At 65.9% G+C, this 56,413-nt stretch carries 51 protein-coding genes (1 of these 51 cut by a window edge); 22 read left to right on the top strand and 29 right to left on the bottom strand.

All coding sequences use genetic code 11. The features are described 5' to 3' along the window. Together I6F24_RS21465 and I6F24_RS21470 are read right to left on the bottom strand one after the other, a co-directional pair. Window positions 1-1,101, bottom strand: partial view of a L,D-transpeptidase gene (locus I6F24_RS21465; RefSeq protein WP_225151638.1) — the 5' portion only. 441 nt of this gene lie to the left of the window's left edge; the window shows 1,101 of its 1,542 coding nt (coding positions 1-1,101); it begins with the start codon at window positions 1,099-1,101; its stop codon lies off the left edge, out of view. Window positions 1,102-1,363: 262 nt separating this feature from the next. Next, a complete protein-coding gene (locus I6F24_RS21470; RefSeq protein WP_225151640.1) occupies window positions 1,364-2,800 on the bottom strand; it encodes an oligosaccharide flippase family protein in 1,437 nt (478 codons plus the stop codon). Window positions 2,801-3,079: 279 nt separating this feature from the next. On the opposite strand from I6F24_RS21470, the gene I6F24_RS21475 reads away from it, so the two are divergent. Both I6F24_RS21475 and I6F24_RS21480 read left to right on the top strand, forming a co-directional pair. Continuing rightward, the gene (locus I6F24_RS21475; RefSeq protein ID WP_225151642.1) at window positions 3,080-4,168 is read left to right on the top strand and encodes a glycosyltransferase family 1 protein; all 1,089 of its coding nucleotides are present in this window, start codon (window positions 3,080-3,082) and stop codon (window positions 4,166-4,168) included. Further along, window positions 4,165-5,232 (top strand): endo-1,4-beta-xylanase, encoded by a 1,068-nt coding sequence (locus I6F24_RS21480; RefSeq protein WP_225151645.1) that lies wholly within the window; start codon window positions 4,165-4,167, stop codon window positions 5,230-5,232. Before I6F24_RS21475 ends, I6F24_RS21480 begins: the two co-directional genes overlap by 4 nt. A 104-nt stretch (window positions 5,233-5,336) precedes the next feature. Here the strand turns inward: I6F24_RS21480 and I6F24_RS21485 are convergent, their stop codons facing one another. The 3 genes from I6F24_RS21485 to I6F24_RS21495 form a co-directional block, all read right to left on the bottom strand. After that, window positions 5,337-6,284, bottom strand: coding sequence for a DUF6492 family protein (locus tag I6F24_RS21485; RefSeq protein WP_036026769.1), 948 nt, complete (start codon window positions 6,282-6,284; stop codon window positions 5,337-5,339). A 96-nt stretch (window positions 6,285-6,380) separates the two neighbouring features. Further along, entirely contained in the window at window positions 6,381-7,175 is a 795-nt protein-coding gene (locus I6F24_RS21490) for an rRNA adenine N-6-methyltransferase family protein (RefSeq protein ID WP_036011751.1), read from the bottom strand. Window position 7,176: 1 nt separating this feature from the next. Next, window positions 7,177-10,641, bottom strand: coding sequence for an AAA family ATPase (locus tag I6F24_RS21495; protein WP_225151647.1), 3,465 nt, complete (start codon window positions 10,639-10,641; stop codon window positions 7,177-7,179). 136 nt (window positions 10,642-10,777) lie between these two features. Between I6F24_RS21495 and I6F24_RS21500 the strand changes: the two genes are divergently transcribed. From I6F24_RS21500 to I6F24_RS21510, 3 genes are all read left to right on the top strand, one after another. Further along, window positions 10,778-17,221 (top strand): non-ribosomal peptide synthetase, encoded by a 6,444-nt coding sequence (locus I6F24_RS21500; RefSeq protein ID WP_225151649.1) that lies wholly within the window; start codon window positions 10,778-10,780, stop codon window positions 17,219-17,221. A 140-nt stretch (window positions 17,222-17,361) separates the two neighbouring features. Continuing rightward, entirely contained in the window at window positions 17,362-17,532 is a 171-nt protein-coding gene (locus I6F24_RS21505) for a hypothetical protein (protein ID WP_167361674.1), read from the top strand. A gap of 221 nt (window positions 17,533-17,753) precedes the next feature. Continuing rightward, window positions 17,754-18,485 (top strand): 4'-phosphopantetheinyl transferase superfamily protein, encoded by a 732-nt coding sequence (locus I6F24_RS21510; protein WP_225151652.1) that lies wholly within the window; start codon window positions 17,754-17,756, stop codon window positions 18,483-18,485. Between the two features lie 28 nt (window positions 18,486-18,513). On the opposite strand, the gene I6F24_RS21515 is transcribed toward I6F24_RS21510, so the two are convergent. The 3 genes from I6F24_RS21515 to I6F24_RS21525 form a co-directional block, all read right to left on the bottom strand. Then, complete coding sequence (locus I6F24_RS21515) at window positions 18,514-19,539, bottom strand: histone deacetylase family protein (RefSeq protein ID WP_225147766.1); 1,026 nt, start codon at window positions 19,537-19,539, stop codon at window positions 18,514-18,516. 130 nt (window positions 19,540-19,669) lie between these two features. Further along, window positions 19,670-20,608, bottom strand: a complete 939-nt coding sequence (locus I6F24_RS21520) for an SMP-30/gluconolactonase/LRE family protein (RefSeq protein ID WP_036035942.1) — start codon at window positions 20,606-20,608, stop codon at window positions 19,670-19,672. Continuing rightward, window positions 20,565-22,652, bottom strand: coding sequence for a PQQ-dependent sugar dehydrogenase (locus tag I6F24_RS21525; protein ID WP_225151654.1), 2,088 nt, complete (start codon window positions 22,650-22,652; stop codon window positions 20,565-20,567). Before I6F24_RS21525 ends, I6F24_RS21520 begins: the two co-directional genes overlap by 44 nt. Before the next feature lie 198 nt (window positions 22,653-22,850). Between I6F24_RS21525 and I6F24_RS21530 the strand changes: the two genes are divergently transcribed. Together I6F24_RS21530 and I6F24_RS21535 are read left to right on the top strand one after the other, a co-directional pair. Next, window positions 22,851-23,084, top strand: coding sequence for a hypothetical protein (locus I6F24_RS21530; RefSeq protein ID WP_036011788.1), 234 nt, complete (start codon window positions 22,851-22,853; stop codon window positions 23,082-23,084). A gap of 9 nt (window positions 23,085-23,093) precedes the next feature. Beyond that, window positions 23,094-23,270, top strand: coding sequence for a hypothetical protein (locus I6F24_RS21535; RefSeq protein WP_225151656.1), 177 nt, complete (start codon window positions 23,094-23,096; stop codon window positions 23,268-23,270). A gap of 140 nt (window positions 23,271-23,410) precedes the next feature. On the opposite strand, the gene I6F24_RS21540 is transcribed toward I6F24_RS21535, so the two are convergent. Further along, window positions 23,411-24,034 (bottom strand): enoyl-CoA hydratase-related protein, encoded by a 624-nt coding sequence (locus tag I6F24_RS21540; RefSeq protein WP_346656915.1) that lies wholly within the window; start codon window positions 24,032-24,034, stop codon window positions 23,411-23,413. Then, window positions 23,989-24,183 (bottom strand): hypothetical protein, encoded by a 195-nt coding sequence (locus I6F24_RS21545; protein WP_225151658.1) that lies wholly within the window; start codon window positions 24,181-24,183, stop codon window positions 23,989-23,991. Before I6F24_RS21545 ends, I6F24_RS21540 begins: the two co-directional genes overlap by 46 nt. 122 nt (window positions 24,184-24,305) lie before the next feature. Between I6F24_RS21545 and I6F24_RS21550 the strand changes: the two genes are divergently transcribed. Both I6F24_RS21550 and I6F24_RS21555 read left to right on the top strand, forming a co-directional pair. Then, window positions 24,306-25,895, top strand: coding sequence for a gamma-glutamyltransferase (locus I6F24_RS21550; RefSeq protein ID WP_225151660.1), 1,590 nt, complete (start codon window positions 24,306-24,308; stop codon window positions 25,893-25,895). 148 nt (window positions 25,896-26,043) lie between these two features. After that, window positions 26,044-26,262: a hypothetical protein gene (locus I6F24_RS21555; protein WP_081494583.1), complete on the top strand. Its 219-nt coding sequence runs from the start codon at window positions 26,044-26,046 to the stop codon at window positions 26,260-26,262. A 52-nt stretch (window positions 26,263-26,314) separates the two neighbouring features. Here I6F24_RS21555 and I6F24_RS21560 read toward each other — a convergent pair whose 3' ends face one another. Genes I6F24_RS21560 through I6F24_RS21580 form a run of 5 tightly spaced genes read right to left on the bottom strand, consistent with a single transcriptional unit; the run spans window position 26,315 to window position 30,069 of the window. Continuing rightward, window positions 26,315-27,598: an FAD-binding oxidoreductase gene (locus I6F24_RS21560; protein WP_225151661.1), complete on the bottom strand. Its 1,284-nt coding sequence runs from the start codon at window positions 27,596-27,598 to the stop codon at window positions 26,315-26,317. An 11-nt stretch (window positions 27,599-27,609) separates the two neighbouring features. Then, window positions 27,610-28,341 (bottom strand): amino acid ABC transporter ATP-binding protein, encoded by a 732-nt coding sequence (locus tag I6F24_RS21565; protein WP_036011798.1) that lies wholly within the window; start codon window positions 28,339-28,341, stop codon window positions 27,610-27,612. After that, a complete protein-coding gene (locus I6F24_RS21570; RefSeq protein ID WP_024341720.1) occupies window positions 28,338-28,991 on the bottom strand; it encodes an amino acid ABC transporter permease in 654 nt (217 codons plus the stop codon). Before I6F24_RS21570 ends, I6F24_RS21565 begins: the two co-directional genes overlap by 4 nt. A 28-nt stretch (window positions 28,992-29,019) precedes the next feature. Next, window positions 29,020-29,778, bottom strand: a complete 759-nt coding sequence (locus I6F24_RS21575) for an ABC transporter substrate-binding protein (RefSeq protein WP_036011803.1) — start codon at window positions 29,776-29,778, stop codon at window positions 29,020-29,022. Window positions 29,779-29,826: 48 nt separating this feature from the next. Then, the gene (locus I6F24_RS21580; RefSeq protein WP_162130851.1) at window positions 29,827-30,069 is read right to left on the bottom strand and encodes a hypothetical protein; all 243 of its coding nucleotides are present in this window, start codon (window positions 30,067-30,069) and stop codon (window positions 29,827-29,829) included. On the opposite strand from I6F24_RS21580, the gene I6F24_RS21585 reads away from it, so the two are divergent. Further along, window positions 29,957-30,613 carry an XRE family transcriptional regulator gene (locus I6F24_RS21585; RefSeq protein ID WP_192893337.1) on the top strand — a complete coding sequence of 219 codons (657 nt, stop codon included), beginning with the start codon at window positions 29,957-29,959 and terminating at the stop codon, window positions 30,611-30,613. The genes I6F24_RS21580 and I6F24_RS21585 overlap by 113 nt on opposite strands. A gap of 150 nt (window positions 30,614-30,763) precedes the next feature. Here I6F24_RS21585 and I6F24_RS21590 read toward each other — a convergent pair whose 3' ends face one another. Further along, the gene (locus tag I6F24_RS21590; RefSeq protein ID WP_225151663.1) at window positions 30,764-32,029 is read right to left on the bottom strand and encodes a D-amino acid dehydrogenase; all 1,266 of its coding nucleotides are present in this window, start codon (window positions 32,027-32,029) and stop codon (window positions 30,764-30,766) included. Between the two features lie 66 nt (window positions 32,030-32,095). Further along, window positions 32,096-33,424: an aspartate aminotransferase family protein gene (locus I6F24_RS21595; RefSeq protein ID WP_036035964.1), complete on the bottom strand. Its 1,329-nt coding sequence runs from the start codon at window positions 33,422-33,424 to the stop codon at window positions 32,096-32,098. A 161-nt stretch (window positions 33,425-33,585) separates the two neighbouring features. Here I6F24_RS21595 and I6F24_RS21600 point away from each other — a divergent pair, with 161 nt between their 5' ends. Continuing rightward, a complete protein-coding gene (locus I6F24_RS21600) occupies window positions 33,586-34,134 on the top strand; it encodes a cupin domain-containing protein (RefSeq protein ID WP_018646206.1) in 549 nt (182 codons plus the stop codon). 178 nt (window positions 34,135-34,312) lie between these two features. On the opposite strand, the gene I6F24_RS21605 is transcribed toward I6F24_RS21600, so the two are convergent. The 3 genes from I6F24_RS21605 to I6F24_RS21615 are packed head-to-tail and all read right to left on the bottom strand — an operon-like array spanning window position 34,313 to window position 38,110. Further along, window positions 34,313-36,568, bottom strand: coding sequence for a xanthine dehydrogenase family protein molybdopterin-binding subunit (locus I6F24_RS21605; RefSeq protein WP_225151665.1), 2,256 nt, complete (start codon window positions 36,566-36,568; stop codon window positions 34,313-34,315). Beyond that, on the bottom strand, window positions 36,561-37,616 hold the full coding sequence (locus I6F24_RS21610) for a xanthine dehydrogenase family protein subunit M (RefSeq protein ID WP_225151667.1): 1,056 nt from the start codon (window positions 37,614-37,616) through the stop codon (window positions 36,561-36,563). The genes I6F24_RS21605 and I6F24_RS21610 overlap by 8 nt, the downstream gene beginning before the upstream one ends. After that, complete coding sequence (locus tag I6F24_RS21615; protein ID WP_036011822.1) at window positions 37,613-38,110, bottom strand: (2Fe-2S)-binding protein; 498 nt, start codon at window positions 38,108-38,110, stop codon at window positions 37,613-37,615. The genes I6F24_RS21610 and I6F24_RS21615 overlap by 4 nt, the downstream gene beginning before the upstream one ends. A 252-nt stretch (window positions 38,111-38,362) precedes the next feature. Between I6F24_RS21615 and I6F24_RS21620 the strand changes: the two genes are divergently transcribed. Continuing rightward, window positions 38,363-38,995, top strand: coding sequence for a TetR/AcrR family transcriptional regulator (locus tag I6F24_RS21620; protein WP_036026796.1), 633 nt, complete (start codon window positions 38,363-38,365; stop codon window positions 38,993-38,995). A gap of 754 nt (window positions 38,996-39,749) precedes the next feature. Further along, entirely contained in the window at window positions 39,750-39,965 is a 216-nt protein-coding gene (locus I6F24_RS21625; protein ID WP_036011828.1) for a hypothetical protein, read from the top strand. Window positions 39,966-40,159: 194 nt separating this feature from the next. Here the strand turns inward: I6F24_RS21625 and I6F24_RS21630 are convergent, their stop codons facing one another. Further along, window positions 40,160-40,537 carry a PRC-barrel domain-containing protein gene (locus tag I6F24_RS21630; protein WP_074448090.1) on the bottom strand — a complete coding sequence of 126 codons (378 nt, stop codon included), beginning with the start codon at window positions 40,535-40,537 and terminating at the stop codon, window positions 40,160-40,162. A 222-nt stretch (window positions 40,538-40,759) separates the two neighbouring features. Here I6F24_RS21630 and I6F24_RS21635 point away from each other — a divergent pair, with 222 nt between their 5' ends. Beyond that, window positions 40,760-41,167: a DUF4864 domain-containing protein gene (locus I6F24_RS21635; RefSeq protein ID WP_036026798.1), complete on the top strand. Its 408-nt coding sequence runs from the start codon at window positions 40,760-40,762 to the stop codon at window positions 41,165-41,167. Here I6F24_RS21635 and I6F24_RS21640 read toward each other — a convergent pair. Continuing rightward, complete coding sequence (locus I6F24_RS21640; RefSeq protein WP_036026810.1) at window positions 41,164-42,429, bottom strand: MFS transporter; 1,266 nt, start codon at window positions 42,427-42,429, stop codon at window positions 41,164-41,166. The two genes, I6F24_RS21635 and I6F24_RS21640, sit on opposite strands and share 4 nt — an antisense overlap. Next, window positions 42,383-42,628, bottom strand: coding sequence for a hypothetical protein (locus I6F24_RS21645; RefSeq protein ID WP_162130852.1), 246 nt, complete (start codon window positions 42,626-42,628; stop codon window positions 42,383-42,385). The genes I6F24_RS21640 and I6F24_RS21645 overlap by 47 nt, the downstream gene beginning before the upstream one ends. On the opposite strand from I6F24_RS21645, the gene I6F24_RS21650 reads away from it, so the two are divergent. The 8 genes from I6F24_RS21650 (at window position 42,603) to I6F24_RS21685 (ending at window position 49,959) form a co-directional block, all read left to right on the top strand. Further along, window positions 42,603-43,025, top strand: coding sequence for a hypothetical protein (locus tag I6F24_RS21650; RefSeq protein ID WP_225156479.1), 423 nt, complete (start codon window positions 42,603-42,605; stop codon window positions 43,023-43,025). The genes I6F24_RS21645 and I6F24_RS21650 overlap by 26 nt on opposite strands. Before the next feature lie 75 nt (window positions 43,026-43,100). Continuing rightward, window positions 43,101-43,376 carry a hypothetical protein gene (locus I6F24_RS21655; RefSeq protein ID WP_036026801.1) on the top strand — a complete coding sequence of 92 codons (276 nt, stop codon included), beginning with the start codon at window positions 43,101-43,103 and terminating at the stop codon, window positions 43,374-43,376. A 9-nt stretch (window positions 43,377-43,385) separates the two neighbouring features. Further along, the gene (locus tag I6F24_RS21660) at window positions 43,386-44,813 is read left to right on the top strand and encodes a TolC family protein (protein WP_036026803.1); all 1,428 of its coding nucleotides are present in this window, start codon (window positions 43,386-43,388) and stop codon (window positions 44,811-44,813) included. 13 nt (window positions 44,814-44,826) lie between these two features. Beyond that, window positions 44,827-46,161, top strand: coding sequence for a copper oxidase (locus tag I6F24_RS21665; RefSeq protein ID WP_036026811.1), 1,335 nt, complete (start codon window positions 44,827-44,829; stop codon window positions 46,159-46,161). A 32-nt stretch (window positions 46,162-46,193) separates the two neighbouring features. Next, complete coding sequence (locus tag I6F24_RS21670; RefSeq protein WP_036026804.1) at window positions 46,194-46,649, top strand: cupredoxin family protein; 456 nt, start codon at window positions 46,194-46,196, stop codon at window positions 46,647-46,649. 17 nt (window positions 46,650-46,666) lie between these two features. Beyond that, entirely contained in the window at window positions 46,667-46,969 is a 303-nt protein-coding gene (locus I6F24_RS21675) for a copper-binding protein (RefSeq protein ID WP_036026805.1), read from the top strand. Between the two features lie 353 nt (window positions 46,970-47,322). After that, window positions 47,323-49,464, top strand: a complete 2,142-nt coding sequence (flhA, locus tag I6F24_RS21680) for a flagellar biosynthesis protein FlhA (protein WP_036026806.1) — start codon at window positions 47,323-47,325, stop codon at window positions 49,462-49,464. Window positions 49,465-49,758: 294 nt separating this feature from the next. Then, window positions 49,759-49,959 carry a hypothetical protein gene (locus I6F24_RS21685; RefSeq protein WP_036011854.1) on the top strand — a complete coding sequence of 67 codons (201 nt, stop codon included), beginning with the start codon at window positions 49,759-49,761 and terminating at the stop codon, window positions 49,957-49,959. Between the two features lie 250 nt (window positions 49,960-50,209). On the opposite strand, the gene I6F24_RS21690 is transcribed toward I6F24_RS21685, so the two are convergent. The 6 genes from I6F24_RS21690 to fliI all read right to left on the bottom strand — a co-directional run bounded on the left by I6F24_RS21690 (window position 50,210) and on the right by fliI (window position 56,342). Continuing rightward, entirely contained in the window at window positions 50,210-51,430 is a 1,221-nt protein-coding gene (locus I6F24_RS21690; protein ID WP_225151669.1) for an FAD-dependent oxidoreductase, read from the bottom strand. Window positions 51,431-51,543: 113 nt separating this feature from the next. Next, a complete protein-coding gene (locus I6F24_RS21695; protein ID WP_225115054.1) occupies window positions 51,544-52,503 on the bottom strand; it encodes an AraC family transcriptional regulator in 960 nt (319 codons plus the stop codon). A 151-nt stretch (window positions 52,504-52,654) separates the two neighbouring features. Further along, window positions 52,655-53,716, bottom strand: a complete 1,062-nt coding sequence (locus I6F24_RS21700; protein ID WP_225151670.1) for an anti-sigma factor — start codon at window positions 53,714-53,716, stop codon at window positions 52,655-52,657. A gap of 37 nt (window positions 53,717-53,753) precedes the next feature. After that, window positions 53,754-54,299, bottom strand: coding sequence for a sigma-70 family RNA polymerase sigma factor (locus I6F24_RS21705; protein ID WP_225151673.1), 546 nt, complete (start codon window positions 54,297-54,299; stop codon window positions 53,754-53,756). 176 nt (window positions 54,300-54,475) lie between these two features. Beyond that, window positions 54,476-54,895 (bottom strand): flagellar export protein FliJ, encoded by a 420-nt coding sequence (gene fliJ, locus I6F24_RS21710; RefSeq protein WP_025032035.1) that lies wholly within the window; start codon window positions 54,893-54,895, stop codon window positions 54,476-54,478. A 121-nt stretch (window positions 54,896-55,016) separates the two neighbouring features. Beyond that, window positions 55,017-56,342: a flagellar protein export ATPase FliI gene (gene fliI, locus I6F24_RS21715; RefSeq protein WP_036011877.1), complete on the bottom strand. Its 1,326-nt coding sequence runs from the start codon at window positions 56,340-56,342 to the stop codon at window positions 55,017-55,019. Between the last annotated feature and the right edge of the window lie 71 nt (window positions 56,343-56,413).

The raw sequence follows: 56,413 nt of genomic DNA on the forward strand, positions 1-56,413 counted from the left end.
GATCGTGACGGGGACCTCGATGCTGGTGTCGAACACCTCGCCGCCGCCGTCGGGCGCCGGCTTGTGCGTGTTCCGCCGCACATAGAGCTTCTGCGTCGCGCGGCTGATGTAGACCGAGACCGGCTCGCCCGCGAGCTTGGCGTCGGTCGCCGCCTTCACGGCCTCGGTCTTTCTGGCCGCAGCGGTCTTCGCGGCTTCCTTGGTCGCGGCCACAGCATCGCGCTTCGGCTGTGCGGCGGCCCTGGCGGCCTCGAGCTGCGTCGCCGCGTCGGCAGCCTTGCTTGCTGCCTTCTGCTTCAGCTCCTCGGCCTTGACGCGGGCCTGATCCGTCTTGGCATTTGCGAGCGTTTTGTCGGCGAAGGCGAGCTCGGCATCGGCGCGGCTCTTCTGCTGTTCCAGCTTGCGCAGCGCGGCCGGGAGCGCGGCGGCCTCCTTCGCCGCGGCGGACGCAGCCTTTTTGGCCTCGTCGGCCGCCCTTGTGGCCTCCTCCGCCTCCGCGGAGAGCTTGTCGGCCCGGCCGGGCACGGCCGCGATGGCCTCCGGCTTAGGCACGAACAGCGAGGGATGAGAGAATTCCGTGGGAACCGTGTCATGCGGCGAGACGATCACGCGCATCCCGATATAGGTCTTGTCGAACACATTCTCGGCGAAGCCGAACGGCATCCGCACGCAGCCGTGCGAGGCGGCATAGCCCGGCAACGGTCCGCCATGCAGGGCGATCCCGTTCCAGGTAATGCGCTGCATGTGCGGCATCCAGGCATCGTCATACAGGCTCGAGCGATGCTCCCGGTTCTTCTCGAGGATGGCAAAGACGCCAGCCGGCGTCTCGCGCCCCGTCGTGCCGGTCGACACCGGCGCGCGCACGATCCAGCCATCGGCATCGTAGAACGTGACCTGCTGGCTCTTGATCGACACGATCGCCATGATCGGATCGCCGGCCACCCGCGGCGCGACCGCCTCGGCAACCTGGCGCTGCTGCTTGGCCGCAATCGCCGGGGTGGCCGCCGCAAGGGTCGCCGCCGCCACGAGCGCCATGATTCCGGCAGGCCCCCGGCGCCCCACCGCCCTGATGGATTGCGCCGTCGTCGATCGGTTTTTCATGCCATCCTCGGTCGAGCTGCCAGTCGGCTGGTATCGCTCACGTGTCAGATTGGAATCGTTGCATTAAGAAATTGCAGTCGCCTTACGTTCCGTCTGTGGCGGGATTCGGTACGTTCGGACGACAAATCTCTCATATACGACGCCTCGCGGAGGCGGAAGGCGGCCGTCAGCCGAGGGCAGCCGGAGCTGGCCTCAATCGCTGCGGCAGAATGTCCGGATCACCTTTTGGTGCGACCATACGGACGCGCGAATAGCCCTTCCGCTAGACGCCGAGAGCCTTGCGGTTCAACGTTCGCAGGAAACGCAGCGACAACGTTCGCACGTTCGCAACATTGAGCAGCCAGGCTGCGGCCGCATAGGCAAGGCCGCCGGCGAGGCTGACGATGACGAGCGAGGCGAGGCCGGTGCCGCCCACTTGCGCGCGCGCAACAAGGATCGCCGCCGCCATCAATGCCGCGGAGGCAGCGACGCCGGCGAGGCGATTGAGCTCGAACGGGACCGGATGGGCCCGATGCATCAGGACGAGTGCGACCAGGAAGCCGATCGCCTCGGTTGCCAGCGTCGCCAGCGCCGCGCCGTAAAGGCCGTAGCCGCCGATCAGCGCGAACATCAGGATCACGCTGATCACCAGCGTGAGGAAAGATTGCGTCGCCAGCATGAACGGCCGCTCGGCGAGCTGGAAGCTGATCTGCACGTAGAACTGATTGGCGATGCCGAAGAAGCGCGCAAGCACCAGCGTCGGCAACAGGGCCGAGACGCCGGCGCGGAAGTCGATCCCGACGAGCGTTCCGGCCACCTGGTCCGCCGCAAGCGCAAGCCAGACCGCAACGGGCGCCACCACGACGAGCAGCAGCTCGAGGCTTTCGGTCAGCCGCTCCCGCGTCGTCTCGCCGTTGTTCTCGGACAATGACCGGAACACCAGCGGCACGGTCGCCGCGGCGACGCTGGATGCGATCATCACCATGAACTGGCGCGGCAGATCGGCGGCAACGCCGAAGATGCCGGCAGCATCCTTGCCGAGCAGATAAGCGACAATGAGGCGGTCGCAGGCCGAATAGACGGCCACGGACAATCCCGCCAGCGTCAGCGGCAGGCCGTAGCGCGCCAGCTGCATGAACTGGCTGCGCTGGAATCGCGCGATCCCGGTGCGGTCGCCGACGAGGTTCAGGATGATGCCGGCGAGCGATCCCAGACCGAATGCGGCGAGCAGCCCCAATCCACCCCACCCGAGCCAGATGCCGAGAAGTCCGAAGCCGACGGTGGAGACGCTGCGCACGATCGAGATCGCCGCGAAGCGGTAGGGGCGCAATTTGGCGCGCTCGAACTCCTGGCCGACATCGACGGCATTGGCCATGATCGCGACGAACATGCTGGCGAGCAGCAGCTCGACGCTGAGATCGCTGCGGACCAGGACAACCAGCGGAGTGGTGGCGCAGAGCACCGCGGCCGTGAGCGCGAAGGCGACGATTGCCGTGCCGCGAAAATCGACATCCGCCGACATCGCCTGATAGCGCGACACCGACAGCTTGATCCAGGCGAAGAAGATCGCGCCCAGAATCCCGGCAAGGCTGATGCCGACGACATAGACGCCGTACTCCGCCGGGCTGAGGAGCCGCGTATAGGCCGTGACGGCGAAGAAGCCCACCGCCGCAGGCAGGATGTAGGCGACGAGATAGATCGAGAAATGGCGGTTCAGCATGCGAGCACGGGACCGTGGGCGGCCATCAGGATTAACGGATCGTTAAGACGATTGGGTGCGACAATCGGGGCTCGCCGCTGGCATTGCCAAGGATAGGTCAAGGACAAGTCAAGGATAGCCGGATAACCCTGCAAATCGGATCGCTAATGGAGCGAGCACGCGGTTATCGCGCGTTAGCGTTAAATTTGCCCTGTCCTTGAAGGAGCGGGCGCGATCGCAGAAAAGAAGCAATGATAGCGAAACGTCGCCCGACTCCTCCGACGCACTGATGTAACTGATATGGACGTTGTCGAACGAACACGGGCGAGATCGACCTCCCTCCCGCGTCGAACCGCCACTGCTCCCGCGGCTCCGGCGTATCCCGGCGCGAAGGGCCGCGACAGGATGGTCCTCAACCTCTTCTTCGAGGAACGAGACGACCGCTGGTTTCCCGGCGACCGTCACCTTCGGCCGCTGCTGCGCCGGTTGCTGCTGGGCAAGTCCTTCATCAGCGGACAGCGGCGCGTTCTGCTCAATCTGTGCGCAGGTCTCGATCGGCTTGGCATTCGCTACCGCGTCAACGATTATCGCTACATTCGGAAGCATCCGGAGGAACTGGCCTGCATCATCGGCCGGCCGTTCGTGCTCGACTGGTTCCAGTGGAAGAATCCGCTGCTGCTTGGCGTCGCCATGTATGACCATCCGATCGACGCACCAGAAACTCTAGAGGATCTCGACGTGAGGCAGGTGCTGTTGCCGTGCGCCTGGTATGCCGACATGTTCCGTCCGCACTGGCCCCATGTCGGTGCCTGGCCCGTCGGCATCGAGACGGATCTCTGGGTCCCGGCGCCGGCCGCGCAGAAGAAGATCGACGTGCTGCTCTACGACAAGGTCCGCTGGGATTACGACCGGTATCAACCGGAGCTGATCGAGCCGATCCGAAAGTTTGTCGAAGCCAGCGGACGCACGGTCGAAACGATCCGCTACGGGCACTACAAGGAAGAGGATTACAAGACCGCGCTGGCGCGCTGCCGCAGCATGATCTTCCTCTGCGAGCACGAGAGCCAGGGCATCGCCTGCCAGCAAGCACTGTCGAGCGGCGTGCCCGTCTTCGCCTGGGATCGCGGCGGACCCTGGCAGGATCCGAAATATTTCCCGGACAAGGTGCGATACGAGGGCAACGTGTCCTCGGTGCCCTATTTCGACGCGCGCTGCGGCATGACCTTCACTGATGCGGGCAGCTTCGCGGCGGGCTGGGGCCGTTTCTGGTCAGAGGTCGAGGCAGGAGGCTTCGCGCCGCGCGATTATGTGCTGGACCACCTGACGCTCGAGAAGGGCGCGCTTCACTATTACGAAATCGCGGAAGCCGCGATGCAGCGGCACGCGTGACCGGGCTCGACCGACGCGAATTCCTGCTCGGCAGTGTCGCAACGCTCGCGGCGGGCGCATCGGCGTCCGCGGTGCCGGCCTCGAAACGCGTCCAACGCCGCCCGGGCTACGGCGCAGCCGCCACGCTCTGGGACCTGCAAGCCGATCCGCGGCTCGGCGAGGCCATCAGCACCTATTGCACGCAGGTGGTGCCGGTGCTCGAGCTGAAATGGCCGATGCTGCGGCCGGACGCCCATACGTTCACCTTCGAGCGCGCCGACGCGATCCTGGATTTCGCGCGCGACAACGATCTGACCATGCGCGGCCACGCACTCGCCTGGTATCACGACATTCCGGACTGGACCAAGCAGATCAAGGGCAGCAAGGGCGTCGAACGCGCCTATCTCGACCACATCGGCACCGTCGTTTCCTACTACAAGGACAAGCTGACGTCGTGGGACGTCGTCAACGAGCCGATCCCGGACAATCCGCGCAGCCCGAAGGACCGGCGCGACACCTTCTGGACGCAACATCTCGGCGATCGCTGGATTCCGCTGGCGTTCCGCACGGCGGCCGCGGCCGACCCCTTCGTTGCGCTCGCGATCAACGAATATGACATCGAATCGGCGAAAGATTCCTTCATCGCCAAGCGGGCGGCCTATCGCACCCTCATCATGGACCTGCTCGATCAGGGCGTTCCGCTCCACGCCGTCGGGCTGCAGGCGCATTTGCACGCCGAACTCGAGATCGACACGCACGGGCTCGCCGAATTCGCCACCGAGCTGCGTTCCTGGGGGCTCGAGGTTCTCATCACCGAGCTCGACGTCGACGACCAGAAGCTGGCGGGAAGTCCTGCGGAGCGCGACGCCGTGGTCGCCAAGCGCGTCGACGACTTGCTGACGGCCGTTGCCGCGAGCGGCCCGGTGCGGTCGATCCTGACCTGGGGCATCTCGGACCGCTACAGCTGGATCAACGGCACCTTCGCCCGCAAGGACAAGCAGCCGAACCGTCCGCTGCCGCTCGACGGCGAGTTCAAGCCGAAGCCGTTCATGGACGTCATCAGCAAGTTCACGAAGGACGGCTAAAGCGCGATGCGATTAGGATGAATCGTCATCGCGCTTTAGATTATTGTTCGAGCATGATCTTTTCGGAAAACCGCTATGCACTTTTCCGGATCATGCTTTAGAAATCAGCGTGTCTTCGGCGTTTCGAACGCGGCCACATCGCCGATATGATCGGGGGCCAGGCTCGGCGCGCGCCGCTCGCGCGAGGACAGGCGGAACACGTCGCGGATGTCGGCGATCGACGTCGACGAATAGGACTGAATGCAAAGCGCGACCTGCTCGGGCGAGGCCGTGCGCATCATCGCTTCGATGGCCGGGCGGTCGAGCGGCGTGTCGTCCCAGTGCGAGACCGCGATGCTGTCTTCGGTGAGCCGATGTCGCGCCAGGTGTTCCGGCGCATTGGCGACGAAGTTTCCGTAAAGCAGATACTCCGAAAACTTCTTCTTCCGGCACAGCGCCAGCGCCCAGCTCAGGCCGGTCGCCGACTTGATCGCGTCCGTCATCGCACGCGCCGTGTCCCTGTCCCAGACCAGCGCGTTGCCGACATAATCGTCCGCCGGGAACGCGCGCTCCTTGATGCCGAGAAGCTGGTCGACGGTGCGCAGCCACAGGCCGTGCAACGGGTGGTCGGCGGCGATCGCTTTGCGCGTGACGAACAGCGGCGTCGTCTCAGCGCCGGCATATCGGCTGACGTCGAACTCGCGGAAGAACAGATTGTCCGAATCTAGGATGCAGACACGCTGCTCGGGCGCGTTGAGGACGCCGGCGATCTTCAGGATCTGCTGGATGTGCCAGCCGTGCACCGGCGAGGACAGCAGCGACAGCCAGACGCGCCGGCTGCCGAACTGGAGCGCCGGCGGCAGCGCGAACAGCCACTTCGGCAGATAGCGCGAGGCCGGAACGATGACCCGCTTGTCGGACGCGAAGCGCGCGAACAGCGGCACGTCCTCATCGTTAACGAGTACATAATGGCGCGTGTATCCCGACAGCCAGGTGTCGATGCTCTCGCTAAGCAGCGAAAAGCGTTCGATATCCTTGGCGTAGCTGGCAGTCAGCAGGGCAACGGAATGCATGGAGCACGCTCAAATGGCCATCAGACCCGCACTGATAGCGGCAATGCGAGATGCCGGAAACTCACGATCGAAATCAAGGTAAAGCGAAACGAAGTGTTAGCCATCCGACGGCAGCCCCTGCTCCAGCCCGCGAAAGCGGAGCGGCGCCAGGGCTGAGGCGCGCTGCCACCAGTCGGCGACGCGGTCGTCGAGGGCGGTCACGCCGCGGCCCCGGCCGGGAAAGATCCGGATCTGCTGGATCGCCTCTGCCTCGAAACCCCTGGCCCTCCGCGTGATCTTGAGGGCGGCGCCTTCGCGGTCGCGCTGCGTCAGCGGCACCAGAAGACGGCCGCGCGGACGGAGCGACCGCAGCCAGAGCGGGTGCGGATGCGGGAAGCCGGCATGCACGATGATCACGTCGGCGGGCTCGCCCACGTCCTTGCACCCATCGCCGTGGACGACCGTGACGTTGCCATAGCCGCGCAAGTAGTTCGCCGCTCGGGTCGCGAGCCGATCGTCGCATTCGATCGCATGGACGCGGCCCTTCTCGCCGACCATGATCGACAGCACCGCGGAGAAATAGCCGAGGCCGCAGCCGATCTGCACCACACGGTCCGCCCGCTTGACGTCGAGAGTGTCGATCAAATGCGCCCACAGGCTCGGCAGGCCGGTGTCGAGCTTGCGGCGTGCATCGATGGCGACCAGCACGTTGTCGTAGAGATGAACGGGATCGGCGTCGGGCGTCGGGCGGTAGCTGCGCGCTGCCTCGCCTTTGATGCGCCAAGGCCCCCTTGGCAGAAATTTCTCGCGCGGAACGGCGGCGAGCGCGGCGAGCAGACGCTTCGAGGCAATCCGCTCGCGCCTGGCGATCAACTCCACGTAGCGCGCCCGCGCGGCGGCAAGATCGCTCATGTCACAGACCGGCCTGCTCGCGCACCGGCGCGTCCATGCCGAGCTCGTCGACGAGCTGCAACGCCTGCTTCAGGTCCGGCGTGTAAAAGCCCTCGCTGAATTTGCCGACGATCGGCATGAGCAGGAGTCTTGCGTGCTCGCGCTTGCCGGCTTGATGCGACAGGCGCGCGAGGCAGACGGCGGTGCGAAGCTCCCAGGACAGCGCTCCCTGCTTGCGTGCGGTCTCCAGCGAAAGGCCGAACAGGTCCTCCGCCTCCTGTACCGACGCCGGGTCGCCACCCGCCAGCGTGATCTCGCCTTGCATGCGATAGACCTCGGCGAGATAGAAGTGATCGCCGGTCCGCCTTGCGGTCGCAAGCGCACCATCCAGCGCGCGCAAGGCGGCGTCGCGCATCCCGACCTTGGCGTACGTTTCCGCGAGCAGACAGCGGAACCAGCAGCCGGCGAGCCAGGAATCCATCGCCTCGTACTCGTCGAGGCCGAAGCGCATCTGGCCGAGGCCTTCGTCGGCTTCGCCGAGCTGAGCCAGCGCCCAGCCGCGCAGGATCGCCGCCTGCTGCTTCCAGTGCAGGAAATTGTGCTCGGTGGCAATGATCATGGCGCGATTGGCGTAGTCGCGCGTGCCTTCGACGTCGCGCAAATGCTGGCGGAGATAGGCGCCGAACACCAGCGCGAAGGCGAGCGTGAAAGGGTGGCGGATCTTCTCGGCGTTCGCGATCGCCTGCTCGCTGTGCTGGCGCGCCGCGTCGGGCCGACCGAGGAACCACAGGAGGTAACCGAGATAGGACAGCGAAACGACACCGGGATCGATGCCGTGCCGTTCCATCAGGTCGGAGTGCAGATCGGGGCTGAACAGGTTGATGCAGCGGTGCAAATGGTGCTGCGAGGCTGCGAAGCGGCCGCGATAGAGCATGGTCATCGCGATCGCGCGGTGCGCCTCGATCAGATAGCCGGTCTGCTGCGCCGGCTGCGTCCGCTCGTTCAGCCGCTCGCGCTTGGCAAACTTCAACAGCTCGACGCTGAGATCGTGCGCGCGGGTGAGATCGGCGCGGATGAAATGGCACACCCAGAGCCCGCGCGTCGCAGCGAAGACCTTTTCGTCGTCATCGAGCTGACGGCCGAGCTCCAGCGCGCGGATGTAGTTCTCCTCGACCTCCTGCACCGCGTAGCCCTTGGCGGCGATCAGCGCGTTGCCGAGCGCGATGCGCAGCTTGAGCTCCATCTCGTCGGTGCCCTGCATGCGCGCATTGGCCTGCACGACGTTAAGGCCGCGGCGCAGGTGGCCGATCGCCTCCAGATTGGCCCCGGTCTTGGCCGCCTGCTTGCCGGCCTTGAGCCAGAAGCTGGCGGCGCCCTCGCTCTGGCCGGATTCGGTCAAATGATGGGCGAGCAGCTCCGGTTCGCGCTCGGTCCTCTCCGGATACATCTCGGCGAGCACCTGGGCGATCCGCGCATGCAGCTTGCGCCGCTCGCTGTGCAACAGGCTCGCATGCGCGGCGTTCTGGATCATCACGTGCTTGAAGGAGTACAGCGCATCCGGCGGATGGCCGCGGCGCATGATCAGCCCGGCCTCCTGCAGATGACTGAGCGCCGCCTCGATCTGCTCGGCCGGCGTATTGGCGACGGCATGCAGCGTCTCGTAGGAGAACTCGCGGCCGATCGTGGCGCCGATCTGCGCGATGCGCTTGAAGGGTCCCATCCGATCGAGCCGCGCCATCAGCGAGTCGGTCAGGGTGGCCGGGATTGCGAGCTGCCGCCACGGCCCCGACAGCACGTAGCGCCCGTGCCGCTCGGTCAGCAGATTGGATTCCAGAACCGTCTTGGTCAGCTCTTCCAGGAACAGCGGCACGCCGTCGGTCTTGACGATGATCTCCTCGACAACCTCCTTGGGCAGCTCGCGTCCCGCGACGCGCTCGACCAGCGTCGTGCGCAACTGCCGGCTCAAGCGGTTCAGGACCAGGGTGGTGATGTGCGAATGCGCGTTCCAGCTCGCCTGGAATTCCGAGCGCGCGGTGATGATCGCCAGGATCGGCTGGTTCTGCACCCGATCGACCAGGAGGTCGACCACCTCGCGGGAGGTCGGGTCGATCCAATGCAAATCCTCGAACGCGATCACCAGCGGCATCTCGCGCGCAAGGCCGAGGAAATGGTTGACCAGCGCCACGACCGTCGCATCCTTCTGCTGCTGCGGCGACAGCTCGAGCGGCGGATAGCGGTCCCCGGTCGGTATCGACAGCAGCGCGGCAAACAGCGGGGTGACCTGCTCAATGTCGCCATCGGCGGCGGCGATCGCGTTCTCCAGGCTCGCCAGCGACAGCGCGGACGAATCCTCGCGATCGAGACCGAGGGAGAATTTGAGCTGCTCGACGAACGGATGGAACGCGGTGGAGGTGTAATAGGGCGAGCACTGCAGCGAGACCTGTCCATGGCGGTCGCCCGATATCCGCTCGAAGATCTCCTGGATGATGCGCGACTTGCCGATTCCGGGCTCGCCGAACTTGACCACGACCTGGCCGTCGCCGTCCTTGGCCTGCTGCCAGCGCCCCATCAACAGCGCGATCTCCTCCTCGCGGTTGACGAGCGGCGTCAGGCGCGTACCCATCGCCGCAGCGAAACGGGTCTCCAACCGCGAGGCGCGCACCACGTGCCAGGCCTGGGCCTTCTCGGAGATCCCCTTCAAGTCGTGGACTCCGAGATTGCGGTAGTCGAACTTCCCCTTCAGCAGCGCCTGCGTCGAGGCCGAGATCACCACGCCGTTGGGCGGCGCTAGGCCTTGCAGGCGCGCCGCGAGATTGACGGTTTCCCCGACCGCGGAGTCGCGTTCTTCGGTGCCCTGCCCGACGAGGTCGCCGACCACAACGAGGCCGGTCGCGATCCCGATGCGGACGGCGGGTGAATGGCTGAGCGCACCACGCGGCTCGACCGCGCGTGCCGTCGACAGCACCCGCACGATCTCGAGCCCGGCGCGCACCGCGCGCTCGGCATCGTCCTCATGTGCGGTCGGATAGCCGAAATAGACCAGGATACCGTCGCCGACGAAACGGGCGGCAAAGCCCTCGTATTGCTTGACCACCCGGACGCAGGTCTCGCGAAAATCCGCGATCATGTCGCGGACGTCCTCCGGATCGAACTGCGCGGACAGCGAGGTGGAATCCACCATGTCGCAGAACATCGTGGTGAGCTGGCGCCGTTCGGCTCCGACCTCCGCCCGGATTTGCGGACGCGGCGCCTCCGCCGGCGCCTCCGTGGTTTCCGCTTGAAACAGCGCCGCCATCGCCCGCTGCAGCCGCTTGCGATCGCCGAGCGGCAATCCGAGCTCGACCAGATCGGCTTCGGTGAGATCCGCGATGACGTCGAGATCGAGGCGGTGCTGCGCGAAAAGATCGGTGTAGTGCCCGAGGCCGATGCTTTCGAGCCAGTGATTCAGCCCACCTTCCAAACTCGTGCTCGGCTCGTTCTCCAGCATCGTGATTCTGCCCGACCCTTACTCCGTCGAAGGGCTCGAGGGCCCCTCAACCACAGATTTTGGGGTCCAAACTTCACCTCGGACTGGACGCATTCCCCAACTTCTTGGAAGAATAACTTAATCGGTCCAAAAGGGAATGGCGTTGTCGGACATTGCATCCGGAGCGGACGAAGCATCAGCCGGCACCACGGCCGAAACGAAGGTGTTCGCGCATATCAGCGGCCTTCTCGAATTCTACGCCCGCAGGACGCCGGCGGCGCCCGCACTCCTCGCTCCCGGCCGGCCGGCGCTCAGCTATGACGCGCTGGCCGAGTCGATCCGGCAACTGGTGCGTGCCTTGCGTGAACTCGGCATCCGTCCCGCAGACCGCATCGCGGTGGCGCTGCCGCGCGGCGCCGATACTGCCCTGGCGCTGCTAGCAGTCGCATCAGGCTGCGCCTGCGTCCCCGTCAACCCCGATCTGACGGCGGACGAGCTGCAACGCTATTTCAGCGAACTGAAGCTGACCGCGCTCGTGACCCGGGCCGACATGAACTCGGCGAGCCGTGACGCCGCCAGGATGCTCGACATCGCATTGATCGATTTCGTGGCGGGGCCTACCCACGATCTCGGCGGCTGCGCGTTCATTGCTCCGGCGATCGGGCCGGCCAATGCCGCCGGCGCTTCGCGCGGCGACGACGATGCGTTCATCCTGCTGACGTCAGGCACGGCGGCGCGACCGAAAATGGTGCCGCTGACCCATCGCAATGTCTGCCTGTCCGCTTACAATGCCGGCCATGTGCTGTCGCTCACGATGCATGATCGCCTGCTCAACGTCCTGCCGCTGTTTCATGCCCATGGCTTGATCTCCGGCCTGCTCACGGCGCTGGCCGCGGGCTCCAGCGTGATCTGCACCGACGGTTTCGACGCAGCGTCGTTCTTCGGCTGGATGCGGGAGCTGCAACCGACCTGGTACACGGCGGTGCCGACCATTCATCGCGCATTGCTGACGGCGGCGGAAGTAAACCCCGACCGCGCCCGACCATCGTCGCTGCGCGTGATCCGGTCGGCTTCGGCCTCGCTCGCGCCGACGATTCTCGCCGGGCTGGAGACAACGTTCGGCGTTCCCGTGCTCGAAACTTACGGCATGACCGAGGCGGCCTCGCAGATTGCGGCCAATCGGTTCGAGCTGCGCAAGGTCGCGTCGGTCGGTCGCGCCGCCGGCCCGGAGATCGCGATCATGGACGAGACCGGCCGCACGCTCGCAAGCGGGGCGCACGGCGAGATCGTGCTGCGCGGGCCGAACATGAGCCGCGGCTATTATAATGACGAGCCGGCGACGCGGGCCGCATTCCGCAACGGCTGGTTCAGGACCGGCGACCTCGGCTATCTCGATGACGACGGCTATCTCTTCATCGTCGGCCGCATCAAGGACGTCATCAACCGCGGCGGGCAGAAGATATCGCCGCTGGAGGTGGAAGACGTCCTGCTCAGCCATCCGGCGGTGCTGGAAGCCGGCGTGTTCGCGGTCCCGCACCAGAAGCTCGGCGAGAACGTCGCGGCCGTCGTGGTGCTGCGGCCGAATGCCGAGGCGACCCCGGACCAGTTGCGCCAATTCGCACGAAAACGGCTTGCGGCCTACAAGATACCGAGCGTGATCCGCAGCGTCGCGGCGCTGCCGAAGGGCGCCAGCGGCAAGGTCAAGCGCAACGCCCTCGCCGGGCTGATTGCAACGGTCGACGCGGACGACGAGACCCGGCTGCCGCGCAATGCGGTCGAGAGCCAGCTCGCCGAGATCTGGGCCGGCCTGTTGGAGCTGCCGCAGGTCGGCGCCGACCAGGACGTCTTCGCGCTCGGCGCGGATTCGCTCGCGGTGACACAGATGCGCTCGCGCCTGCGCGACCGCTTCAATGTCGACTTCTCGTTCGAGGATATCTTCGATTGCCCGACGGTCGCAGCGCTTGCGGCCCGGATCGAGACCGCCGCAAGCCGGCGCGAGACGGCGCTGCCGGGCTGGCGCCGGCTTGCAGGCACGGACGCACCGCTGTCGTTCCAGCAGCAGCGGATGTACGTGCTCTCGCGACTGGACCCGACGCGGTACAATTATAACGTCGTCGAGATCACCGTCCTCAAGGGCCCGGTCGACGCCGCCGCGCTGTCTGCGAGCCTCGCTGCGATCTCAACGCGCCATGAGGCGCTGCGCTCGGTGTTCGTCGAGCGCCAGGGCGAGCCGATGCAACTCGTGCTGTCATCGACGCCGCGGCTGGAGCGCATCAAGCTCAAGCCATGCCCTGCGGGCAGGCGGCCTGCGGCAATCCGGCGCGAGGCGCTCAGGCTTGCGCAACGTCAGTTCGACCTGGCCCACGCGCCGCCCCTGAAGACGACACTGCTGTCGTTCGACAGGAACAACCATGCGCTGGTGGTCAACGTCCATCACCTCGCCACCGATGGCTGGTCGCAGCGGCTGTTCTGGCAGGAGCTCGCCGTCCATTATGCCGCGACACGCAAGAAGCATTCGGCCGCACTGCCGCCGCCCGCTTTCCAATATCGCGACTTCGCACTCTGGCAGCAAAGCTGGGCGCAGACGCCCGCGGCCAGGGAGCAGCTCGATTATTGGCGGACGCAGCTCGACGGCGTCACCATGCTGCCGCTGAGAACCGACAGGCCGAGACCTGAGATCTGGAGCGGACACGGCGCGCGTCACTACCTTGAATTCTCAAAGTCCCTCTCGTCCGAGCTGCGCGCGTTGAGCCAGAACCAGGGCGTCACGCCGTTCATGACGCTGCTCGCCGCTTTCCAGTGCCTGTTGTTCCGCCACACCTCGCATGAGGACGTCGCCACGGGATCGCTGATCGCCAACCGCAACCAGATCGAGAGCGAACGCCTGATCGGGCTGTTCGCCAATACCCTGGTCCTGCGCAACGATTTCAGCGGCGATCCGAGCTTCGGCGAGATGTTGCGGCGGGTGCGGCAGGTCACGCTGGACGCCTACCGCAACCAGGACCTTCCGATCGAGGAGGTGTTGCGCGCATTGCGGGTGGCGCGCCGCAGCGACGGCAATCCGCTGTTCCGGATCATGTTCATCCTCCAGAACGCCTCGATCGAGGCGGCGCGCTTTCCTGGCCTGTCGACCCGGCGGCTGGAAGTCGATCCCAGGGTGGCGCGGTTCGACATCACGCTCGAACTGGTCGAGGCCGATGGCCGCTTCACCGGCTTCTTCGAATACGCCACCGATCTGTTCGAGGCCGCGACGATCGAAGCCATGGCGGCCCAGTTCAAGGCGCTGCTCAAGGCCGTCATCGCCAATCCGGAACAGCGCATCTCGCGCCTGCCGCTCCTGACCGAGGCCGAACGTCGGCAAGCGCTGGCAAAAGGCCGGGGCATGCCGGCCAATTTCACCACACGCGGCAACTTGAGCGAACGCTTCGAGCGCCAGGCGAGGAAGACGCCGAACGCAGTCGCGGTCTCGGACGGTCGCACGTCCCTGACCTATCGCGAGCTGGCGCGTCGCACTGGGGCGGCCGCGCGCTGGCTTGCCCGTGAGGGCGTCGGCGCCGAGAGCGTGGTTGCCCTGCTCGCGGAGCGCGGGCCCGACCTGCTCGCCGCGATGATCGCGGTGCAGCGCGTCGGCGCGGCCTTCCTCAATCTCGATCCCGACCAGCCGACGGCAAGGCTCTCGACCATCCTCGGATCGAGCTGTGCCCGCGTGCTGCTGACCGGGCGGGCTCAGTCTGCCATGGTCGAGGCCCTGCTCGAACCGCTGGTCGAGCGCATCCCGGTGGCCGAGCTCGACGACGCTCTTGCATCCGGGTCGACAAAGCCGGCCCGCGCCGCACGCCGCGCCGCCTCGAGCCTTGCCTATCTCGTCTATACGTCCGGCTCCTCCGGCGCGCCGAAGGGTGTCATGATCGAGCAGCGCGGCCTGTCGAACCATCTGGCCTCGCTCATCTCCGAGCTCGGCCTCTCGCCTAAGGACGTGATCGCGCAGACCGCGCCGCAGAGCTTCGTCATCTCGGTCTGGCAATTCCTCGCCGGTCCCATGGTCGGCGCGCGCGTCCATGTCTGCGGCAGCGCGATCGTGCAGGACCCGATGCTGCTGGCGCGCGAGATCGAGCGCGAGGGCATCACGGTGCTCGAGATCGTGCCCTCGCTGCTGCGCCTCATTCTCGAGCGTATGGATGAGGCGCCGATCCCGCGCGCCTTCGCGAAGCTGCGGCTGCTGATCTCGACCGGCGAGCCGTTGCCCGTCGAGCTCTGCCGCGCCTGGTTTGCCCGCTGCCCGAGGGTGCCGCTGATCAATGCCTATGGCGCGTCGGAATGCTCCGACGACGTCTCCCTGCATCGCCTTACCAAGGCGCCGGCGATCGCGACGGCCAACGTTCCGGTCGGGGCGCCGCTGCCGAACACGCAGCTCTACGTGCTCGACGCGCAGCTCCAGCCGCAACCGATCGGCGTGACCGGCGAGCTCTGCATCGGCGGCGCCGGAATCGGCCGCGGCTATATCAACGATCCCGCGCAGAGCCGGCAGCGCTTTCTGCCCGATCTGTTCTCGCGCCAGGCCGGCAGCCGGCTCTACCGGACCGGCGATCTGGCCCGGCGCCGCGCCGACGGGACGATCGAATGCCTCGGCCGCGCCGACCATCAGGTCAAGATCCGTGGCTATCGTATCGAGCTCAAGGAGATCGAGAACGCGCTGGCCGAGCATCCAAGCGTGCGCGCCGCCATCGTCGAACCGCGCCGCGAGGCGAGCGGCGACATCAGGCTGATCGCCCATGTCGTCGCCAAGCCCGGCAGCCGGAGCAGCGCCAGCGAGCTGCGCGACTTCCTGAAGAGCCGCCTGCCCGTCCACGCCATCCCCGCCGCCTTCCTGTTCCTGGATCAGGTGCCGCTCAACGCCCATGGCAAGATCGACCGCTCGGCGCTGCTGGCGTCCGTCCTGCCGGAAACGTCCGGCGCGGATGCGGTCGTCCCGGCGCGGCACTTCACCGAAAAGGTGCTCTCTGACATCTGGATCGACCTGCTGAACGTCGAACGCATCGGTGTTACCGACAATTTCTTCGACCTCGGCGGCCATTCGCTGCTGGCCGGCCAGATGATGGCGCGCATCGCGCGGGCGCTCGGCGTCTCGTTGCCGATCAAGGCCATCTTCGAGGCGCCGACGATCGAGGGGTTGGCGCGGCGGGTCGAACAGACCGTGGCCACGAAGCCGCACAAGCCTGCCGCAAGCCTGCCGCGATCGGCTGCGGGCGGGCCGCCGGCGCCTTCCATCGGACAGGACCAGATGCTGCACATCGAGCGGAATCTACCGGGGCTGCCGCAGCTCAACCTGCCCTTCGCCTTCCGTCTGCAGGGCCCGCTCGATTCGGCCGCCCTGGCAAAGGCGATCGACGACGTGGTGCGCCGGCACGAATCGCTGCGCACCGCGTTCGCCTGGAACGGCGATGAGCCGGAAAGCCGCATCGCCGCGCCACGCACGCTCGGCCGAATCATGACGGTCGAGACGATCGGCGACGGTCAGTCCCACAACAACAAGCGGCGCAAGGCGCTCGAGCTCAGGAAGATCGATCTCCTGATCGAGCAGGAGGCCTATACCCCGATCGACACCACGCGCGCGCCGCTGTTGCGCGCCCGGCTGTTGCGGCTCCACGACGACGACCACGTGCTGCTGCTGACGCTGCATCACGCCGTCGTCGACGGCTGGTCGATCGGCGTGCTGTTCGAGGAATTGTCGAGCCGCTATGCCGCGCTGGCCGGATATCCGTCCGCGCCGCTACCGAAGCCGCCGCCGGCCTTTTCGGACGTGGCACGTTGGCAGCGCTGGTGGTGCGGCACCGACGCGGCGCGCCGCCAGGCTTCCGACTGGATCCTGAATTTGCGCGGAGCGGGTCCCCTCTTCGACGGCGAATCGAGCCCGGGCGCCTCCACCGGGCATCATCCGGTCTGCCTCGAGCGCGAGCTGATCGCCCGGTTGACGGCGTTTGCCGGCCAGCACAATTGCACGCTGTTCATGTGCTTCCTCACCGGCCTGAAGGCCATGCTGCTGGCCCGGACGGGCCGCACCGACATCGCGGTCGCGACCGCGATGGCCAATCGTGCCCAGCCGGACACCGACCGGATCATCGGCCCGTTCGAGAACACGGTGATCGTCCGCACGACAATCACGCCGGACCTGTCTTTCGCGCAGGCTCTGCTGCGGGTGCGCCAGAGCGTGCTCGAGGCGCATGCGCGGCAGGAGCTGCCGTTCAACGTCCTGGCCGATCGACTGGAGCAGGAGGGGATCGATCCGGCCTCGCTGCTCCAGGTCTATTTCACGCTGCAGAATCCGTTGCGCCGGCCGCTCGATCTCCCGGATCTCGCGACGGAATCGATCGGCAACGTCACGCGCGAAGGCCAGCCGGTGCTGCCGATCGACCAGACCTGGCTGTCGCTGATGCTCAAGGAGCGCCCGACCGGCATTACCGGCTCCTGCAATTACAAGCGCGATTTGCTCGAGGGCCGAGCGGTCGGCGAATGGATGGAGGACCTCGCCGCCCTGCTAACGGCGGCGATCGCCCAGCCCAACGCACCACTCGGCAGATTGCTCGCGCGCAGGGCCGCTTGATGCCGCGACATCGCGCCAGAATACGGGTTCACGCCCCAAAGCTGTGAATGATCAAGTTGCAGCTTGATTATTTGGCGTCGTCGCGCAAGATTATTCTCGGATTTTGATTTGGGATGATCATTTTCAACCCGGGGAGTGTTATGGGTTTCATCAAATTTACCAAGAAGACCTCGCTCAGCGCGGAGGACCGCAAGGCGCTGCAAGACCTGCTCAATTTCGAGAAGCAAAAACTCCAGCTCGCACTGAAGGATGTCGACGCCAGCCTTAAGGCTCTGCGCGGGTCCAAGAAGAAGAAGTCCAAGAAGAAGTAAACTCGTCGGTCGGGGACGGCCGTACGAATCTTCGCAGAGCGGCCGCTTGCGTGTCGAGTTTGGGGGCTCGCACAAGCTTGCGCCTGTAAACCGGCCTGCAAATCGACAAGAATTCGCCCGGGTGGACCGCTAGGTACGGTCCTCTCGGCTGATTCTTGCGCAGTTGTTTCTTCCGTCGGGACCGAGGGATTTGGCCTCGCCCGACGCCATGGGCCCAATTGATGGCAGACGACAGAATCGAACTCTTTGTCGGACTGATCGAGAGCATTGACGTGCCGGGCGCGGCGGAGGCGTGCCGACGCCTGCTCTCGGTCGACGAGCGGGCCCGGGCCGATCGCTTCGTGTTCGAGCGGCATCGGCGGCAATACATCTTCGCGCATGCGATGTTGCGCCTGGCGCTGTCACAGGTCGCTTCCAACGTCGCGCCCACCGACTGGTCGTTTGGCGCGGGCCGCTATGGCCGGCCGTTCGTCGCAGCACCAGCCACCTCGACCGCGCTGCATTTCAGCCTGTCGCATGCCGACGGCTGCGTCGCCTGCGTGGTGTCGCGGCATGAGGCCGTCGGGGTCGACGTCGAAACCGTGTCGCGGCGCGTCGCGCCGCTGTCCACCGCGCTTCGCTTCTTTGCGCCGGAAGAGGTCGAAGCCTTGCGCGGACTGCCGGAGGCCGCGGCGATCGAGCGCTTTTTCGATTATTGGACGCTCAAGGAGGCCTATCTGAAGGCCAGGGGCTTTGGGCTCAATCTGCCGCTCGACGCCTTCGCCATGCAGGTGTCACGCGAGGCCATCGAGATCAGCTTCAAGCCCGACATCGTCGACGATCCGGACGCCTGGCGCTTCTCGCTGTGCTCGCCATCGCCCGCGCATCGCCTCGCGATCGCCGACGGCTCCCGCACCGACGGCGGCCTTCCCATCAGCCGCCATGCCTGGCCCCTCCGCGAAGCGGCTGAGTGAGGCGGGCAAGCGGAGAGGCGAAGCGATCTCACCGCGCTTCTTCGAATCCTGCCAGCACAGAGGTCAGGTTGGCGCCGAGAATGTCCGAGAGATAGCCGCCTTCCTGCACGAGCACGGTCGGCAGGCCCAGCTTCGCGATGGCCTGGCCGATGCGGCGGAAGCCGGGTGTGGTGACGGCCAATCCCTTGAGCGGATCGTGCTCGGAGGCATCGAGGCCGAGTGCGATGACGAGGGCGCCGGGTGCAAAGGATTCGATCGCCTTGCGCGCGATGTCCAGCGCCTGGAGATAGCCGTCATCACCGGTGCCGATGGGAAGCGGAATGTTGAGGTTGGTGCCGAGGCCGGGTCCTTCGCCGCGCTCATGCGCATAGCCCCATACGTACGGATAATACGCAACGGGGTCGGCATGGATCGAGATCGTGTAGACGTCGGGCCGGGCATAAAAGATGCCTTGCGTGCCGTTGCCGTGATGGACATCGACGTCGAGGATCACGACGCGCTCGTGCTTCTGCCGCAGATGCGCCGCCGCGATCGCGCTGTTGTTGAGGAAGCAGAAGCCGCCGGCCATGTCGCGATAGGCGTGATGGCCGGGCGGACGGCAGAGCGCGTAAGTTGCGTCCTCGCCATCCATCACCATCTGCGCTGCGGTCACCGCAACATCGGTGGCGGCGCAGGCCGCGGCCCACGTGCCCGGGCCGATCGGCGCTGCGGTGTCGGCGGTATGCCAGCCGAGCTTGCCGACGATGTGGGTCGGATAGGTCGCGGCATGGCGCACGGGATGGATATTGCCGATCATCTCCGGGCCGGAATCGCCGAGCGCCGTCCAGGCGTCCCAGGCTTCGCTGAGGAACGACAGGTATTCCGGGCTGTGAATGCGTGCGCGCGGACCGGGCCCGAACTTGGTTGGCTCGACCAGTTGATGCCTGCCGTCCTTCAATCCCCTGAGCAGGCGATCGGCGCGCTCGGGCTGCTCTGTGGTGCGCTTGACGACACCACGCACCAAGAAGAATTGCGGATCGTGGCTGCGGTGCAGCTCGGTATAGACGGCTTTCACTCAACACTCCGTGGTCGCCTGCTACTGGACGTGCCGCAGAGTCTTGATCGCCACGGCCGCCGGATGCAAGCAAGAAAAATGCCGTCCATCGTCGCGCTGCCCTGCGCGGAAAGCAGAGCGCTTGCGAAGCTCAGCAACGCCCACGCTGGAGGCAGTGCTCGCGGCCCTGCTGGTCGGTGCGGAAGGACTCGATGAAGCCACCCTGGCGCTGGGTGACGAAGACGGTCTTGCCGTCGCTGCCGCCGAAGGCAATGTTGGTCGGCTCCTTGGCCTTCAGCGGGATCTCGCGCTCCACCGCGCCGGTCGGCTTCATCAGCGCGATCGTGCCCTTGAGAATGCGCGCGACGTAGAGGCGGCCGGCAACGTCGGTGCGCAGGCCGTCGATGGTGTCGGGCTGAAACGCCTTGACGAGTTTTGCAGCCGTCAGCTCGTTGCCGCTGATCGCATAGGACCAGATCTGGCCGCTGCTGGATTCGCCGACATAGAGCGTCTTGCCGTCAGGGCTGAGGTCGATGCCGTTGGTGGTGCCCATGGCGCGCGGCGTCGACATCACCTGCCCCCGCACCGTACCGTCCGCTCCCCTGGCGATGCGCCAGATGTGGCCTTCGCGCCCCTTCCAGTTCGGATCGCTCGCATAGATCGTGCCGTCCGGCGCGATCGTGATGTCGTTGGGCTGGCTCATCTCGCCGGAGTGAAACCACACCGCGGGCTTGGTCGCACCCTTGGGGATGGCGAAGATGTTGTGCTTCTTGTAGTCGGCGATGAACATGGTGCCGCTGCGATCGAAACGGATCGCGTTGCCGACGCTGCCTTCGGGGAGCGTCGTGAACAGCTCCGAGGCGGCGCCACCAGCGGGCAATTTGCCGATGGTGCCGGGCTTGCCGAGATTGACGACGAACAGATTGCCGTCGAGATCGGCGGCCGGCCCTTCGATGCCGAAGGTGTATTCGCTGGCGGGCGTCACCTGTGCGCTTTCGAACAGTTTTGTTTCGGCAGCGGCCGGCAGCGTCGTGACCAGCAGGATACTACTGCACAGGCACCAGAAGTTCCTGCCGGATGTAATAGCCATCGCCGTCGGTGCACTCGCCGTTCAGATAGGGATCGGCTGGCCGGAAGAATCGGCTGAAGCCGGGTCTGTCTACAGCGCTCCTTTGTGTCACGACGACGACGTTTCCAGCCGGTATTTCGCCGCATTCCTTGTTGGCCTTGCTGAAAAACTTCCGCTGCGGCGGGCCTGGCTTGATCCGCATCCGCGTGCCCGGCACCATTTTGGCGACGAACAGGTCCGCGGTATCGAGCAGGCGCGTGTAACCAGGCTCGGTCTTGGGCAGGCTCTCGCCGCCCGGCGGCATCAGCTTCTCGGCGCCTAGGCCGCGCAGGCGCGTCCGCAGCCTGCCGGCGTCGGGATCGCCAGGGTAGATCCAGCCGTCTTGCGCCAGCATGAAGTGCAGCACCGCCCTGTCCTTCTCCGCATCCGATTGCCCCGCGCTCAGGCCGAAATCCGAATGGCAGCCGACGCAATGCTTCTCGACGAGGCCCTTGCGCAAGGTGGTGAGGCGAACGCCGTTCTGCGCATCCCTGGCCACGAAAGCTGCGAGCTGGTCGATCATCGCCTGGCTGCGCGTATCGCAGGGGAGCGGTTGAGGTCGCTCGCCGGCCGCGCGATCGATCCGGATCACGGTCCTGTTCTTGTCCTCGACCAGCCAGATCGCGCCGTCCTCCGTCACCGTCATGCCGACCGACGCACCTTGCGGCCGCGCGCCGTTGACGCGGTGCCAGCCGGCGATCAGCTCTTCGAACGGCGCGGCGGCGACCTCGCCGGCGTCGGTCCGGAAACTGCGGGTCGGCTCGGCCGCGCAACTGACGTGATAGCGCACCGGTGCCGCGCTGGGCTTTGGAAAGCCGTGATCGTCGACGTCATAGACCAGCAGCCGGCTGCCGGTCGGCCGATAGCCGTGCAGGCCAACCAAGAGCTTGCCTTCCAGCTCGGGGAATTTCGCGCCGTGGTAATACAACATCGCGAGCGGCGCCCCGTGTGGCGGCAGCAGTGACAACGGCGCCTTGTAGAGCACATTGGCCGAGCAGAACGACTTGTACGTGCCTGATTGCAGCACTAGCCTGAATTCCGGGCTCGGCGTCGACAAATCGTAGCAATAGGGCCGGCCGTAGTGCCTGCCCTGCTCGATCGCGTTGATCTCCTCGTTCGGCTTGAAGATGTCGGGCAGGTCGCGGGCGTTCTCGCCTTGCAGGAAGGCGTAGCCAGCGTCCGGAAACTTCGGGTGCAGCACCAGCGCCATCGAGTTGCGCAGGCCGCGCGCATAGACAATGTGCGGCGGGTCGGGATCGCCAGGTTTCAATGCCGGGAAGACGCCGCCTGCGGGCGGCGTGAACAGCCAGATCGATGCCAGCGCGGACACGCCCTCGGCCGCCGCACAGGGTCTTGTGATCGGCGCAGGCGTGATGCAATCGTCGCTGTGCGAGCCGACATTGACGAACAGCCGGCCGTTCCGGTCGAACACGAACTGCTTGAGCGGATGCGCGCTCTCATCGGTCCTCGTGCCATCGGGCAGCGTGATCCGACGGCCGGGCAAGTGGCGGATGATGGTCTCGACCGTGCTGCGTGGATTGTCCGCGAGCGGGTCGAACCGGAAGATCGTCTCCGCGGTCGAGGCATAAAGCTTTTTGTCCGGGCCGATGACGAGAGCGAACGGATATTCTATCCCCGTCAGCAGCTCCTTGAAGCGTTGCCCCTGCGGGCCACGCGGATCGAGCAGCAGCAGCCGACCGTCGGTGTGGCCCCAGCCGCCCATGTCGGCGACCACCAAAAGGTCGCGGCCGGGCACCTGGACGATCGAGCGCGGAAATTTGAGGCGATCCTCTTCGTCGGCAACGAGGCCGGCGCAAAATCCCGCCTTCATGTCGATCTGGATCCTGGGAAAGGCGAGATCGCCGCTGCCGCAGGCTTCGGTGCCGATCACATAGCCGCTCTTCCTGACCGGCTCGGACGAGGCCGGGGCCAAGCCGAGCAGCGCGGCAGCCAAGCCCGCTGCAACAACGGCCGCTGCAGGCAAGCGCAGATTTCGCCGTTCGCGCGCGAATGTGAACTGGTTCACCGTGAGCCGCCTTCCCGCGGGCGTTGTTCCATGCCGCCGCGGCGCCGTCCAGTCATCACCCGCCTGTGATTAAACCTGTAACGACCTTGGGTCCGACCAATATCCGTAGATTTCCTTACCGGGCTCGACCCGAATGTTTCGCGAATGCTTGGGGTGGTATCGGTTTGCCGTCCCAATCGCTTTCTACAGGAGGCGCCTATGGTCCAGGTCTATTTTCACTGCTCCAACACCGAGGGCACGCTGATCGACCGCTACGGCGCCGCAGTCGCCAATCTGACCGAGGCGCGCGACCGCGCCGCTCAGATCATGAACTCGATGATCCAGACCCCCGGCGCCGAAGACTGGCGCGACTGGGTGATCCACGTCAGCGGCTCCGACGGCGAGGATCTGTTCGACCTCCCCTTCACCGCCATGCTCGGCAAGCCGCATTGAGGTGATGCCATGTTGCTCGCTTCATTGAGCCTGCTGCGCCAGCCCCTCAGCTTCGCCGCCACCCGATGGCAGACGCTGATCCGCGTCGCAGCCAATCCCTACCGCCCCGAGCTGCACTACATGCGCGGACCCGGCCCGAAATGGCGCGCCAAGTACCAGGCCAGCCGGCTGGATCGCATGCGCTGAGCGCGCGGCCGTAGAAATCGCACTAATCGTCGTCATGGCCGGGCTTGACCCGGCCATTCCACGTTTTGGGGGCTCGGATAGGAAGACGTGGATGCCCGGGACAGCCCGGGCATGACGGTTGGATGAGAAGCATGCCCACCTCACCTCCCGGTAAACTTCGCCTTGCGCTTCTCCACGAACGCATTGCGGCCTTCCATGGCGTCCGCGCTCTTGCGGATCGTGGCCTGAAGCTCGATCTCGCGGCGGAACTGCGCTTCATAGGTCGCATGCTCGCTCTCCTCGACCAGAGCGCGGGTTGCGACCAAAGCGCGCGTCGGTCCTTCGGCGAGGCGGCGCGCCAAACCTAACGCCTCATCCATCAACTTGGCGTCGTCGACCACCTGCCGGACCAGGCCGATCTCCTGGGCGCGTTCCGCCGTCAGCGGCTCATTGAGCAGCATCAGCTCGAGCGCGCGCTGCCGGCCGATCAGCCGCGGCAAGAGCCAGGTCGAGCCGAGATCGGGCACCAGCGCGATGCGGCTGAACACCTGGATGAAGCTCGCCGACCGCGCCGCGACGATGATGTCGCCGGCCATTGCGAGACTGAAGCCGCCGCCGGCCGCGACGCCATTGACGGCAACGACGACAGGCACTCGGCATTCGCGTAAGGCCTTGAAGGCCGGCCAGTAGAAGCGCATCACGCCGGCCGCGATGTCCTCGCCGAGCGCCTCTGAGGCTTTCAAATTCTGTCCTGAGCAAAATCCCCGCCCGGCGCCCGTGAGCACCAGCGCGCGGATGGCCTCGTCCCCGTCATTTCGCCGACGGCTAGGGCAAGTGCGCCGAGCAGGTCTGGCGTCATCGCGTTGAGGCTGGCCGGCTCGTCGAGCGTCAGGATCCCGACCGCGCCATCCCGCGCCTGTTTCACACCAGCCATGCCGCGCCTCCCTTTCGATGTTCTCGTTGGCGGCAATGTGCCATTGTCCGCGCGCTTCGCCAATCGCAGAGCTTTCAACCTCAGTGCACGACGCAACTGAATCCAGAGATCAAGACGACACCATGCCTCACCAGTTCAGCCTCAACCAGACCGTCCGGAAGCCCGCCGTCACCTCCAAGGGCGGCATCGTCGCCTCGCAATCGCGGCGGGCGGCCGAAGCCGGGGCGCAGGTGCTGGCCGCGGGCGGCGATTGCGTCGACGCGATCGTTGCGACCGCGTTTGCCCTCAACGTGCTGGAGCCCTGGAACAGCGGCATCGGCGGCGGCGGTGCGATGGTGCTCTACCGCGCCAAGGAAAATCGCTATGAGGTGATCGACTACGGCATGTGCGCGCCGCAAAGCCTGCGCACGGCCGATTATCCGCTCAGCGGCGAAGGCGCGTCGTCCGATCTGTTTCCCTGGCCAAGGGTGAAGGACGATCGCAACATCCACGGCCCCGGCTCGATCGCCGTGCCCGGCGTCGTCGCCGGAATGGAAGAGGCGCACCGCCGCTACGCCAAGATGCCGTGGAAGGATCTGGTCACGCCGGCAGCTCGGCTTGCCGGCGAAGGCCTGCTGGTCGATTGGTGGACGACGGTGACGATCGCGGGCTCGGCCGCCGATCTCAGACGCTACCACGCGAGCGCGGCCGCGTATCTGAAGGACGGCCTGCCGCCGACCGCGCCGTGGGGCATCAAGGCTGAGACGCGGCTGCCGCAGGATGCCCTGAAGGCGACGCTGTCACATCTTGCGGACGCGGGCGCGCGCGATTTCTATCAGGGCGATCTCGCCAGGAGCATTGCTTCCGACATCAAGGCCGACGGCGGCTCGCTGTCGGTGGAAGATCTCGCTTCATTCCGCGCCCATGTGCGCGCGCCGCTGGCGATTCCCTATCGCGAAGGCAAGGTGTTCGCGACCCCGGAGCTCACCGCAGGGCCGACGATGGCGCATGCGCTACGGCTGTTGCAGCAGAGCTTGACGCCGGCAGACGCGCCGGATGCCGGCGCCTATGTCGCATATGCGCGCGCCCTGCAGGCCGCCTTCCGCGAGCGTCTCAAGGATATGGGCGATGCCGACGGCAAGCGCTCGCTCGGCGCCGAATATCTGGCGCCGGCCTGTACCACGCATTTCTCGGTGGTCGATCGTCACGGCAACATCGCGGCGGTGACGCAGACGCTACTGTCGTCCTTTGGCTCGCGCTACGTGACACCGCACACCGGCATCACCATGAACAACGGCATCATGTGGTTCGACCCGACAGCTGGCACCACCAACTCGCTTGCACCCGGCAAGCGCTGCCTCTGCAACTACACGCCCGTCATCGCCGAGACCAAGGACGGCAAGCGCCTCGCAATCGGCGCCTCCGGCGGTCGCCGCATCCTGCCGTCGGTGATGCAGCTCGTATCCTTCGCGATGGATTATGGGATGGACCTGGATGCCGCCATCCACCAGCCGCGCATCGACGCCAGCGAAGGCGCGGTGGTGATCGGCGATGCGCGCCTGCCGGCGGAGGTGCGCGAGGCGCTGGCCGCGCGCTTCGACTATGAAGAGAGCCGGGTGCAGGCGGTGCCCCAGAAGTTCGCCTGCCCGAGCGTCGTGATGCGCGAGGGCGAGGTCAATTCCGGCGCGGTCGAGATTTTCCAGCCCTGGGCCGATGCGGTGGCGGAGGCTTGACTCCGCTCGACATGCCAGCGCGCGTTGAGCGCCAGCGCAATTACGCATCCAGGCGAGCGTCACGACTCCTCCACATTCGCAGGGAACTTACTCTCCCACCGTTCGTTCACTGAACGGACAAATGCGCTCGCCCCCACCGGAGGACATCATGAAGAAACTTGCGCTCGCCGCCTCGCTGATCATTGCGGCCGGCTTCACATTTACGAGCCCCGCACTGGCGAAGGGTGGGCACGGACATGGACATGGTCATGGCCACAAGATGGGCCATCATCACCATGGCAAGTCGTTCGGCTGGTACCACGGTCGCAAGGTCGGCTGGCGCGGTCACGCGTGCCCGCCCGGACTTTGGAAGCAGGGTCGCTGCTAAAGCCGATCTAAGATTCGAGCAAGGCGTCGCTCCTCACCGAGCGGCGCCTTTTTCATATGCCGAGTCGATCGCGCACACGGCCCGCCATCACCGCAGTCGTCACGCCCACCGGCCAGAACGCGTGCATCGGGATCGGCTTGATGCCCGTGATGGGCATGTCGATCTCGGCCTTGGCGCCGCCGATGAGGCGGCGGGCGAGTTGCGCACCCATGGCGGTCGCAAGCGCAACGCCGCGGCCGTTGCAGCCGAGCGAGATCAGGATGTTCTCCGCGGGCTCGTGCACATGCGGATAATGGTCCGCAGTGATGGCGAGCCGGCTGTTCCAGCCGTGGGTCCAGGCAACGCCCTTGAGCTGCGGCCAGAGTCGCTCCGCATAACGCATGAGATAGGCGACGTCATGCGGCGACCTGATCCAGCGCATCGGGCCGCGCCCGCCCATCAACAGACGGTTCTGCTGATCGATGCGATAGTAGACCGTGATGTGGCCGCTCTCGTAGAGGACGGGGCGCGTCGGCATGATCGAACGGGCGACCGCGTCGGACAGCGGCGCGGTGGCGGCGATCGAGGAAAACACCGGCACGATGGTGCGGCGGAGCGCCGGCCAGAGATCGTCGGTGAAGCCGTTGGTGGCGAGCAGGACTTTATCCGCATGAACCACTGCGCGCGGCGTCTCGATGCGCCAGCGCGTGCCGTCGCGGCGCAGGGACAATGCCGGCGTCTCGCCATGAACCTTCGCGCCCGCAGAGATGGCAGCGCGGGCAAGACCACGGGCGTAGCTCAGGGGATGCAGATCGCCGCCGCGTGCATCCAACATCGCGCCGATGTAGCGGTCGGTGCCCGTCATCTCGCGCAACTGCTCGCGGTTCAGATAATTCACCGGCATGCCGCGGCGGATGCATTGCTGCGCGGTCTTCTCGATCGCAGCGGCGCTGCTCTCGTTGTAAGCCGCGCGCAAGGTGCCGTTCTGCCGCGCTTCGCACGGGATCTGGTAGCGGCGGATCAGATCGTGTGTGAAGTTGGTCGTGCCGTAGGCGAACGCGATCATGCGGCGGCCGAGCTCGGTGCCGAAATCGGCCTCGATCTTGTCAGGGTCGTGCTTCAGGCCGGGATTGGTGTGGCCGCCATTGTTACCCGACGCGCCCCAGCCCGGCTCCTGCGCCTCCAGCACCAGCGCCTCGACGCCCTGTTCGGCCAGATGCAGCGCGGTGGAAAGGCCGGTGTAGCCGCCGCCAACGATCGCGACCGAGACGCTCTTGTCGACATCGAGCGGCGGCGTGGCAACCGGCGCCACGGCGGTATCGGCATAGAGCGAGGGCGGCAGAGGCAGGCGCGTCATGTCGAAACCGGTCAGAGCGGATGCAGCACGCGGCGCAGGAAGTCCTGCGTCCGCGCGTGCTGCGGTTGATTGAGCACCGATTTCGCCGGCCCCTGCTCGACGATGACGCCGCCATCGATGAACAGAACACGATCGGCGACGTCGCGCGCAAAGCCCATCTCGTGGGTGACGACGACCATGGTCATGCCGTCGTCGGCGAGCTTGCGCATGACGCCGAGGACGTCGCCGACCAGCTCGGGGTCGAGCGCCGAGGTCGGCTCGTCGAACAGGATCGCCTTGGGCTGCATGGCGAGCGCCCGCGCGATGGCGACGCGCTGCTGCTGCCCGCCGGAGAGCTGCGGCGGATGCGCATCGGCCTTTTCCGCAAGCCCGACCTGAGCGAGCAGCGCGCGGCCGCGCTCGAGTACCTGGGCGCGCGGCTCCTTCTTCACGAAGAGCGGCCCCTCGATCACGTTCTCCAGCGCTGTCCGATGCGGGAACAGGTTGAAGCGCTGGAACACCATCGAGACCTGGGTGCGGATGTTCACGATCGAGGGCGCGTCGCGATCGACCCTCAAGCCTTCGACGCTGATCTCGCCGCGGTCGTAGCTTTCGAGGCCGTTGATACAGCGCAGGATGGTCGACTTGCCGGAGCCGGAGGGGCCGATGATGCAGACCACCTCACCCTTCTCGACGCTCGCCGTGATGCCCTTGAGCACCTCGACCTTGCCAAAGCTCTTGTGGACGTCGCTCAGCTCGATCATCGCTTGCCGGCCCGCTTCTCGAAGTGACGGACCAAGAGGATCAGCGGAATGCTCATGGTGAGGTACATCAGGGCGACCAGCGTGAACACGCTGGTGTTCTTGAACGTCGAGGACGCGATCAGCTTGCCCTGCAGCGCGAGCTCGGCGACCGTGATGGTCGAGGCTTGCGAGGAATCCTTCAGCATCATGATCATGACGTTGCCGTAGGGCGGCAGCACGATGCGCACGGCCTGCGGCAGCACCACGCGGCGCATGGTGAGCCACCAGCCCATGCCGATCGACTGCGCCGCCTCGATCTGCCCCTTGTCGATCGCCTCGATGCCGGCGCGGAAGTTTTCGGCCTGGTAGGCCGAATAGGCGATGCCGAGCCCGAGGATCGCGGCCTGCAACGCGCTGAGCGTAACGCCGAGATCGGGCATCACGAAGTAGAGGTAGAACAACAGCACGATGATCGGGATGCCGCGGATCACGTTGATCAGGCTGGCGCTGAGCATCGACAGCGCTTTGATGCCGGAGACCCGCATCATCGCCCAGACCAGGCCGAGCACCGTCGACAGCAACAGCGAGCCGATCGTGACGATGATCGTCAGCGCGACGCCGTTCAGCAGGATCGGGAAGAACTCGACGGCGTCGCGCCAGAAGCCTTTCATCGGGCAGCCTTCGATCAGCTTCTATCGATCAACCTTGTGCTTTCAGGCCCCATTTATCGAGGATCTTGTCGATGGTGCCGTTGGCTTTCAGCTTCGCCAGCGAAGCGTTGATCTTGCCGAGCAGTGCGCTCTCGCCCTTGCGCACGCCGATGCCGACCGAGCCGACCGTGACCGGCTTGTAGCCGTCGACCAGGCGCACCTCGGGGAAGCCGCCCTGCTTCAGATTGTAGGCGAGGATCGGATAGTCGGCGTAGCCGGCCTTGAGTCGGCCGGTGTTCACGTCACGCAGGATGTCCGGGATGGTGTCGTAGGCCTTCACGTCGGAGAACAGGCCGGTCTTCTTCAGCGCGTCGACGAAGGCCGTGCCGACCTGGGCGCCGACAGTCTCGCCCTTCAGGTCCTCCTGCGTGGCGTAAGCCTTGGTGTCGGTCTTCGGCACCACGAGGCCCTCGCCGTAGCTGTAGATCGGGTCGGAGAAGTCGATGACCTCCTTGCGCGGCGGCGTGATGAACATCGCTGCCGCAATGATGTCGATCTTGCTCGAAGTCAGCGAGGGGATCAGCGCCGAGAACGCCATCGGCTCGATCTGCACGTTGAAGCCGGCATCCTTGCCGACCTCGGTGATGAGATCGACCATGATGCCCTGGATGGTGTTGGTCTTGGTGTCGAGGAAGGTGAAGGGAATGCCCGTCGGAGTCGAGCCGACCTTCAGAGCCTGTTGCGCCGCTGCCGGCACCGCTGTGGCAATGGCGAGCGCCGCAACTGCGGCCTGAACAAAACGCTTCATCGCATCCCCCTTTTGGGCCTGGTCGGCGGCGGCGCGCGCATGTCGCGATCAAACGTTGCGGGCCGGCCCGTTTCGGCCTATTTTCACCAATATGAAAATTTGGTCACACTTTCGCGGGTGATGCAAGCGGTTTTCATGCACATGAAGAAAGCGGTTTGACGTGAGCGGTGGCAAAAGAATGCGCAAACCGGCCGCCGCAAAGCCGGCCAGGAACAGGCCGGCCAAGGTGAAAGCCAAAGCCGCTGCCAAACCGGCCGAGCCGGCGATGGACGTCGCGGTCGGCCGCCGCATCCGGGATCTCAGGCGAGTCAGGCAGTTCTCGCTGGAGACGGTCGCCGCGCGCACGGAGCTGTCGATCGGCTTCCTCAGCCAGATCGAGCGCGGGCTGTCGTCGCCGTCGCTGCGGGTGCTGGCGACGCTCGCCGACGTGCTCGGCGTCGGCATCGCCGCGCTGTTCGGCGCGAGCCCGAGCGCCGACGGCGCATCGGATCAGGTGGTGACGCGCGGAGTGCAGCGGCCCGAATTGAAGCTGTGGCGCACGGGCGTGTCCAAGCAATTGCTGAGCCCGGCGAGCAGCGACAACAAGCTCAATCTGTTCCTGGTGCATCTTGAGCCCGGCGGCTCCACCGGCGATGAGCTCTACACCCACGACGGCGAAGAGGCCGGGCTCGTGCTCGAAGGCGAGATGATGCTGACGGTGGACAGCCAGACGTGGTCGCTGAAGACGGGCGACAGTTTTCGTTTCGCGAGCCGACGGCCGCACCGGTTTTCCAATCCGGCGCGGGATGCGAAGGCCGTGGTGCTGTGGGTGAATTGCGTGACGGGGGCGGGGTAGCTGCTTTCAACGCACGCGGCGGGTGGAAGAAATCCGCGGCGTCTCCACGCCGTCATTGCGAGTGCAGCAAAGCAATCCAGAGTCTCACCGCGGAGACAGCCTGGATTGCTTCGTCGCAAGGGCTCCTCGCAATGACGAGGGGATAGAGCCTTAGCCAAACCGGTGCTTGTACCGCTCCACCGACAACGCACTGACGTCGATGTCCGGCTTCTTGCCCGACAGCATGTCGGCGAGCACGCGGCCCGAGCCGCACGACATGGTCCAGCCGAGCGTGCCGTGGCCGGTGTTGAGGTGGAGGTTGGCGTAGTGGGTCCGGCCGATCACGGGCGGGCCGTCCGGCGTCATCGGGCGCAGGCCGCTCCAGAACGTCGCCTTGGACAGGTCGCCGCCGCGCGGGAACAGGTCGGTCAGCGAATGATCGAGCGTGGCGCGGCGTGCGTCGTAGAGCTTGTCCGAATAGCCGGAGATTTCGGCGGTGCCGCCGACGCGGATGCGATTGCCGAGGCGGGTGATCGCGACCTTGTAGCTCTCGTCCATCACGGTGGATTCCGGCGCGGCGGAGGCGTCCTTGATCGGCACCGTGATCGAATAGCCCTTCACCGGATAGACCGGCAGCGAAATACCGAGCGGCGCCAGGAGCCGCGACGACCAGCTGCCGAGCGCGAGCACGTAAGCGTCCGCCTGCAGCAGGCCGGCGCTGGTGGCGACACCGCTGACGCGCGCGCCATCGGTGACGATACGGTCGATCGAGGTGTTGAACAGGAAGCGCACGCCGAGCGCCTGGGCGTGCCTCGCCAGCGCCTGCGTGAACATGTGGCAGTCACCGGTCTCGTCCTGCGGCAGGCGGAGCCCGCCGACGAACTTCTCCTTCACGCCGGCAAGTGCCGGCTCGACCGCAATGCAGCCCTCGCGGTTCAGCACTTCGAAGGGAACGCCGTATTGCTTGAGCACGGCGATGTCTTCGGCCGTGCCGTCGAGCTGGGCCTGGTAGCGAAACAGCTGCAGCGTGCCCTGCGAGCGCTCGTCATACTGAATGCCGATGTCGCGGCGCAGATCACGCAAGGCATCGCGGCTGTATTCCGCGATCGGAATCATCCGGCTCTTGTTGACCGCGTAGCGCGCGCTGGTGCAGTTGCGCAGCATCTTGAGCAGCCAGACCCACATGACCGGATCGAGCTTCGGCCGGATCACCAGCGGGCCGTGCTTCATCAACAGCCACTTGATCGCCTTGACCGGCACGCCGGGGCCGGCCCAGGGCGAGGAATAGCCGGGCGACACCTCGCCGGCATTGGCGAAGGAGGTCTCCAGTGCCGGCTCCGGCTGGCGGTCGACGACCGTCACCTCATGGCCGGCACGCGCGAGGTAGTAGGCAGAGGTGACACCGATGACACCGCTGCCGAGGATCAGAACTTTCACGCTTCGTCAAACTCCCGCGGCGCTCGCCGCTGCAAGGACACAACTCGCTAGCGGCGAGAGCAATTATCAGGCCACCTTCTTGATGGCGTCGCCGAGGATCGAGATCATCTGGTCGATGTGGCTCTTCTCGACGATGAGCGGGGGCGACATCGCGACGGAATCGCCACCGGTGCGAAGATAGAGGCCGTTGTTGAAGCATTCGACCAGCATGTCGTAGCCGCGCGCGCCGACCACGCCGCCACGCGGTGCGAGTTCGACCGCGCCCATCAGGCCGCAATTGCGGATGTCGACGACGTTCGGCAGACCTTTGAGCGAATGCAGCGCATCGCGCCAGTATTCGGCGAGCGAGCTACCACGCGTGAGCAGGCCTTCGTCCTTGTAGATGTCAAGGGTCGCGATGCCCGCGGCGCAGGCGACCGGATGCGCCGAATAGGTGTAGCCGTGGAACAGCTCGATCTGGTTCTCCGGGCCGGTCATCATGCCGTCGTGCACCTTGCGGCTGGCGAACACGGCGCCGCAGGGCACGGTGCCGTTGGTGATGCCCTTGGCCGTGGTCATCAGGTCCGGCGTGACGCCAAAGAAGTTGGCGGCGAACGGCGTGCCGAGGCGGCCAAAGCCGGTGATGACCTCGTCGAAGATCAGGAGGATGCCGTGCTTGTCGCAGATCTCGCGCAGGCGCTGCAGATATCCCTTCGGCGGCGGCAACACCGCGGTCGAGCCCGGCACCGGCTCGACGATGACGGCGGCGATCGTTTCCGCGCCGTGCAGGGCGACCAGACGCTCGAGATCGTCGGCGAGCTCGGCGCCGTGCTCGGGCAGGTCCTTGGCGAAGGCGTTGCGGGTGAGATCATGGGTGTGGCGGATGTGGTCGACGCCTGGCAGCAGGGTGGTGAAGGCGCGGCGGTTGGCGACCATGCCGCCGACCGAGGTGCCGCCGAAGCCGACGCCGTGATAGCCGCGCTCGCGACCGATCAGGCGGGTGCGGCTGGCCTGGCCGTTGGCGCGGTGATAGGCCAGCGCGATCTTCAGCGCGGTGTCGACCGACTCGGAGCCGGAATTGGTGAAGAAGACGCGGTCGAGGCCCTTTGGGGCGATCTCGGCGAGACGCTCGGCGAAGTCGAATGCCAGCGGATGGCCCATCTGGAACGACGGCGCGAAGTCCAGCGTCATCAGCTGGCGCTCGACGGCGGCGGCGATCTGCTTGCGGCCGTGGCCGGCATTGACGCACCAGAGCCCGGCGGAGCCGTCGATCACCTGGCGGCCATCGACGCTGGTGTAGTACATGCCCTCGGCCGAGGAGAACAGGCGCGGCGACTTCTTGAACTGCCGATTGGCCGTGAACGGCATCCAGTACGAATCGGTCTTGATGGTGTTCGGAATCTGATGAAGGGTCACGGCCGCGCTCCTGTGCTGACCCCATAGCTGAGCCATGGCTTGGATGGCGCAACAAGTCCTTTTCTGGTGACCTGCAAACCATTGATTTAACTGGGGCTGCCGGTCCATATTTGCGCGATCCGCAACACCTGCAACACGGGACCCAGGGCAAGGACCAGAACATGAGCGTCGACATCGGTGGACGGCTGCGATTCATCCGGGCGCGCCACAAGCTGTCGCAGCGCGAGCTGGCCAAGCGCGCCGGCGTCACCAATTCGACGATCTCGCTGATCGAATCCAACCAGATGAACCCTTCGGTCGGCGCGCTCAAGCGCATCCTCGACGGCATCCCGATGGGGCTCGCCGAGTTCTTCGCGCTGGAGCCGGAGTCCAGGCGCAAGATCTTCTACCGCGCCGAGGAGCTCACCGAAGTCGGCAAGAAGCCGATCTCATACCGGCAGGTCGGCGACAATCTGTTCGGCCGCAGCCTGCAGATCCTGAAGGAGCGCTACGAGCCCGGCAGCGACACCGGGCGCGTGCATCTCGTCCATGACGGCGAGGAAGGCGGCATCGTGATTTCGGGCAAGCTCGAGGTCACCGTCGAGGACGAGCGCCGCATCCTCAATCCCGGCGATGCCTATTATTTCGAGAGCCGCCGCCCGCATCGCTTCCGCTGCGTCGGCGGCAAACCGTGCGAGGTGATCTCGGCCTGCACGCCGCCGACGTTCTGACGGTCCCTCCGCAATCGTACGGAGCCGAGGATCTAGCGGATATTGAGCCACCGCAATTTCCGCGAACCGCAGCTTGATATGTTGGGAGCCGTAGCCGAGCAGCCTCGCGCAAAGGTGCTGAGGTTATGGCCCCGGACTCCTAGGCACTCCGGGGCCGCCTGTTTCGGAAGAGCTAGAGCTACGTCAGCAGTTCCTCGATCCGGATCGGAAAGTTGCGGACGCGCACGCCGGTGGCGTGCCAGACCGCGTTGGCGACCGCGCCGGCGCTGCCGGTGATGCCGATCTCGCCGACACCCTTGATGCCGAGCGCATTCACGTGCGGATCGTGCTCCTCGACGGTGATGACGTCGAGCGGCGGCACGTCGGCATTCACGGGGATATGGTACTCGCCGAGATTGGCATTCATGATCCGTCCGCTGCGGCGGTCTGTGATCGCCGCCTCGTGCAGCGCGAAGGACAGGCCCCAGATCATGCCGCCGAACAACTGGCTCTGCACCATGCGCGGATTGACGATGCGCCCGGCGGCGAAGGCGCCGATCATGCGGGTGAGGCGAACCTGGCCGAGCTCGGGATCGACCTTCACCTCGGCGAACACCGCGCCATGGGCATGCATCGCATATTGCTCCATCGCCGCAGGGTTCGGCGCGCCGGTGCCGCGCGCCTCCACTTCGGCAACGCCCGCGCGCGCCAGAATCCCGGCATAGCTCTCGCTGCGGCTCTCATCGTCGCGGCGGATCAGCCTGCCGTCGCGCGCGATCACGCCGGCATTGCCGGCGCCGAACAGCGGCGAGCGCTCGTCGCTTGTGGCGAGATCGGCGAGCTTTCCGATCACGGCGGCACCGGCGCTGTGGATCGCAGCGCCTGCGGTTGCCGTGTGCGCCGAGCCGCCGGCGATGCCGGCATCGGGCAGGTCGGACGTGCCGGACCTGAAGTCGAGGCGGTCGATGTCGAGACCGACGGAATCGGCCGCGATCTGCGCCAGCGCCGTCCAGGCGCCCTGCCCCATGTCATGCGCGCCGATCTCCATCACGCCGGAGCCGTCGCGGCGGATCGCCGCGCGCGCCTCGGCCTGGAACATCAGCGCCGGGAAGGTCGCCGTACCCATGCCCCAGCCGACCAGAAGGCCGGCATCGTCGCGCATCTGCCGCGGCTGCAGCGGACGCTTGGCCCAGCCGAAGCGCGAGGCGCCCTGCTCGTAGCAGGCGCGCAGCGCCTTGGAGGAGAACGGCCGCCCCGTCATCGGCTCGACCTCGGCGTAGTTCTTCAGGCGGAAAGCGAGCGGATCCATGCCGCAGGCCCAGGCCATCTCGTCGATCGCGCTCTCGAGCGCGATCGAGCCGGTCGCCTCGCCCGGCGCGCGCATGAACAGCGGCGTGCCGGTGTTGACGCGCACGGCATCGTGCGAGGTGCGGATCGCGGGCGCCGCGTAGAGCGTGTGCGAGGCATCGGCGGCGGGCTCGTAGAAATCGTCGAAGGTGCTCGACACGGTTCGCGCGTGATGATCGAGCGCAGTCAGGCGGCCCTCGCCATCGGCGCCGAGGCGCAGGCGTTGGCGCGTCGGCGCCCGGTGGCCGACCGGGCCATACATCTGCTCGCGGCGGAGCACCAGCTTGACTGGCCTGCCGACCAGCTTCGCCGCCATCACGCCGAGGATCTGCGGCCCGGTCAGGAAGCCCTTCGAGCCGAAGCCGCCGCCGAGGAACGGGCTGCGGATGTGAATCTTCTCCGGCGCGAGGCCAAACAGCTCGGCGACGCGGCCGCGAGCCATCACCATGGCCTGGCTCGGCGTGTCCAAGAAGAGCTTGTCACCCTCCCAGCGCGCCACGATCGCGTGCGGCTCCATGGCATTGTGATATTGCGGCGGCGTCTCGTAGATCGCGTCGATCTGCTTGTCGGCCGCGGCGAGGCCCGCCTCGACATCGCCGCGATGGCTTTCCGTGGGATTACCGACGCCGACGACCGGCGGCACGAAGCTCTCGCCGGCATCGAGGCCGACCAGCGCAGGCTGCACCTCGTAACGTGGGGCCAGCAGCGCGGCGCCTTCCGTCGCGGCCTCCAGCGTTTCAGCGATCACGACCGCAATCGCCTGATTGGCGTAGCGGACCTCATTGCTCTGCAACACCTCCATCCGGAATACGAACGGATTGGTCTTGAGGTCGGGGTCGATCGCGAGCGCTGGCTTGTGATCGGGCGTCATGACGTCGACGACGCCGGGATGGCGTTTTGCGGCAGCGACATCGAGCGAGACCACACGGCCCCGCGCAATGCTCGAGACGGCCATCACGGCAAACAGCATGCCGGGCGGATGATTGTCCGCGGCATAGCTTGCCTGCCCCGTCACCTTGAGGATGCCGTCACGGCGGGTCAGCGGCTGGCCGATATTCGAGCCGTGCCTGAGATGGGCGGGCGCACTGGTCAAATTGAGCTCAGACATGGAGGGCTCCGGACGTCGAGGCAAAGGGAGAAGCCGGCAGCGCGGGGATACGCGCGGGCGTGCCGGCGGCGGCCAAGGTCAGCGCGCGCACGACGATGCGGCGCGCGAGCTCGATCTTGAAGGCGTTGTCGCCGGACGGTTTTGCGCCCTCGAGCGCACGCCGGGCCGCCTCCTGGAACGCGTCCGCCGCCGGCGCAACGCCCTTGAGGACGTCTTCCGCTGCGCGAGCGCGCCAGGGTTTTGCGGCGACGCCGCCGAGCGCGAGCCGTGCTTCCGCGATCCTGCCGTTCTCGATCCGCAGCGCGGCCGCAGCCGAGACGACGGCAAAGGCATAGGAGGTGCGCTCGCGGACCTTGAGGTAACGCGCATGCGCGGCAAAGCCGCGCGCGGCGGCCGGCAGGCGTACCGCGACGATGAGATCGCCAGGCTCGAGCACCGACTCGCGCTCGGGCGCATCGCCCGGCAGGCGGTGCAGCTCGTCGAGCGCGATTTCGCGCCGGCCGTCTCTGCCCTCGATCTCGACGATGGCATCGAGCGCGACCAGCGGCACGCAGAAGTCGGAGGGGTGCGTGGCGATGCAGCTCTCGCTCCAGCCGAGCACGGCATGGCTGCGGTTCTCACCGTCGCGCGCGTCGCAGCCGGAGCTAGGTGCGCGCTTGTTGCAGCGGCTGGCGGTGTCGTAGAAATACGCGCAGCGCGTCCGTTGCAACAAATTGCCGCCGACGGTGGCGGCATTGCGCAATTGAGCCGACGCTCCGGAGAGCAGCGCTTCGGCCACGGCGGGATAGGACCGCGCGAAGTCCACATCATGGGCGAGATCGGCATTGCGCACCAGCGCGCCGATGCGCAATGACCCGTCCGAGAGGGTCTCGATCTGATCGAGCCCATCGAGATGCGTGACGTCGACCAGCCGGTCCGGACGGCTGACGCCGCCCTTCATCAGGTCGAGCAGGTTGGTGCCGGCTGCAAGAAACACCGCGCCCGGCTGGGCCGCGGCAGCAACGGCTTCAGTGACCGTGGCCGGCCTGACATAGTCGAACGGTTTCATGCGGAGCGCCTCTGATTGGTCTCGTCCATCTGTCCTTGCGCGTCCAGCACGGCATCGACGATGCCGACGTAAGCGCCGCAGCGGCACAGATTGCCGCTCATGCATTCGCGGACGCGCTCGGGATCGTTGCCGGCCTGGCCTTCTCTGATCATGCCGATCGCGCTCATGATCTGGCCCGGCGTGCAGAAGCCGCATTGAAAGCCGTCATGTGCGATGAAGGCGGCCTGCACGGGATGGAGCTGGTCGCCGCGCGCGAGGCCTTCGATGGTGAGGATGTCGGCCCCGTCATGACTGATGGCGAGCGCGAGGCAGGAATTGATGCGCTTGCCGTCGACCAGGATGGTGCAGGCGCCGCATTGGCCGCGGTCGCACCCCTTCTTGGTTCCGGTCAGATGAAGGCGCTCACGCAGGAGATCGAGCAGCGTGACGCGCGGATCGTCGAGGACGAAATCGCGCCGCGCACCGTTCACGGTGAGGCTGATGGAGTGGTTCATACAAGGCTCCGATCAGATTTGGACATGAGTCATCGCGCAGCGCGCCATCGCCGTGGCCGCCGTCGAATAGCGCCGGCCGAACACGATGCGGCCGACGCTTGATCGGAAGATACGGAGGCAGCCTCCGCTTAACAAGGCCGGTGCGGAAAAATCTGGAATTCGTCAAAAGCGCGTGCGTCACCAACGCGATGCAGCCCTGCGCGGGTCCGGCGAGGGTTCAATCTAACCAATTCGTGATCTACATTGCGCGCCATGGACGACCACACCGACCAGACCCGCAAACCCCGCGCCGATGCCGTGCGCAATCGCGAGCGCGTGCTCGAAGCGGCAAAGCTGGTGTTCAGCGCGGGCGGTTCGGAGGCGAGCCTGGAAGCGGTGGCCAAGCGCGCCGGGGTCGGCATCGGCACGCTGTATCGGCATTTCCCGACGCGCGAGGCCTTGTTCGAGGCGGTGTACCGCCGCGAGGTCGAGCAGCTCAGCGAGCTGGCCGAGCAATTGAAGAATGCCAAGGATCCGGTCGAGGCGCTGCGGCGCTGGCTGCGATCAGGGGTCGAGTTTGTTGCGACCAAGAAGGGGATGATGGCAGCGCTCGCGCTCGCGGTGCAGAGCGGGTCGGAGCTGCATGCTTTCTCCTTCGAGCGTCTGACCAAGGCGATCGGCTCGCTGCTGGACCGCGCCATCGCAGCCGGCGAGATGCGCGCCGACATCAACCCGGAGGATCTGCTGCGCGCCTTCTTCGGCATGTGCTACGTGCACGACCAGCCCGGTTGGCAGGCGACGGCGCTGCGTCTGCTCGACGTGTTCGTCGACGGCTTGCGCGTGCGGCCTCCCAGCAAGGCCCGCTCGTCGATGACGACAAAGCCTGCGACGAAGCGAAAGCGCTAGGCTGGAGCTTGCCGATGGGAGCCGCTGACCCCGAGCGGACTTCGCTAAACATGGAACTGTTGTCACCTAATCCGATTCAAAGGATCATTTGATACATCGCTTCGACTTGCGACATGGCAGGTTCAGGCATGGCGCCAGTTCTCAATTTGCCCCGGCTCACCAATTCGCTCAGACAGGATCGTCTGGCGCTTCAACGTGCCCGCGAGGTCGTGGCGGAGGCGACCGAGGTGCTTCAACGCTGTCCAAAGCCGGATACGTTTCTAGGCCGTAAGACTCAAGAGCCGTTTCCGAATGAGGACGAAACAAAGTTGACCAGGGTGGCGCAGCGTTCAAGCCGCGAGCCGTTTCCAAGAACGTAAAGGCTTCATTAACACACCTGAATGCACTTCCGGGCCGTGGCAGGCATATCGGCCTCATCGGAAAACCGGATTAGACAATGCTGGCCAGACCAGATGCTAGAGCGAGCCGATGGACGCGAAAAGCTTGCTGATCTAACGCGCGACAACGTGGTGGCCCATAGCCTGCGCGAAGCCGCCCGGCAATGGCGAGCCATGGCCGTGCAGCAGGACTTGCTGGAGCGCGAACCGACCTGTCGCAGATCCGTAACCGCTCTGATTAGAGCAACTTCAAAGGATTGCTGCGCCGAGTTTGCTGAGATAACTTGCCTGTCATCACCGGCCAAGGCCGTGCCGTAGGCGTCGGTGGCTGAGAGACCAATCGTGCTCCCGCCTGCATCTATGCATGGGAGCGACAAATGGATCGCGCCATGGCGCTTCGCCATCTGGCGGAAGCCGAAGAGCACATTTCACTGGCCGACCGACACCTTTCCGAGCAGGAGGTTCGAATTGCGGACCTTGAGCTTTCGGGGCACGACACGAGCTTGGCTCGCGCTATCGGCGAAACATTTCGGCTGACACTGGCGCGGCACCTCGCGCACCGCGATCACATTTTGAGAGAGCTGATACCGTAGCTCTCGGCCCGTGCTTTCGAACATCCCGTCGATCAAAACGCCAACTATGGCGCAGTATGATCTCGCCATCGGCACTAAACAGGGTAGCGCCATTTCAACGCGACGCAGGAATCAGCTTCTGGCCGATCGGCGACTTGCACGACCTCTGATGTTTGTGCCGCCGTCAGTTCAGCTGTCCTGACGCGCCGCTGGCGTTATAGGCCACCTCGCCCTTCCCAGTAGGTTGGCGTTCCATAATACCGGTGAGTTCGCGTTTCCCAGTCTCGATCTTCCCAGGAGTCATCGCTGAACTCAGGCGCATCCCTCAGTTGTTGCTCGGTGATATTGGTTCGGAAACCGTCAAGCGACGTGTCATATTTCAGAGCGCCCCAGGGAATCGGGTAGTGGCTGTGACCCAAGCCCACAAATCCACCAAAGCTCATGACCGCATAAGCCACGCGGCCTGACACCTTGTCGATGATGAGGTGATCAATCTCGCCGATATTCGTCCCATCTGCTCCATAAACCTCGGTTCCCTCAATGTCCTCGCTTGAGATGCAGTGATGATCCGGATGTGCTGTTGCACGGGCCATGACTTTGCTCCTTGGTAAGGTGGTTTTGCCGGCTTAACTCGGCCATCGCGGAGCCGTTCCTGCCTTAGGAGAACATGTCGCAGCTGCCTGCTGTTGCGCCGCTGTCCCGGATGAGTCGGCATCTGGAGCGTTCAAACCCAGCGCGTGATTTCTGAGTGCACGCCCTGGCGCCGCAGATGTGCTAGCATCGCCTCCGCCGGGATACTCAACGCGGAGCCTGTCATGCGCATCGCAGCCTTGCTGGTCGCTCTCATTGTTGCCTGTCATCACGTTTCGGCGTTTGCCGGCGATGTCGCGGCGGCCCAGAGCGTCATCCGCGCCCAGGAGCAGGCCTTCGTTCGCGACGATGCGACGGCGGCCTATTCCTATGCGGCGCCGGCGATCAAGGAGATCTTTCCCGCACCCGACATCTTCATGTCCATGGTGCAGAACGGCTACGCGCCGGTCTATCGCCACAAGAGTTTCGAATTTGGCGAGAGCAAGAGCGATGGCGGCTGGATCGCCCAGCGCGTTCATATCGTCGATGCCAATGGCGAGGCCTGGGAGGCGCTCTACACGCTCGAGCAGCAGGGCGACGGCAGCTACAAGATCACCGGCTGCTCGCTGCTGAAGGCGGGACAGGCCGTTTAGGTGGCAAAGCCCGGGCCGGTCTTGACCGAGCCCGTCCGCGCGCGGATCAAGAGCAGCACGACGATGCCGATGTTCAGCGCGTTCCATGCCACGCCGTTGGCAAATGCCGCCGCGTACGAGCCGGTGGCATCGAAGATGACGCCGGACACCCAGCCGCCGAAGGACATGCCGAACACGGACGCAAAGATCACGATACCGACGCGGGTCGCGGCCTCGCTCGCCGGCATCGCCTCGCGCACGATGATGGCGTAGCTCGGCACGATGCCGCCCTGGAACAGGCCGAACATCGCGGAGATCAGATAAAGCGAGGTCAGGCTGTCGAAAAACAGATAGAACACCAGCGCAAAGCCCTGCGCCAACGATCCCACCAGCAGCGTGTAGATGCCGCCGATCTTGTCGGCGAGGTAGCCCGAGCCGATCCGGCTGACGATGCCGCAGCCCATCATCAAGGACAGCATCTCGGCGCCGCGCGCGACGCCATAACCGAGATCGCCGCAATAGGCGACGATGTGCACCTGCGGCATCGCCATCGCCACGCAGCAGGAGATGCTGGCGATCGAGAGCAGCACGGTCAGCGTATTCGTCGACAGCCTGAGATCGACCCGCGGCGGCGGCGCGTTGGCATGATCGTGGACCGTGTCGCGCCCCATCTGCGCGCGCAGGATCAGCACCAGCACCGTCATCAGGCCGGCGCAGACGATGCCGATGCCGATATGGGTGTAGCGCCACCCGATCTCCTGCGTGCCCCAGCTCACGATCGGCGGCCACATCGCGCCGGCGACATAATTGCCGCTGGCGACGATGGTCACGGCAAGACCGCGATAGCGCTCGAACCAGTGCGAAGCTTCGGCCATCAGCGGCGCGAAGGTCGCGGAGGTGCCGAGCCCGATGAAGAAATAAGCCGCCACGAACTGCCACAGCTGGCCGGACAGGCCCGCGAGCACATTGGCGACGCCGAGAAAGGCGATGCTGATCGCCATCGCCGGAACGATGCCGAACCGGTCGGTGATCTTGCCGGCGATCACGCCGCCGAGCCCGAAGCCGAACATCATGAGGGTGAAAGCCAGCGACACCGCGCCGCGCGTGGCAGCGAACTCGGCCTGCACGATCGGAATCACGACCACGACTGCCCACATGCCGACGGCGCCGATCGAGCCGATCACGAGGGCAATGACGAGCCGCACCCAGGCCTGACGGGAGTCAGGGGTGAAGGCGTCAGGTGTTTGCCCTGGATGATTTGGCGCGTGCACGGGCAGGACCATGTTCGCGGACCGCCGCATGGTCAACCATCTTGCTGCGATATTGGGCATGCGCGGTGCGCTGCGGTAATAAGCTCTTGGCGAATGCGTCTTTTGCCATTAGTTTGCAACAAGCGTGTGCAACATTGCCGCGCGAGGAGCCTATCGGCGGAATGTTGATGCGATTGACGCGATCGATGCGGATCAGGGTGGGGCGGATCATCGCCCTCGCCTATCTGTTCTGCGTGCTCGCGCCGGCCGCAAGCCTCGCCTGGGGCAGTGCTGCGCCCTGCCTCGGCGACGATGCCCTGGCTGACCTCGTTCCGGCGCATCACCATATGGCTGCGAGCCATGATATGGCTGCGAACCCTGGCGATGTTCCGCACGAGCACGCGGGAACGCCTTCGCAGACCGCTGCGAAGGACGCACCTGCTCCGAATCATCACGACGGCAAGCGAACTGTGGGCCCCTGCTGTGCGATGATGTGCGTCAGCGCGCTGCCGGCCGATCTGCCCAGCCTCGCCACGCCGCTCCGGCCGATGTCGACCTGTGCGCCCGAGATCGTGCCCAGCCTGCACAGCGCGGCGCCGCCCCAGCACTACCGTCCCCCCATCGCCTGATCTGACATGACGGCGTCGGTTTCGATGCGCGCTTTGCGCGCGCGAACCTGTGGTCTCCAGATCAGGAATTAAGACATGGTTGCGCTTTCCGGGGCGAAATCTGCCGCATCTGCGGTGGGTGATCGACACTCACGTTTCATTTGGCTGCTGCTGGCCTTGGGTGCCCTGTCCGGCTGCATGCCGGCAACAACGCACATGGCCAGCGCGGATCCCGCCGATCCCGCGGCGAAGGTGGCCCCAATCGGCTATCGCTCGACCATCGCGCCCTATACCAGCCTGCGGCCTGCGACGCCGGCACCATGGCGTGGCCGCAACGAGGCGGTGACGCCGCAGCCGAAGCAAGAGCGGTAGGAGCGCGCCATGACACCCCACCTTGCGCGAGGCCTGCTCGTCATCGCCGCGCTCAGCATGTCCGGCTGCGCCGCGTTCTCGCCCGACGGCGGCATGACCGACGTCTCGGATCTGACGAGCCGGACCATCAACAAGGACGTCGCCTTCGTGCGCTCGGCCGAAGGCGCCGCCGCGGTCGACGCCCGTGTCCGCCAGCTGCTCTCGCGCACGCTCAGCGTCGACGCCGCCGTGCAGATCGCGCTGCTCAACAACAAGGGACTGCAGGCCGCCTACAACGAGCTGGCGCTGGCGGAGACCGAGCTGGTCGAGCAGAGCCTGCCGGCCAATCCGGTGTTCGCGGTCTCTCGCATCACGGGCAATGGCGCCAGCGAGATCGAGCGTCAGGTGGTCGGCGATATCCTCGCGCTCGCCACCCTGCCGTTCCGTTCCGAGATCGCCCGCGAACGCTTCCGCGGTGCGCAGCTGCGCGCCGCGCTGGCGACGCTGCGGCTCGCCTCGGACGTTCGCCGCGCCTATGTCCGTGCGGTTGCCGCCAACGAGATGGTGGGGCTGCTGACCGACGCAAAGGCGACGGCGGAATCGACCGCACAGCTCGCGCTCAAGCTCGGCGAGACCGGCTCGCTCAACAAGCTCGACCAAGCGCGCGAGCAGGTGTTCTATGCCGAGACCACCGCAGACCTCGCCACCGCGCGGCAGATGGCGGGAAGCGCGCGCGAAAGGCTGGCGCGCCTGATGGGGCTCTGGGACGACGGTCTCGACTTCCGCCTGCCCGATCAACTGCCGCCGCTGCCGCGCCGGCCGCTGGCGCTCCCCACGATCGAAGCCGACGCGGTGGCGCATCGGATCGACCTGCAGATCGCGCGGCTGGAGCTGGCCGCGCTGGCGAAGGCGCTGAACCTCACCGAGGCGACGCGCTTCGTGACGCTGCTCGATCTCGCCGGCATCTCCCGTCGCACCCAGGATCCGGAAGGGCCGCCGTTCCGCGAGCGCGGCTTCGACCTGCAGTTCCAGATTCCGATTTTCGACGGCGGCGAGGTGCGCGTGCGCCAAGCCGCCGAGACCTACAACCTCGCCTTCAACCGCCTGACCGAGCGGGCCGTCAATGTGCGGTCCGAGGCGCGCGACGCCTATCGCGTCTACCGCTCCACCTACGACATCGCCGGCCATTACCAGCGCGAGATCATCCCGTTGCGCAAGATCATCACCGAGGAGATGCAGCTGCGCTTCTCCAGCATGCAGGTCGACATCTTCGCGCTGCTCACCGAAGCGCGGCAGCGCCTCGCGGCGCTGCGCGGCGCGATCGACGCCAGGCAGAGATTCTTCCTCGCCCAGGCCGATCTGCAGACCGCTGTCAACGGCGGCGGTCTGCCCGCCGCCGTTGGCGACAATCCAACCACCGTTGCCGCGGCAGCTCCTGCCGAAGGCGGCGGCCACTGAGACGGAGGCCAAGATGTTTTCCCGCCGAGGATTTTTAGGCACCGCCGCGCTTGTCGGCGCATCCGCTATTCAAGGCCGCGTCCAGGCCGCGTCGATTCCGGAAGCACCCACCATGGACAAGGTGGTGATGCAGCCGCCGCTGCATCCGAGCAGCGGCCCGGATTATCGACCCGTGGTCACGCTGAACGGCTGGTCGCTGCCGTTCCGCATGAACGGCGACTGGAAGGAATTCCATCTCGTCGCCGAGCCGGTGGTGCGCGAGTTCGCGGAAGGAATGAAGGTGAATTTGTGGGGCTACAACGGGCAATCGCCGGGCCCGACCATCGAGGCCGTCGAGGGCGACAAGGTGCGCATCTTCGTCACCAACCGCTTACCCGAATACACCACGGTGCACTGGCACGGCATGATCATCCCGAGCGGCATGGACGGCGTCGGCGGATTGAACCAGCCGCACATCGAACCGGGCAAGACCTTCGTCTACGAATTCGAGATGAAGAAGAGCGGAACCTTCATGTACCACCCGCATTCCGACGAGATGGTGCAGATGGCGATGGGCATGATGGGCATGTTCATCGTGCACCCGCGCGACCCGAGTTTCCGCGCCGTCGACCGCGACTTCGTGTTCGTGATGAGCACCTATCGCGTCGACCCCGGCACCTATCTGCCGCACGTCAACGAGATGACGGACTTCAACATGTGGACCTGGAACGCGCGGGTCTTTCCCGGAATCGATCCGCTGCCGGTCAGGCTCGGCGACAAGGTGCGCGTGCGCATCGGCAATCTCAGCATGACCAACCATCCGATTCATTTGCATGGCCACAGCTTCGCGGTGACCTGCACCGATGGCGGCTGGATTCAGGAAAGCGCGCAGATCCCGGAGACGACCACCGACGTTCCGGTCGGCGCCATCAGGGTGTTTGACGTGCTCGCCGACAATCCCGGCGACTGGGCGTTCCATTGCCACAAGTCGCACCACACCATGAATTCGATGGGACACGACGTGCGCAACCTGATCGGCGTGTCGCGCAAGGATCTCGCCAAGGCCGTCGGCAAGCTGGCGCCGGACGGCATGGCCATGGGCTCGACCGGCATGGCGATGGGCAACATGGAGATGCCCGCGCCCGACAACACGCTGCCGATGATGACGGGCACCGGCCAGTTCGGGCCGATCGAAATGGGCGGCATGTTCACCGTGATGAAGATCCGCGAAGACCTCGCACGCGACGATTACCGCGATCCCGGTCCGTACAAATTCCCGCCAGGCACCGTCGCCTACGAAGTCGCCGCACCCGCCCCCGAGCCGGCGCGGCAGAAATCCGGCAGTCCGCCGATGAAGCACAAGATGTGAGCGTTTCGATGAACCACCAACCGGAGACTACGATGAAGATCACGCTCAAGCTCGCCCTCGCGCTGGCTGCACTTTCGGCCGCGCCGGCCTTCGCTCACGACAAGCACGGGCACGGAAACTATTCGGCCGGCGAGCCCGGCGATCCCAGGAAGCCCGCGCGCACTATCGAAATCCTGATGAACGAGATGGACTACACGCCCGCGAAAATCGAGGTCAAGCGCGGCGAGCAGATCCGCTTCGTGCTGCGCAATGTCGGCAAGGAGGACCACGAATTCCTGCTGGCCACGACCAAGGAGAACCTCGCGCATGCGGATCAGATGAAGAAGCATCCGCACATGGAGCACGACGAGCCGAATGCGGCGCGGCTTGCCCCAAAGAAGACGACCGAGATCCTCTGGAAGTTCAGCAAACGCGGCACCTTCGAATATTCGTGCCTCATTCCCGACCATCGCGAGTACGGCATGGTCGGCCAGGTCACCGTGAAGTAACGCGAAAGGAGATCCACATGAACCGCATTATCCGTATCGCTTCGGCGCTGGCGCTGACCGTCGGCCTTGCGACTGCAACCCTCGCCGCCGAAGGCGCGGCGATCAGCGGCGAGGTGAAGAAGATCGACGAAGGCGCCGGCAAGATCACGCTCAAGCACGGACCGGCGAAGAGCCTCGGCATGGAGGACCCCATGACCATGGTCTATCGGGTCAAGGATCCCGCCATGCTCAAGCAGGTGAAGGTCGGCGACAAGATCACCTTCGAGGCCGAGGAAGGGTCGTCGGGCTACACGGTGACCAAGATGCAGAAGGCGAAGTAGGGCAGCCTCGCCTGCCCGTCATTCCGGGGCGCCCTCTTGGCGCGAGCCCGGAATCCATTTCACCACCATACCTGCGGCCCGATGGATTCCGGGCTCGATGCTCCGCATCGCCCCGGAATGACAACCCGCCCCCGAAACATCCCGGTCTGAGCTCCTCCCACCCCTCCGTTAACCCTTTGCTAACCATACACCCGGCAAGAATTGCCGGGTGAAGTCGAGTGTCGTCGGCCGCGTTTAGAACGGGAGCTCCCGTGGACGCCAGTGCGGTGCCTCACTTTCGGAACGGCGGCCCGTCGGCTGCCGCGCAGACGTTTGGGGCGCGCGGACGGCAGTCGCGCGGGGAGGCAGCTACCATGGTCGACGTCACCGCAGGACAGGGCGTAGGCAGCGCAAGGCCCTCGATCCCTTCCCTCAACGACATCGTCACCGTCCTCAAGCGCGGCGACATCGCGCTGGCGCTCGGCGTTCTCACCATCCTGGTGGTGCTGATCCTGCCGCTGCCCGCGATCGTGCTGGACGTGTTCCTGGCGATCTCGATCACGCTCTCGATCCTGATCCTGATGACGTCGCTGTTCATCCAGGCGCCGCTGGAATTCTCGGCCTTCCCGACCGTCCTCCTGATCTCGACCATGCTGCGGCTCTCGCTCAACATGGCCTCGACCCGGCTGATCCTGTCGCACGGGCACGAGGGCACGGCCGCCGCCGGTCACGTCATCGAGGCCTTCGGCAACTTCGTGATGGGCGGCAATTTCGTCATCGGCATCATCGTCTTCGCCATCCTGATCGTCGTCAATTTCGTCGTCATCACCAAGGGCTCGGGCCGCATCGCCGAAGTCGCCGCCCGCTTCCACCTCGACGCCATGCCCGGCAAGCAGATGGCGATCGACGCCGACCTCGGCGCCGGCCTGATCGACGAGAAGGTCGCCAAGGAGCGGCGCAAGGAGCTCGAGGACGAGAGCGGCTTCTTCGGCGCCATGGACGGCGCCTCCAAGTTCGTCCGGGGCGACGCCATCGCCGGCCTCCTGGTCGTGTTCATCAACGTCGTCGGCGGCATCATCATCGGCGTCGCGCAGCAGGGCATGTCCTTCGCCGACGCGGGGCGCACCTACACGCTGCTGACCGTCGGTGACGGCCTTGTTACTCAGGTACCGGCGCTGATCGTCTCGACCGCGGCCGGCCTGCTCGTCTCCAAGGCCGGCGTCTCCGGCGCCGCCGACAAGGCGCTCATGAAGCAGTTCTCCGGCTATCCGCAGGCGCTGGCGATGTCCTCGGCGGTGATGCTGGTGCTGGCGGCGCTGCCGGGCATTCCGACCCTGCCCTTCCTCGCGCTCGGCGCCGGCGCCGGCGCGCTGGCCTGGAACGCCCGCAACCGCAACCGCGTGGCGGCCAAGGCCGAAGCCGCCGTTCACGCCGCGCCCGCTCCGGGAACGCCGGGTGCGCCGGGCGCTGCCGCGACGGAAGAGCCGATCTCGGCCGCGCTCAAGATCGACGACCTCAAGATCGAGCTCGGCTACGCCCTGCTGCCGCTGGTCAACGGCCCCGACGGCACCGACCGCCTCACCGAGCAGATCAAGGCGCTGCGCCGCTCGCTCGCGATCGAGATGGGCTTCGTGATGCCGGCGGTGCGCATCCTCGACAACGTCCAGCTCGAGGCCAACACCTACATCATCAAGATCAAGGAGGTCGACGCCGGCACCGGCAAGATCTGGCCGAACCAGTTCATGGTCATGGATCCCGGCGGCAGCCAGGTGCAGGTGCCCGGCATCCACACCACCGAGCCGACCTTCGGCCTGCCCGCAACCTGGGTCGATGCCAGCCTCAAGGAAGAGGCCTCGCTCAAGGGCTACACCGTCGTCGACGCCGCGACCGTGCTCTCGACCCATCTCACCGAGCTGCTCAAGGCCAACATGTCGGACCTGTTGTCCTACGGCGAGGTGCAGAAGCTGCTCAAGGAGCTGCCGAAGGAGCAGAGCGAGCTGGTCAAGGACATCGTCCCGGGCCAGGTCACGGTCTCCGGCATCCAGCGCGTGCTGCAGCTGCTGCTCGCCGAGCGCATCTCGATCCGCGACCTCTCCACCATCCTCGAAGGCATTGCGGATTCGCTCGCCTTCTCGCGCAACCCCGCGACCATGGTCGAGCACGTCCGCGCCCGCCTAGCGCGGCAGATTTGCGCGCAGAACACCTCCTACGCCGGCTATCTGCCGCTGATCGCACTGTCGGCGAAATGGGAGCAGGCTTTTGCCGAATCCATCATCGGCCAGGGCGAGGAGCGGAGCCTTGCCATGCAGCCCTCGAAACTCTCGGAATTCATGACTGCCGTGCGCGAGGCCTTCGAGCGCGCCGCCCGCGAAGGCGAGGCGCCGGTGCTGGTCACCTCCGCTTCCATTCGGCCCTTCGTGCGCTCCCTGGTGGAACGGTTCCGGGCCCAGACCACCGTGCTGTCGCAGGCCGAAATCCACCCCAGGGCGAGGCTGAAAACCGTCGGAAGCATCTGATTTGCCTTAAGAAGCCGTGTGTTTTTCAGCCACAGGCAAATGGTTTTTGAGTTCCTGGCGCCTTGTCGACCAAGGCCTCAAAAACCCGGCACTAGGCTCATTACATCTTTGAAATAATTATGTAAAAGAACGATCAAGGGCCGCCTTTGATCGCGATCTATCACGTCATATCACGCCCTTGTGATGGCCCCTTGGGAACGAATCCCCCCGATACTAGGTTGATGGGCACCGGAAGCATGAACCTGCCTCAAATGGCCGGCGACTACTTCGGGTAGATGGCGGCAGGAGGCTTCCATGAACCACTCGATCTACAGCGCAGATCGCGCGACCCATTTGAAAATCGTGGTCGTCGCCCTCGTCGCAGGGATCGCGGTGGCTGGCCTCGGCATTACGGCACGCTCGGGTTCGGATGAAGGCCTGACCCAGACCGCCCGCGTCATCAAGGCCGGCAAGCCGGTCGTTGTCACCAGTTCGAACGCGTCCCTCGTTCGCTAAGGAGATCTGACGAGTTTTGTGAATTCACGCGGCTCTTTACCAGCCCCCCAAAGTCGCCACGTGGATATGTAGACGACCCCAACCCCAAGTCGACTACAGAAAGCGCCCGCCCCCCACGGGCGCTTTCCCATTTCTGGTATCTCGTCATTGCGAGCGCAGCGAAGCAATCCAGACTGCCTCCGCGGAAAGACTCTGGATTGCTTCGCTGCGCTCGCAATGACGGAGCAAGCGGCACGGCCCTGCCTGCCAACTACCTTCCCCCATACGTCGGCGGCGGCGCCTGCACGGTCGGGGCGGCGGCAGCGAACAGCTCGTCCTTGCGTCCCGAGAGCGGCGGATAGATGCGCTTGCGGTTGATGGTCTGTTTGGTCGCCTTCGCGGCCGCGCCGGTGGCACGGACCTCGCGATTCCATCCTTCGGTATAGAGCGCGCCCCAGCCGCCGAGGTCGAGCACGGTGACGTACCAGTCGATCCGCAGCGGCAGCATGGGCAGGCCGACGAGATCGGCGACCACGTTGTGGCCGGCGAAGCGGCCCATGGGACGGGCGAACTGACAGGACATCAATGTCGGATGCAGCCCGTCGATCACGCTCGAGGCGACGTCGCCGGCCGCGAACACGCCGCCGACATCGGCCACACGCATGAAGGGATCGACGAGGAGGCGCCCGAGGGAATCGCGCCCGCCCGGAAAGCTCGCCGCCAAAGGGCTTGCCCGCATGCCCGCGCACCAGATCACCGTCTGCGACGGAATGAATTCGCCCGAGCTCAGGCGCATGCCCGCGGCCTCGATCGCGGCGACACGCACGCCGAGCCGCGTCTCGATGTCGAGCGAAGCCAGGGCCGTCTCGATCACCGGGCGCGCGTTCGCGCCGATGCTGGCGCCGACGCTCGGATTGGGATCGACCAGGATGATGCGGCGGCTGCCGGTGATCCCTGCGCGCGCCAACCGGTCCGGCATCTCAGCTGCGACTTCGATGCCGGTGAAGCCGGCGCCGACCACGACCACCGTTGAATGGCCCGGAGACGGCGCGCTGCGTCCGAGCGAAACCAGATGATCTTCAAGGCGGAGCGCCGCGGCATAGGTGTCGACGTCGAAGGCGTGTGCGGCCAGGCCGGGAATATCGGGGCGCATCACCGCGCTGCCGAGCGCCAGCACGAGGCGGTCATAGTGCAGCGTCTCCTTGCCGGCGCTGGTGACGAGCGAGATTTCGCGCCGGGCCGGATCGATCACCTCGACCTCGCCAAGGCCGTGGCTGACGCCGATCGGATCGAGCAATTGCGGAAGCGGAAGCGCGACCTCGGCGAGATCGGCCTCGTAATTGCGCACGCGGATATTGTGATAGGGATTGCGGTCGACGAGACGGATCTCGATGTCGCGATCGCTCGCACCGATCTCCTCGCGCTTGCGCGCGGCGCCGATGGCCGCCCACAACCCCGCAAACCCGGCGCCGAGCACGACGATACGCGCCATCTCCGCCTACTGCGCTTTCCAGACACCCGCGGTCAGCCCGCAGAAACAGACTAGCTCAACAGCAGGCGGCGACCAAATGCGGCGGCGTCCGCGCCGCTGCACAAAATCGCGATTTACGCCTCGCGCAGCTCCGACGGCGTCGTGCCGAAGCGCTTGCGGAAGGCGCGGTTGAAGTAGGACAGATCGGAGAAGCCGGAGGAATGCGCGATGTCGCTGATCTTGCGCATCCTGGCGCGGGGATCGCCGAGCAGCTTGCGCGCGTGGAGCAGGCGCTGCTCCAGCACGAATTCGGTGAAGGTCGTGCCGGCCTGCTCGAACAGGCGCTGGGCCTGGCGCGGGCTCAAGCCCGAGCGCGTCGCAACTTCGGCGAGGCAGAGATCGTTGCGGCCGAGTGCGGCCATCACGTCGGCGCGCATGAGATCGAGGCGCGCCGCCGCCTGCCCGCGACCGCGTGCGCGGCTTGCGTGCTCGGCATCGGTGCCGAGCAGGAGACCGACGAGATCGACCATGTGCTGCGCGGTCAGGCGCTGGCCGACCGCATCGAGATGCGGCGCGTGATTGGCGGCGAGCGCGTGGTAGCGGAAGATGGTCTCGGCGACTGCGCCGTCGACGAGCACCTGCGAGAGCTTGTCCTCGGCGCGTGGATTGATGTCGAGCAGCGCACGGCGCGGCATGCGAATGCTGGTGAAGCGGTCTGCCTCGGTGTGGCCGACGGTCCCGGTCACGCTCATGTCGACGAGCACCATCTGGGCGGGCGTGAGCTCGACGGTGTGGCCGTTTTGCCCGACGCGGACGAGCCCTGCGTGGGCCGCGATCAGGACGAGATCGTCGCTGCCGTCGGCAAGGTGGCTCTGCGTGCGGGAATATTGCGCCGAGGCGCCTTCCGGAATGGCGAGCGTGATGTTGTCGACGACGCTGATCTGCAGCCGGCAATCGATGCTGTCGCCATGGCTCGGCCCGATATCGAGGCCGCAGCGACCGACGGCCCGCTCGCGCCAATGCTCGAAGGCCGGACCGTGCGGCAGGCCTGCATATTGGTGAAGGAAGATGCCCGGCGTTCTCGCTGCATCCATCTGATTTTCTCGCCCTTTCCGGCATCAATCGCGTTCAAATTCCGGGAATTTGACGCCGTGGACCGAGGCGAGGTTCAAATCGAGGGCGGATTCGGGAGCACTTGTCGGGCTGCGACAGCGGGATGGACCGTGGCGACAGTCGCCGTGGCACCTATTTTTGCGCGGGCGCCTGCGGTTGGGCCGGCGGCACGGTCTCGATCAGCTTGCCGGAAAACACCGGGGCGGAGGTCGGCTGGCCGTTCGGCGAGCCGCCCGCCTGCTCGATGGTGACGGCGAAGGTCGCGCTATTGACGACCTCGGCATCGTAGGAGGCGAGTAGTGGACGCGCGGTGAAATCGCCGGCACCGATCACGCCGAGCGAGCGCGGGCGCGGCAGCTTGTCCGAGATCAGCCAGAGCTCGAAGCTCTTGCCGGGCTCCGGCGTCGCGCCGACCTTTCGCACCGTGAAATTCCGCGTCGCGCCGTCGATGGTGAGGATGAAGGCGGGGCCGCCGCCCTGGCCCTGCAGCAGCGCGACATATTGCGCGGAGGCGGCGAGCGGCGCGGCCGGCGTCTTCACCTCGACCGTCTGGATGCGCGGCGGGGGACGCAAAGCGCCCGGCAGCGCGTCGGGCAGCAAGATCTGCAGCGACAGCGTTACGAGCAGCGCGGCCGCGAGCGCGCCAATGGCGGAAGCGATGGTGCGCCAGCGCTTCACCCGGCTCTCGAGACGAATCACATTGCTGTCGTCGACCACCGGCGCTTGGGCCGCACGGACGAGGTTGGCATCCGGCGCATGGACTTGCGGGATGAATTGCGGCGCGATGTCCGGAACAGCATCAAACTCGGGACGCGGCGCCTCAGGCGCGGCGGCTTCGGGCTGCTGCACCTCAGCCGACTGCGAGCTCTCGGGCGGAGATTCCGCAGCTGCCAGCGAGGGCGTCTCGGGCACAGGCGGCTGTGGTGGCGGCGAAGCTTCGGCAGGCGCAGGCGGCTCCTGCGCGGCGATCGTGCGCGCGATCTCCGCCCTGATGTTCTCCCACACGATCGGACGCGGCTCGACCGAGCCGACCATCTGGTTGAGCACGCCGAGCCGATAGGCCCACGCCTGCACGATCTCGGCGAACGCCGGGTCCACCGCCATCATGGTCTCGACCTGCGCGCGCTCGTCGGCGCCGAGCGTCCCGAGCGCATACTCCGCGGCGAGCGCGATATGGTCCTCCGTGTAGGCCATCAATTGCAGTCCAGAACCACCCTCATCATCCAAGCGATCACAGTCCGAGGCACTCCCGGATATCCAGCATGCTGCGCCGCAGCCACGTCTTCACCGTGTTGACCGGCGCTGAAAACTTCTCCGCCAATTGCTCGCGGCTCCAGCCGTTGTAATAGGCGAGCAGCACGAGCCTCTGACGGTCCGGCTCGAGCCGGCCGATGCATTCCAGGAGCCGCTTCAGCTCCTCGGTCATCTCGCGGCGGGCCAGTGGATCGGGACTTTCGGCCGCGACCTCCATCGCCTGAGGCTCTTCCTCGATGGAGGCTTCCGACTTCTTGCGGACGACGTCGATCGCGCGGTTGCGCGCGATCGAGGCCATCCACGTGATCGGCGAGGACAGGGCCGGATTGAACTGGCCGGCGCTGTTCCAGATCTTGACGTAAGTCTCCTGAATGACCTCCTCCGTGAGATCCTGCCTGCGCAAGATACGGAGCACGACGCCATAGAGTTTCGCGCGCGTGGCGGCGTAGAGGCGCTCGAACGCGGCCTGATCGCCCTTCGCCACCGCCTCAATCAACCCGACCAGCTCCGCTGGCGTCAGCATTCAGCCCCCCAACACGCGGGCCGTCGCGTTCCGCGTAGACCCCGGCACCGCACCACCATAGCGCGCGGCCAAGCCGACCACCAAGGGGCGCGGCGCCACACTGTGGACAGCACATGCGAAAACCCGGACCTTGTGGGTCCGGGTTTTGGAATTTCTGGATGGTTGGCGCTAGCGGCTCAGGCGACGGCGCCGATGCGGGCACGCATCAGGCCGATGCTGTCGAGGTCGGCCTGCTCGCGGGCGTTCTCCTCGGCACGCTCGCGGGCCTGGTCGCGCTCGTCGAGCAGCTCGACCTTTTTCAGCTCCTCGAAGGCCTCGGCCAGTGCGGCCTTGGCTTCCTCGAGCTGGCCCTTGAGTTCGTCGGCCGAGCGGGTCAGGTTCTCGCGGCGCTGGATCGCGGCTTTGGCGTAGGTCGGGTAGGCGAAGTGCGAGGGATCGTTGATCCCGGCGCGCTCCTGCTCGGTCTGGATCTCGCGTTCGAGATCGACCGACATGCGCTGGAAGTCGGCGATCATGGTCTCGATCTGGGTGACCCGGCGGCGCTTCTCGTCGACCTGAAACTTCTTCAGGCGGATGAGGGTATCTCGTGACTTCATCGACTCGTACTCCCCAGAAGTCCCCCCGCTGCACGTGGGACGATACCGGTCACCCCACGGGCCCGAAGGGGGCCCAGACCGGCTCTGCTACTCTGTGGGATCGGATGATGACCGGACAAAGTTAGCGTTCCGTTTCCAAATTGCCGAGGATTTGCGCCAATTGGCGATAGCCCTCCGCGAGCGATGCCTTTTCGTCCTTGCGCTGGCGCAGGAAGGCTTCCAGCGGCTCGTTGAGGCGGATGGCCTCGTCGACCTCGGGACTGGAGCCGGCGCGGTAGGCGCCGAGACGGATCAATTCCTCCATGTCGGCATAGGTCGCCATCACCTGGCGCGCCCGCTGGATCACCGGCCAGAACTGCGGATCGGCCGATTTCGGCATCGTGCGCGAGACGGATTTGAGAATGTTGATCGCGGGATAGCGGCCGCGCTCGGCGATCGAGCGCTGCATCACGATGTGGCCGTCGAGGATGCCGCGGACGGCATCGGCGATCGGCTCGTTATGGTCGTCGCCGTCGACCAGCACCGTGAAGATCGCGGTGATGGCGCCCTCGCCCAATCCCGGCCCGGCACGCTCCAGCAGCTTCGGCAACTCGGTGAAGACGGTCGGCGTGTAACCCTTGGCCGTCGGCGGCTCGCCGGCAGACAGGCCGATCTCGCGCTGGGCCATCGCAAAGCGCGTCACCGAGTCCATCAGGCAGAGCACGTCCTTGTCCTCGTCGCGAAAATATTCGGCGACCGCGAGCGTGAGGTAGGCCGCCTGGCGGCGCATCAGGGCCGGCTCGTCGGAGGTCGCGACCACCACGACTGAGCGCGCAAGGCCCTCCTCGCCGAGATCGTCCTGCAGGAATTCCTGCACCTCGCGGCCGCGTTCGCCGATCAGCCCGATGACACTGACATCGGCATCGACGTTGCGCGCCAGCATCGACAGCAGCACCGACTTGCCGACGCCGGAGCCTGCGAAGATGCCCATGCGCTGACCGCGGCAGCAGGTGAGGAAGGTGTTCATGGCGCGCACGCCGAGGTCGAGCGGGCTGCCGACGCGCTTGCGCGAATGGGCGGGCGGCGGCGTATTGCGGAACGGCATCGGCGAAGAGCCCTGCGGCAGCGGCCCCTTGCCGTCGATCGGCTCGCCCAGCGCATTGACGACGCGTCCCAGCCAGGCCGCGGACGGCCTCACCTGGTTGGCGGCATTGGCGATGACCGCCTTGCAGCCGCGGCGCACGCCCTCGAGGCCGGCGAACGGCATCACCACGGCATTGTTGCCGGAGAAGCCGATCACCTCGCACGGAATGGTGCGGTTGGCGCCGGTCTCGATCACCAGCCGCGCGCCGACCGACATCGCGTGGATAGGGCCGGCCACCTCGACCATCAGACCGCGAACGCCGACCACGCGGCCATAGATGTTGATGCCGTCGATGTCGCCGATCTGTTCGGCCAGCGCCTTCATCGGGGGGCCTTCATCAGCAGCGCACCTTCATATGAGGGTCCTCATGAGATGGTCGCCTTCGGTGATCCCGG

It is taken from the genome of Bradyrhizobium sp. BRP23 (genome assembly GCF_020194135.1).
GTDB lineage: Bacteria > Pseudomonadota > Alphaproteobacteria > Rhizobiales > Xanthobacteraceae > Bradyrhizobium > Bradyrhizobium yuanmingense.

Excerpts from the sequence above, each read along its gene's own strand:
- I6F24_RS21705 (WP_225151673.1), bottom strand. The coding sequence starts at position 54,299 with ATGCTGACGCCAGCGGAGCTGGTCGGGTTGATTGAGGCGGTGGCGAAG.
- I6F24_RS21520 (WP_036035942.1), bottom strand. The coding sequence starts at position 20,608 with ATGGCTATTACATCCGGCAGGAACTTCTGGTGCCTGTGCAGTAGTATC.
- I6F24_RS21670 (WP_036026804.1), top strand. The coding sequence starts at position 46,194 with ATGAAGATCACGCTCAAGCTCGCCCTCGCGCTGGCTGCACTTTCGGCC.
- I6F24_RS21585 (WP_192893337.1), top strand. The coding sequence starts at position 29,957 with ATGCGCAAACCGGCCGCCGCAAAGCCGGCCAGGAACAGGCCGGCCAAG.
- I6F24_RS21490 (WP_036011751.1), bottom strand. The coding sequence starts at position 7,175 with ATGAGCGATCTTGCCGCCGCGCGGGCGCGCTACGTGGAGTTGATCGCC.
- I6F24_RS21485 (WP_036026769.1), bottom strand. The coding sequence starts at position 6,284 with ATGCATTCCGTTGCCCTGCTGACTGCCAGCTACGCCAAGGATATCGAA.
- flhA (WP_036026806.1), top strand. The coding sequence starts at position 47,323 with ATGGTCGACGTCACCGCAGGACAGGGCGTAGGCAGCGCAAGGCCCTCG.
- I6F24_RS21695 (WP_225115054.1), bottom strand. The coding sequence starts at position 52,503 with ATGGATGCAGCGAGAACGCCGGGCATCTTCCTTCACCAATATGCAGGC.
- fliJ (WP_025032035.1), bottom strand. The coding sequence starts at position 54,895 with ATGAAGTCACGAGATACCCTCATCCGCCTGAAGAAGTTTCAGGTCGAC.
- I6F24_RS21580 (WP_162130851.1), bottom strand. The coding sequence starts at position 30,069 with ATGCGGCGGCCGACCGCGACGTCCATCGCCGGCTCGGCCGGTTTGGCA.
- I6F24_RS21555 (WP_081494583.1), top strand. The coding sequence starts at position 26,044 with ATGAAGAAACTTGCGCTCGCCGCCTCGCTGATCATTGCGGCCGGCTTC.
- I6F24_RS21535 (WP_225151656.1), top strand. The coding sequence starts at position 23,094 with ATGTTGCTCGCTTCATTGAGCCTGCTGCGCCAGCCCCTCAGCTTCGCC.
- I6F24_RS21575 (WP_036011803.1), bottom strand. The coding sequence starts at position 29,778 with ATGAAGCGTTTTGTTCAGGCCGCAGTTGCGGCGCTCGCCATTGCCACA.
- I6F24_RS21470 (WP_225151640.1), bottom strand. The coding sequence starts at position 2,800 with ATGCTGAACCGCCATTTCTCGATCTATCTCGTCGCCTACATCCTGCCT.
- I6F24_RS21660 (WP_036026803.1), top strand. The coding sequence starts at position 43,386 with ATGACACCCCACCTTGCGCGAGGCCTGCTCGTCATCGCCGCGCTCAGC.
- I6F24_RS21475 (WP_225151642.1), top strand. The coding sequence starts at position 3,080 with ATGGACGTTGTCGAACGAACACGGGCGAGATCGACCTCCCTCCCGCGT.
- I6F24_RS21570 (WP_024341720.1), bottom strand. The coding sequence starts at position 28,991 with ATGAAAGGCTTCTGGCGCGACGCCGTCGAGTTCTTCCCGATCCTGCTG.
- I6F24_RS21625 (WP_036011828.1), top strand. The coding sequence starts at position 39,750 with ATGGATCGCGCCATGGCGCTTCGCCATCTGGCGGAAGCCGAAGAGCAC.
- I6F24_RS21630 (WP_074448090.1), bottom strand. The coding sequence starts at position 40,537 with ATGGCCCGTGCAACAGCACATCCGGATCATCACTGCATCTCAAGCGAG.
- I6F24_RS21560 (WP_225151661.1), bottom strand. The coding sequence starts at position 27,598 with ATGACGCGCCTGCCTCTGCCGCCCTCGCTCTATGCCGATACCGCCGTG.
- I6F24_RS21510 (WP_225151652.1), top strand. The coding sequence starts at position 17,754 with ATGGCAGACGACAGAATCGAACTCTTTGTCGGACTGATCGAGAGCATT.
- I6F24_RS21635 (WP_036026798.1), top strand. The coding sequence starts at position 40,760 with ATGCGCATCGCAGCCTTGCTGGTCGCTCTCATTGTTGCCTGTCATCAC.
- I6F24_RS21615 (WP_036011822.1), bottom strand. The coding sequence starts at position 38,110 with ATGAACCACTCCATCAGCCTCACCGTGAACGGTGCGCGGCGCGATTTC.
- I6F24_RS21620 (WP_036026796.1), top strand. The coding sequence starts at position 38,363 with ATGGACGACCACACCGACCAGACCCGCAAACCCCGCGCCGATGCCGTG.
- I6F24_RS21665 (WP_036026811.1), top strand. The coding sequence starts at position 44,827 with ATGTTTTCCCGCCGAGGATTTTTAGGCACCGCCGCGCTTGTCGGCGCA.
- I6F24_RS21690 (WP_225151669.1), bottom strand. The coding sequence starts at position 51,430 with ATGGCGCGTATCGTCGTGCTCGGCGCCGGGTTTGCGGGGTTGTGGGCG.
- I6F24_RS21550 (WP_225151660.1), top strand. The coding sequence starts at position 24,306 with ATGCCTCACCAGTTCAGCCTCAACCAGACCGTCCGGAAGCCCGCCGTC.
- I6F24_RS21685 (WP_036011854.1), top strand. The coding sequence starts at position 49,759 with ATGAACCACTCGATCTACAGCGCAGATCGCGCGACCCATTTGAAAATC.
- I6F24_RS21640 (WP_036026810.1), bottom strand. The coding sequence starts at position 42,429 with ATGGTCCTGCCCGTGCACGCGCCAAATCATCCAGGGCAAACACCTGAC.
- I6F24_RS21605 (WP_225151665.1), bottom strand. The coding sequence starts at position 36,568 with ATGTCTGAGCTCAATTTGACCAGTGCGCCCGCCCATCTCAGGCACGGC.
- I6F24_RS21505 (WP_167361674.1), top strand. The coding sequence starts at position 17,362 with ATGGGTTTCATCAAATTTACCAAGAAGACCTCGCTCAGCGCGGAGGAC.
- I6F24_RS21645 (WP_162130852.1), bottom strand. The coding sequence starts at position 42,628 with ATGATCCGCCCCACCCTGATCCGCATCGATCGCGTCAATCGCATCAAC.
- fliI (WP_036011877.1), bottom strand. The coding sequence starts at position 56,342 with ATGAAGGCGCTGGCCGAACAGATCGGCGACATCGACGGCATCAACATC.
- I6F24_RS21610 (WP_225151667.1), bottom strand. The coding sequence starts at position 37,616 with ATGAAACCGTTCGACTATGTCAGGCCGGCCACGGTCACTGAAGCCGTT.
- I6F24_RS21655 (WP_036026801.1), top strand. The coding sequence starts at position 43,101 with ATGGTTGCGCTTTCCGGGGCGAAATCTGCCGCATCTGCGGTGGGTGAT.
- I6F24_RS21675 (WP_036026805.1), top strand. The coding sequence starts at position 46,667 with ATGAACCGCATTATCCGTATCGCTTCGGCGCTGGCGCTGACCGTCGGC.
- I6F24_RS21650 (WP_225156479.1), top strand. The coding sequence starts at position 42,603 with ATGCGGATCAGGGTGGGGCGGATCATCGCCCTCGCCTATCTGTTCTGC.
- I6F24_RS21495 (WP_225151647.1), bottom strand. The coding sequence starts at position 10,641 with ATGCTGGAGAACGAGCCGAGCACGAGTTTGGAAGGTGGGCTGAATCAC.
- I6F24_RS21600 (WP_018646206.1), top strand. The coding sequence starts at position 33,586 with ATGAGCGTCGACATCGGTGGACGGCTGCGATTCATCCGGGCGCGCCAC.
- I6F24_RS21700 (WP_225151670.1), bottom strand. The coding sequence starts at position 53,716 with ATGGCCTACACGGAGGACCATATCGCGCTCGCCGCGGAGTATGCGCTC.
- I6F24_RS21530 (WP_036011788.1), top strand. The coding sequence starts at position 22,851 with ATGGTCCAGGTCTATTTTCACTGCTCCAACACCGAGGGCACGCTGATC.
- I6F24_RS21500 (WP_225151649.1), top strand. The coding sequence starts at position 10,778 with ATGGCGTTGTCGGACATTGCATCCGGAGCGGACGAAGCATCAGCCGGC.
- I6F24_RS21545 (WP_225151658.1), bottom strand. The coding sequence starts at position 24,183 with ATGGCTGGTGTGAAACAGGCGCGGGATGGCGCGGTCGGGATCCTGACG.
- I6F24_RS21565 (WP_036011798.1), bottom strand. The coding sequence starts at position 28,341 with ATGATCGAGCTGAGCGACGTCCACAAGAGCTTTGGCAAGGTCGAGGTG.